Origin of the sequence: Oxyplasma meridianum (assembly GCF_038024865.1) — an archaeon.
Lineage (GTDB): Archaea > Thermoplasmatota > Thermoplasmata > Thermoplasmatales > Thermoplasmataceae > Oxyplasma > Oxyplasma meridianum.
Genome location: NZ_CP133772.1, coordinates 1,494,835 through 1,552,505, shown reverse-complemented (window position 1 = coordinate 1,552,505; position 57,671 = coordinate 1,494,835). Strand labels below are relative to the sequence as shown.

56 protein-coding genes, 2 tRNA genes, 2 pseudogenes and 1 riboswitch (1 of these 61 running past the window's edge) are annotated in these 57,671 nt (G+C 41.7%); of the genes and pseudogenes, 33 read left to right on the top strand and 27 right to left on the bottom strand.

What is annotated here, in order from left to right; genetic code table 11:
• From OXIME_RS08065 to OXIME_RS08055, 3 genes are all read left to right on the top strand, one after another.
• Positions 1–682: the 3' portion of an MFS transporter gene (locus tag OXIME_RS08065; protein WP_393971326.1), read on the top strand. It extends 770 nt beyond the left edge of the window; the window shows 682 of its 1,452 coding nt (coding positions 771–1,452); its start codon lies beyond the left edge, outside the window; the stop codon is at positions 680–682.
• Between the two features lie 188 nt (positions 683–870).
• Positions 871–2,421 (top strand): APC family permease, encoded by a 1,551-nt coding sequence (locus OXIME_RS08060; protein WP_393971325.1) that lies wholly within the window; start codon positions 871–873, stop codon positions 2,419–2,421.
• Positions 2,402–2,665, top strand: a complete 264-nt coding sequence (locus tag OXIME_RS08055; protein ID WP_393971324.1) for a hypothetical protein — start codon at positions 2,402–2,404, stop codon at positions 2,663–2,665. Before OXIME_RS08060 ends, OXIME_RS08055 begins: the two co-directional genes overlap by 20 nt.
• Before the next feature lie 54 nt (positions 2,666–2,719).
• Here OXIME_RS08055 and OXIME_RS08050 read toward each other — a convergent pair.
• Positions 2,720–2,956, bottom strand: a pseudogene (locus tag OXIME_RS08050) (DUF3427 domain-containing protein); the annotation flags it as partial.
• A gap of 530 nt (positions 2,957–3,486) precedes the next feature.
• Between OXIME_RS08050 and OXIME_RS08045 the strand changes: the two are divergent.
• A complete protein-coding gene (locus tag OXIME_RS08045; protein ID WP_393971323.1) occupies positions 3,487–4,707 on the top strand; it encodes a CaiB/BaiF CoA transferase family protein in 1,221 nt (406 codons plus the stop codon).
• A gap of 21 nt (positions 4,708–4,728) precedes the next feature.
• Here OXIME_RS08045 and OXIME_RS08040 read toward each other — a convergent pair whose 3' ends face one another.
• The 3 genes from OXIME_RS08040 to OXIME_RS08030 are packed head-to-tail and all read right to left on the bottom strand — an operon-like array spanning position 4,729 to position 6,332.
• Positions 4,729–5,016, bottom strand: coding sequence for a hypothetical protein (locus OXIME_RS08040; protein WP_393971322.1), 288 nt, complete (start codon positions 5,014–5,016; stop codon positions 4,729–4,731).
• A complete protein-coding gene (locus OXIME_RS08035) occupies positions 5,013–6,155 on the bottom strand; it encodes a thiolase family protein (RefSeq protein WP_393971321.1) in 1,143 nt (380 codons plus the stop codon). The genes OXIME_RS08040 and OXIME_RS08035 overlap by 4 nt, the downstream gene beginning before the upstream one ends.
• Before the next feature lie 6 nt (positions 6,156–6,161).
• On the bottom strand, positions 6,162–6,332 hold the full coding sequence (locus OXIME_RS08030; protein ID WP_393971320.1) for a hypothetical protein: 171 nt from the start codon (positions 6,330–6,332) through the stop codon (positions 6,162–6,164).
• Positions 6,333–6,396: 64 nt separating this feature from the next.
• Between OXIME_RS08030 and OXIME_RS08025 the strand changes: the two genes are divergently transcribed.
• Together OXIME_RS08025 and OXIME_RS08020 are read left to right on the top strand one after the other, a co-directional pair.
• On the top strand, positions 6,397–6,672 hold the full coding sequence (locus OXIME_RS08025) for a hypothetical protein (protein ID WP_393971319.1): 276 nt from the start codon (positions 6,397–6,399) through the stop codon (positions 6,670–6,672).
• 647 nt (positions 6,673–7,319) lie between these two features.
• Positions 7,320–8,792, top strand: coding sequence for an ATP-binding protein (locus OXIME_RS08020; RefSeq protein WP_393971318.1), 1,473 nt, complete (start codon positions 7,320–7,322; stop codon positions 8,790–8,792).
• A 92-nt stretch (positions 8,793–8,884) separates the two neighbouring features.
• On the opposite strand, the gene OXIME_RS08015 is transcribed toward OXIME_RS08020, so the two are convergent.
• The 6 genes from OXIME_RS08015 to OXIME_RS07990 all read right to left on the bottom strand — a co-directional run bounded on the left by OXIME_RS08015 (position 8,885) and on the right by OXIME_RS07990 (position 12,610).
• On the bottom strand, positions 8,885–9,376 hold the full coding sequence (locus OXIME_RS08015; protein WP_393971317.1) for a hypothetical protein: 492 nt from the start codon (positions 9,374–9,376) through the stop codon (positions 8,885–8,887).
• Positions 9,377–9,907 carry a hypothetical protein gene (locus tag OXIME_RS08010; protein WP_393971316.1) on the bottom strand — a complete coding sequence of 177 codons (531 nt, stop codon included), beginning with the start codon at positions 9,905–9,907 and terminating at the stop codon, positions 9,377–9,379.
• Between the two features lie 624 nt (positions 9,908–10,531).
• Positions 10,532–10,972, bottom strand: a complete 441-nt coding sequence (locus tag OXIME_RS08005) for a type II toxin-antitoxin system VapC family toxin (RefSeq protein ID WP_393971315.1) — start codon at positions 10,970–10,972, stop codon at positions 10,532–10,534.
• Positions 10,947–11,231, bottom strand: coding sequence for a hypothetical protein (locus tag OXIME_RS08000; protein ID WP_393971314.1), 285 nt, complete (start codon positions 11,229–11,231; stop codon positions 10,947–10,949). Before OXIME_RS08000 ends, OXIME_RS08005 begins: the two co-directional genes overlap by 26 nt.
• A 200-nt stretch (positions 11,232–11,431) precedes the next feature.
• The gene (locus OXIME_RS07995; protein WP_393971313.1) at positions 11,432–11,794 is read right to left on the bottom strand and encodes a hypothetical protein; all 363 of its coding nucleotides are present in this window, start codon (positions 11,792–11,794) and stop codon (positions 11,432–11,434) included.
• 558 nt (positions 11,795–12,352) lie between these two features.
• A complete protein-coding gene (locus tag OXIME_RS07990) occupies positions 12,353–12,610 on the bottom strand; it encodes a hypothetical protein (RefSeq protein WP_393971312.1) in 258 nt (85 codons plus the stop codon).
• 395 nt (positions 12,611–13,005) lie between these two features.
• On the opposite strand from OXIME_RS07990, the pseudogene OXIME_RS07985 reads away from it, so the two are divergent.
• Positions 13,006–13,350, top strand: a pseudogene (locus OXIME_RS07985) (tyrosine-type recombinase/integrase); the annotation flags it as partial.
• Between the two features lie 127 nt (positions 13,351–13,477).
• On the opposite strand, the gene OXIME_RS07980 reads toward OXIME_RS07985, so the two are convergent.
• Positions 13,478–13,549, bottom strand: a tRNA-Ala gene (locus OXIME_RS07980).
• A gap of 149 nt (positions 13,550–13,698) precedes the next feature.
• On the opposite strand from OXIME_RS07980, the gene OXIME_RS07975 reads away from it, so the two are divergent.
• From OXIME_RS07975 to OXIME_RS07965, 3 genes are read left to right on the top strand one after another with little or no spacing between them, the layout of a single operon-like run.
• Positions 13,699–14,433: an isopentenyl phosphate kinase gene (locus tag OXIME_RS07975; RefSeq protein WP_393971311.1), complete on the top strand. Its 735-nt coding sequence runs from the start codon at positions 13,699–13,701 to the stop codon at positions 14,431–14,433.
• A complete protein-coding gene (gene fni / locus OXIME_RS07970) occupies positions 14,430–15,482 on the top strand; it encodes a type 2 isopentenyl-diphosphate Delta-isomerase (protein ID WP_393971310.1) in 1,053 nt (350 codons plus the stop codon). Before OXIME_RS07975 ends, fni begins: the two co-directional genes overlap by 4 nt.
• On the top strand, positions 15,479–16,012 hold the full coding sequence (locus tag OXIME_RS07965; RefSeq protein WP_393971309.1) for a ZPR1 zinc finger domain-containing protein: 534 nt from the start codon (positions 15,479–15,481) through the stop codon (positions 16,010–16,012). Before fni ends, OXIME_RS07965 begins: the two co-directional genes overlap by 4 nt.
• On the opposite strand, the gene OXIME_RS07960 is transcribed toward OXIME_RS07965, so the two are convergent.
• Positions 16,009–16,236, bottom strand: a complete 228-nt coding sequence (locus tag OXIME_RS07960) for a nucleotide-binding protein (RefSeq protein WP_393971308.1) — start codon at positions 16,234–16,236, stop codon at positions 16,009–16,011. The two genes, OXIME_RS07965 and OXIME_RS07960, sit on opposite strands and share 4 nt — an antisense overlap.
• Positions 16,237–16,365: 129 nt before the next feature.
• Here OXIME_RS07960 and OXIME_RS07955 point away from each other — a divergent pair, with 129 nt between their 5' ends.
• From OXIME_RS07955 to OXIME_RS07910, 10 genes are read left to right on the top strand one after another with little or no spacing between them, the layout of a single operon-like run.
• Positions 16,366–16,596 (top strand): ATPase, encoded by a 231-nt coding sequence (locus tag OXIME_RS07955; RefSeq protein WP_393971307.1) that lies wholly within the window; start codon positions 16,366–16,368, stop codon positions 16,594–16,596.
• A 14-nt stretch (positions 16,597–16,610) separates the two neighbouring features.
• Complete coding sequence (locus OXIME_RS07950) at positions 16,611–17,180, top strand: hypothetical protein (protein ID WP_393971306.1); 570 nt, start codon at positions 16,611–16,613, stop codon at positions 17,178–17,180.
• Positions 17,181–18,245: a V-type ATPase subunit gene (locus OXIME_RS07945; RefSeq protein ID WP_393971305.1), complete on the top strand. Its 1,065-nt coding sequence runs from the start codon at positions 17,181–17,183 to the stop codon at positions 18,243–18,245.
• Positions 18,246–18,253: 8 nt separating this feature from the next.
• Positions 18,254–18,583 carry a V-type ATP synthase subunit F gene (locus OXIME_RS07940; protein ID WP_393971304.1) on the top strand — a complete coding sequence of 110 codons (330 nt, stop codon included), beginning with the start codon at positions 18,254–18,256 and terminating at the stop codon, positions 18,581–18,583.
• Positions 18,584–18,586: 3 nt separating this feature from the next.
• Positions 18,587–20,935, top strand: a complete 2,349-nt coding sequence (locus OXIME_RS07935) for a V-type ATP synthase subunit A (RefSeq protein WP_393971303.1) — start codon at positions 18,587–18,589, stop codon at positions 20,933–20,935.
• The gene (locus OXIME_RS07930) at positions 20,935–22,317 is read left to right on the top strand and encodes a V-type ATP synthase subunit B (protein ID WP_393971302.1); all 1,383 of its coding nucleotides are present in this window, start codon (positions 20,935–20,937) and stop codon (positions 22,315–22,317) included. The genes OXIME_RS07935 and OXIME_RS07930 overlap by 1 nt, the downstream gene beginning before the upstream one ends.
• Before the next feature lies 1 nt (position 22,318).
• Complete coding sequence (locus OXIME_RS07925) at positions 22,319–22,966, top strand: V-type ATP synthase subunit D (protein WP_393971301.1); 648 nt, start codon at positions 22,319–22,321, stop codon at positions 22,964–22,966.
• Positions 22,959–23,132 carry a hypothetical protein gene (locus OXIME_RS07920; RefSeq protein ID WP_393971300.1) on the top strand — a complete coding sequence of 58 codons (174 nt, stop codon included), beginning with the start codon at positions 22,959–22,961 and terminating at the stop codon, positions 23,130–23,132. Before OXIME_RS07925 ends, OXIME_RS07920 begins: the two co-directional genes overlap by 8 nt.
• On the top strand, positions 23,132–23,458 hold the full coding sequence (locus OXIME_RS07915) for a hypothetical protein (protein WP_393971299.1): 327 nt from the start codon (positions 23,132–23,134) through the stop codon (positions 23,456–23,458). Before OXIME_RS07920 ends, OXIME_RS07915 begins: the two co-directional genes overlap by 1 nt.
• 2 nt (positions 23,459–23,460) lie before the next feature.
• Positions 23,461–25,461 carry a V-type ATP synthase subunit I gene (locus OXIME_RS07910; protein WP_393971298.1) on the top strand — a complete coding sequence of 667 codons (2,001 nt, stop codon included), beginning with the start codon at positions 23,461–23,463 and terminating at the stop codon, positions 25,459–25,461.
• Between the two features lie 6 nt (positions 25,462–25,467).
• Here OXIME_RS07910 and egtD read toward each other — a convergent pair whose 3' ends face one another.
• Positions 25,468–26,433 carry an L-histidine N(alpha)-methyltransferase gene (gene egtD, locus OXIME_RS07905; RefSeq protein ID WP_393971297.1) on the bottom strand — a complete coding sequence of 322 codons (966 nt, stop codon included), beginning with the start codon at positions 26,431–26,433 and terminating at the stop codon, positions 25,468–25,470.
• Positions 26,433–27,692 (bottom strand): ergothioneine biosynthesis protein EgtB, encoded by a 1,260-nt coding sequence (egtB, locus tag OXIME_RS07900; protein WP_393971296.1) that lies wholly within the window; start codon positions 27,690–27,692, stop codon positions 26,433–26,435. The genes egtD and egtB overlap by 1 nt, the downstream gene beginning before the upstream one ends.
• A 713-nt stretch (positions 27,693–28,405) precedes the next feature.
• Here egtB and OXIME_RS07895 point away from each other — a divergent pair.
• The 3 genes from OXIME_RS07895 to OXIME_RS07885 all read left to right on the top strand — a co-directional run bounded on the left by OXIME_RS07895 (position 28,406) and on the right by OXIME_RS07885 (position 32,324).
• On the top strand, positions 28,406–31,009 hold the full coding sequence (locus tag OXIME_RS07895) for an MMPL family transporter (RefSeq protein WP_393971295.1): 2,604 nt from the start codon (positions 28,406–28,408) through the stop codon (positions 31,007–31,009).
• 44 nt (positions 31,010–31,053) lie between these two features.
• Positions 31,054–31,830, top strand: coding sequence for a winged helix-turn-helix transcriptional regulator (locus OXIME_RS07890; protein WP_393971294.1), 777 nt, complete (start codon positions 31,054–31,056; stop codon positions 31,828–31,830).
• A 74-nt stretch (positions 31,831–31,904) separates the two neighbouring features.
• Positions 31,905–32,324, top strand: a complete 420-nt coding sequence (locus tag OXIME_RS07885; protein WP_393971293.1) for a fasciclin domain-containing protein — start codon at positions 31,905–31,907, stop codon at positions 32,322–32,324.
• A 16-nt stretch (positions 32,325–32,340) separates the two neighbouring features.
• Here the strand turns inward: OXIME_RS07885 and OXIME_RS07880 are convergent, their stop codons facing one another.
• The gene (locus tag OXIME_RS07880) at positions 32,341–33,996 is read right to left on the bottom strand and encodes a thiamine pyrophosphate-dependent enzyme (protein ID WP_393971292.1); all 1,656 of its coding nucleotides are present in this window, start codon (positions 33,994–33,996) and stop codon (positions 32,341–32,343) included.
• Between the two features lie 130 nt (positions 33,997–34,126).
• On the opposite strand from OXIME_RS07880, the gene OXIME_RS07875 reads away from it, so the two are divergent.
• The gene (locus OXIME_RS07875; protein WP_393971291.1) at positions 34,127–35,275 is read left to right on the top strand and encodes an MFS transporter; all 1,149 of its coding nucleotides are present in this window, start codon (positions 34,127–34,129) and stop codon (positions 35,273–35,275) included.
• Here OXIME_RS07875 and OXIME_RS07870 read toward each other — a convergent pair whose 3' ends face one another.
• From OXIME_RS07870 to OXIME_RS07860, 3 genes are all read right to left on the bottom strand, one after another.
• Complete coding sequence (locus OXIME_RS07870; protein ID WP_393971290.1) at positions 35,276–35,998, bottom strand: ABC transporter permease; 723 nt, start codon at positions 35,996–35,998, stop codon at positions 35,276–35,278.
• Positions 35,988–36,827, bottom strand: coding sequence for an ABC transporter ATP-binding protein (locus tag OXIME_RS07865; RefSeq protein WP_393971289.1), 840 nt, complete (start codon positions 36,825–36,827; stop codon positions 35,988–35,990). Before OXIME_RS07865 ends, OXIME_RS07870 begins: the two co-directional genes overlap by 11 nt.
• A gap of 98 nt (positions 36,828–36,925) precedes the next feature.
• Complete coding sequence (locus OXIME_RS07860; protein ID WP_393971288.1) at positions 36,926–38,374, bottom strand: MFS transporter; 1,449 nt, start codon at positions 38,372–38,374, stop codon at positions 36,926–36,928.
• Positions 38,375–38,617: 243 nt separating this feature from the next.
• Here OXIME_RS07860 and OXIME_RS07855 point away from each other — a divergent pair, with 243 nt between their 5' ends.
• Both OXIME_RS07855 and OXIME_RS07850 read left to right on the top strand, forming a co-directional pair.
• Positions 38,618–39,598, top strand: coding sequence for an NAD-dependent epimerase/dehydratase family protein (locus OXIME_RS07855; RefSeq protein ID WP_393971287.1), 981 nt, complete (start codon positions 38,618–38,620; stop codon positions 39,596–39,598).
• The gene (locus OXIME_RS07850) at positions 39,585–40,625 is read left to right on the top strand and encodes an aminotransferase class I/II-fold pyridoxal phosphate-dependent enzyme (protein ID WP_393971286.1); all 1,041 of its coding nucleotides are present in this window, start codon (positions 39,585–39,587) and stop codon (positions 40,623–40,625) included. The genes OXIME_RS07855 and OXIME_RS07850 overlap by 14 nt, the downstream gene beginning before the upstream one ends.
• A 14-nt stretch (positions 40,626–40,639) precedes the next feature.
• Here OXIME_RS07850 and OXIME_RS07845 read toward each other — a convergent pair whose 3' ends face one another.
• Positions 40,640–41,851: an MFS transporter gene (locus OXIME_RS07845; protein WP_393971285.1), complete on the bottom strand. Its 1,212-nt coding sequence runs from the start codon at positions 41,849–41,851 to the stop codon at positions 40,640–40,642.
• Between the two features lie 1,188 nt (positions 41,852–43,039).
• Positions 43,040–44,872 (bottom strand): prolyl oligopeptidase family serine peptidase, encoded by a 1,833-nt coding sequence (locus OXIME_RS07840; RefSeq protein WP_393971284.1) that lies wholly within the window; start codon positions 44,870–44,872, stop codon positions 43,040–43,042.
• Positions 44,873–44,914: 42 nt separating this feature from the next.
• On the opposite strand from OXIME_RS07840, the gene OXIME_RS07835 reads away from it, so the two are divergent.
• Positions 44,915–45,565, top strand: a complete 651-nt coding sequence (locus OXIME_RS07835; protein ID WP_393971283.1) for a hypothetical protein — start codon at positions 44,915–44,917, stop codon at positions 45,563–45,565.
• Here the strand turns inward: OXIME_RS07835 and OXIME_RS07830 are convergent.
• Positions 45,560–45,991 carry a hypothetical protein gene (locus OXIME_RS07830; RefSeq protein ID WP_393971282.1) on the bottom strand — a complete coding sequence of 144 codons (432 nt, stop codon included), beginning with the start codon at positions 45,989–45,991 and terminating at the stop codon, positions 45,560–45,562. The two genes, OXIME_RS07835 and OXIME_RS07830, sit on opposite strands and share 6 nt — an antisense overlap.
• A 115-nt stretch (positions 45,992–46,106) precedes the next feature.
• Between OXIME_RS07830 and OXIME_RS07825 the strand changes: the two genes are divergently transcribed.
• Positions 46,107–46,844 (top strand): SDR family NAD(P)-dependent oxidoreductase, encoded by a 738-nt coding sequence (locus OXIME_RS07825; protein WP_393971281.1) that lies wholly within the window; start codon positions 46,107–46,109, stop codon positions 46,842–46,844.
• Between the two features lie 72 nt (positions 46,845–46,916).
• Positions 46,917–48,125, top strand: a complete 1,209-nt coding sequence (locus OXIME_RS07820; protein ID WP_393972268.1) for an MFS transporter — start codon at positions 46,917–46,919, stop codon at positions 48,123–48,125.
• Here OXIME_RS07820 and OXIME_RS07815 read toward each other — a convergent pair.
• Genes OXIME_RS07815 through OXIME_RS07805 form a run of 3 tightly spaced genes read right to left on the bottom strand, consistent with a single transcriptional unit; the run spans position 48,122 to position 50,585 of the window.
• On the bottom strand, positions 48,122–48,727 hold the full coding sequence (locus OXIME_RS07815) for an ATP-binding cassette domain-containing protein (RefSeq protein WP_393971280.1): 606 nt from the start codon (positions 48,725–48,727) through the stop codon (positions 48,122–48,124). The two genes, OXIME_RS07820 and OXIME_RS07815, sit on opposite strands and share 4 nt — an antisense overlap.
• Positions 48,724–49,533 (bottom strand): ABC transporter permease subunit, encoded by an 810-nt coding sequence (locus tag OXIME_RS07810; RefSeq protein ID WP_393971279.1) that lies wholly within the window; start codon positions 49,531–49,533, stop codon positions 48,724–48,726. The genes OXIME_RS07815 and OXIME_RS07810 overlap by 4 nt, the downstream gene beginning before the upstream one ends.
• 14 nt (positions 49,534–49,547) lie before the next feature.
• Entirely contained in the window at positions 49,548–50,585 is a 1,038-nt protein-coding gene (locus OXIME_RS07805) for a substrate-binding domain-containing protein (protein ID WP_393971278.1), read from the bottom strand.
• Between the two features lie 86 nt (positions 50,586–50,671).
• Here OXIME_RS07805 and OXIME_RS07800 point away from each other — a divergent pair, with 86 nt between their 5' ends.
• From OXIME_RS07800 to OXIME_RS07785, 4 genes are all read left to right on the top strand, one after another.
• A complete protein-coding gene (locus tag OXIME_RS07800; protein ID WP_393971277.1) occupies positions 50,672–51,121 on the top strand; it encodes a Tfx family DNA-binding protein in 450 nt (149 codons plus the stop codon).
• Positions 51,122–51,123: 2 nt separating this feature from the next.
• Entirely contained in the window at positions 51,124–51,351 is a 228-nt protein-coding gene (locus OXIME_RS07795) for an FAD binding domain-containing protein (protein ID WP_393971276.1), read from the top strand.
• A gap of 194 nt (positions 51,352–51,545) precedes the next feature.
• Positions 51,546–51,758 (top strand): molybdopterin cofactor-binding domain-containing protein, encoded by a 213-nt coding sequence (locus OXIME_RS07790; protein ID WP_393971275.1) that lies wholly within the window; start codon positions 51,546–51,548, stop codon positions 51,756–51,758.
• Between the two features lie 212 nt (positions 51,759–51,970).
• The gene (locus OXIME_RS07785) at positions 51,971–53,749 is read left to right on the top strand and encodes a DNA/RNA helicase domain-containing protein (protein ID WP_393971274.1); all 1,779 of its coding nucleotides are present in this window, start codon (positions 51,971–51,973) and stop codon (positions 53,747–53,749) included.
• Positions 53,750–53,763: 14 nt separating this feature from the next.
• On the opposite strand, the gene OXIME_RS07780 is transcribed toward OXIME_RS07785, so the two are convergent.
• The 3 genes from OXIME_RS07780 to OXIME_RS07770 all read right to left on the bottom strand — a co-directional run bounded on the left by OXIME_RS07780 (position 53,764) and on the right by OXIME_RS07770 (position 57,572).
• Positions 53,764–55,305, bottom strand: coding sequence for a MutS-related protein (locus OXIME_RS07780; RefSeq protein ID WP_393971273.1), 1,542 nt, complete (start codon positions 55,303–55,305; stop codon positions 53,764–53,766).
• Positions 55,302–56,828 (bottom strand): MutS-related protein, encoded by a 1,527-nt coding sequence (locus tag OXIME_RS07775; protein WP_393971272.1) that lies wholly within the window; start codon positions 56,826–56,828, stop codon positions 55,302–55,304. The genes OXIME_RS07780 and OXIME_RS07775 overlap by 4 nt, the downstream gene beginning before the upstream one ends.
• A gap of 51 nt (positions 56,829–56,879) precedes the next feature.
• A riboswitch (Fluoride riboswitch) is annotated at positions 56,880–56,945 on the bottom strand.
• A gap of 554 nt (positions 56,946–57,499) precedes the next feature.
• A tRNA-Thr gene (locus OXIME_RS07770) sits at positions 57,500–57,572 on the bottom strand.
• Positions 57,573–57,671: the final 99 nt, after the last annotated feature.

The window sequence follows — 57,671 nt, the reverse complement described above, 5'->3', positions numbered from 1 at the left end:
GAAATTCCTTCTTACACTTCTGGGAACTGCAGGAAGCTGGTTCCTGATGGACTGGGCACTTTATGGCAACTCGATAATGTCCAGCCAGATGCTCTCTGTTCTAGTCCCTTCGTCAGTAGTTGGATTGAACCATCTCATAAGGACAACCATCTACTCAGCCATGGTCTTTGGATTTGCAGCACTGCCTGGCTACTGGATAGCAACATTCACAATAGACAGGATTGGAAGAAAAACAATACAGGTCATAGGTTTCACAGCAATGGCAGCAAGCTTCGCTGTACTTGGCATATTCCATCAGCTGCTTTCTTCAACCTACGTTGTTGAGTTTCTCCTGGTATATGGATTGAGTTACTTCTTCATAGAGTTCGGGCCAAATGTTACAACTTTTATCTATCCTCCGGAAGTCTTTCCAACAAAGATAAGAGGAATAGGTGCAGGTGCATCAGCTGCAGGTGGGAAAATAGGGGCATTCATTGGAACCTTCCTTAACGTCATAATACTTGGTTCCTCAATAGGTGAATCTGGACTGTTCCTGATACTTGCAGGATTATCTGCCTTGGGTCTTGTATTTACAGTACTTCTTCTTCCAGAACCCAAAAGAATTGATCTGGAGAAGATATCAGGTGAGACCGAATTGCAGGAAAAGGAATTCACATCAGCCAAACCACTAAAGCAGTCCTGAAGAAATAAACCAACTCTAAATTTTCATAGAATAAAATTTTATTTACATTTATTTTTAAAATCCAGATTGCTATTTTTCAGAATTTCATTTTATAAGTCCATTCTCCATTTTAAATCAGCTTCGCACCAAATTTTATATATGTTAGTATAATACTAACGAAGTTATTATCATAGTAAGGGGAATCAATAATGGACAACACGCCTAAAAGCACAAGACTTAGAAGATCAGAGGTTGGAGTGTGGAGTGCAATAGCAGAGGAAATATCTGCAATGGCTCCAGCATGTGATACAGTGGCCTTCATGACATCTGCGGCAGCGTTTGCATTCTTTCTCACCCCACTTGCCTTCCTCATAGCAACCCTCACAATGTTCCTTGAAGTCAACACACTCTACCATTTATCAAAAAGGCATGCCAGCGCAGGGGGATATTATGGATACATAGGGACAGCATTCGGGCCCACTCCGGCAATAACCTCAGGTCTGCTATATGTTATGTATCAGATAGCAAGTACAGCGGCCATACCTGTTTATGTGGGTGGTATTGTTCTGCCGGGAGTTCTGGAATACTTCCTGAATATTTCACTTCCTGGATGGATATGGATACCACTTATACTGGTGTTTATCCTTGCTCCGATAACGCTGGCCATTTTTGGCATCAGGCCGCAGATGAAGTATATCCGCATAGCTGCCTTCTTTGAAGTCATATTTCTTGCAGTTCTCTCTGCAATAATTATAATTGAGGCAAAGGACAACACTCTGGCAGTTTTCAACCCATTCATAAAATCAAAACTTTTTGACTCCGTGGGAGGTCCATTGAGTGGTCTCGGTCTGGGTATGATATTTGGCTTAACAAGTTTCATCGGTTATGGGGGTTCAGCACCGCTTGGAGAGGAAGCCGTTAACAGCAGGGCAATAACAAAGAGTCTTGTGTTCGGTCTTATCATAGTTGGAATAGTGCTCACCGAAGTCGCATATGCTCTAACGGTGGGCTGGGGAGTTTCCCTGATGAGTTCTTTCGCCACAGCAAACATTCCCGGCATTATCGTTGCAACGGCATATACCGGGGTGGTTGGAGGAGTTATGCTCTCCATGGTGGCTTTCAATTCTGCATTCTCAGATTCAGTGGCAATGCAGTCCAATGCAGGCAGAGTCTATTTTGCAATGGGAAGAGATGGAGTTTTGCCACACTATTTTGCAGAACTGCATGAAAAATATGTAACTCCTCACAAGGCACTTATTTTCATTGGAATCATGTCTTCTGCCATTGCAATTGGAGGAACTATACTGATAAATGGGTTGCTGGGCAGATCATTCATTACAATCCTTTCTGATAAATCCACAAACATTAATGTATCAACCACACTTGCCAGTACCTTTGATTTTCTGACAACATTGGCATTTTTTGGTCTTATTATAACTCACATACTCCTTAACACAAGCGTAATGACTCTATTTTACAGACTTAAGGAAAAACACAACGGTATCTTTATATTTGTTCACATAGCAGAACATTACGTACTGCCCATACTGGCCACTGTTATATTTATATGGGTTCTGTACGAATCACTATATCCGCCGATTTTTCCCATAACAGAGGCAATTATTGCATCTTTAGGTTACCTTGGCTTTGCAGTATTCTATGCTGTCAGGACGGTAAAGCTAAAACCTGATGTTGCAGCAAGAGCAGGAAAATCAGTAAATCTGGTGGAGGAGGAGAAACTTGCAGAACAGCAGCATTAGAATGGACATCGCACTTTATGAAGGCATAAAGGGGACACTAAAGCTAACCGACAATGGACTTTATTTCACATCAAGGAAGAAAAATTCCTTCTCTCTTGAATTGGACAAAATTGAGAAAGTTTCTTTTCTCAAAACTGCACTCACCACTTCAACTTTATATATCAATGAAAAGGAGATAATTGTCTGCAGGGCACATCTGTGGGCAGGAGATATCAGAAAACTAAAGCCGGAGTTACCGGCATGAAAGCCACCTGAAGTCAACGATAGCTTTAGAATGAGATTTCTACTGATCCCTGGATCAGGCAGGGATGGTTTTATTTGTTATTTCAAGATACTTGGCAGGGATTGGATTCTGAAGCCTCCAGACTATACTAATTGGGTTGCTCCCTTCATGGCTGACGTAATCCACAGGACCCAGATAGGTATAGGGCACCGTTCCAGCAGAATCATCTCTGTTTTCTCTCACGAACAAAAGTACTCTTGATCCAAGTTCCTTATGATGGATGTACCTCTGCCCTGTTGGTGAAGATTGTGATCTTCATAATTAATTTTGTAACTATGGTTATCCAGACAAATGTCTCTAGAAAAAGTTATGCAACAATACAGGGGAAGGGCTTTCATCTGCGGCTATGAGAAAACGGTCTCTAAAAATAATTCTGATTATCTATTCCTCAATAATAAGCGTTCTACCAATTGTTGAGTTTCTTATAATTACGCTGAGCGCTTTTTTCACCAGATCCTTATGGGCAATTCTTTAACCCATTTCCATTGGGCTAGGTCCAGTCAATTCCTGCACATGTCAACAATCCGAATACCGTAAAATATCTTAGATTATTTCAGGATATTCCTATCTGGAGGGTAAATCTTCAGCAGGCATCCACTAACTTCTCTTTCGGAATAAGACCTAATAACTTTTCTTTCCGATGAATTTGGAAGGTAAACATACGCAGTATTATTCTAAGAGCTGAACCATATTATTTCAAAAAATATTCAGTTAATATTCTAACATTCTCATGGGAGTGAAAGGAATCGGATCATTTTTAACTGATCCTCAATTTTCCACATATGGAAACAAGGGGACCCCTTCAAGGAATAAAGGTCCTTGACCTGACTCAGGCAATGGCTGGACCCATGGCTACAATGACTCTTGGCGACCTTGGTGCAGAGATCATAAAGGTAGAGCCACTCACAGGTGACCAGACAAGGGCATGGGCACCTCCTTATATGGACAAAATGTCATCTTATTATCTCAGTGCAAACAGGAACAAGAAAAGCATAGCCATTGATCTGAAGGGTTATGATGGGCAGGAAATACTCAAAAAACTCGTATTGAAGTCAGATGTGCTTATAGAGAATTTCCGTCCAGGAACTATGCAGAAATTCGGTCTGCAATATGAGGAAGCGAGAAAACTCAACAGCAGGATGATATACTGCAGCCTTTCTGGTTATGGGCAGACTGGACCCAGCAGTGAATGGCCTGGATATGACCTGACTGTTCTGTCATACAGTGGACTACTTAGCTTGAATGCGGAGGAGGAGAGACCCCCAATCAAGTTTGGAGTCCCAATAGCAGACATAACAGCAGGGCTCTTCTCCGATATAGCTATCCTGGCTGCACTGCATCACAGGGACTCAACAGGAGAGGGGCAGTTCATAGACATGTCCATGCTTGACGCTAACTTCTCAATACTCACTCATCAGGCCATGGGGTACCTGTCCACAGGAAAAAATCCACGCCATCTGGGATCTGCTCATTCGAATATAGCCCCTTATCAGGTTTTCCAGACGGCTGATGGATATATAGCAATGGCAGTTGGAACAGAAAAGCTATGGAAGATGTTATGCAGAATTATTGGAAGGGAGGATCTGACTAAAAACCCCTTGTTTTTGACCAACGTTGAGAGGGTAAAGAATCGGGAGAAACTTGCCGGGGAAATAAACAGGACATTTTCTGCTTTCAAGACTCAGGATCTCTTTCAGCTTCTCCTGAATTCAGGGATTCCTGCAGCGCCCATCAACACTGTGGAACAGGTCATGAAGGCACCGCAGATAAGAGATAGGAAAATGCTGGTGGAAATGGAGGCACCATACGGGAGGATAACGACGCTGGGAACTCCATTCAAGCTGTCTTCCACCCCAGGATCTGTGAGGCTGCACCCTCCAATGCTTGGCGAAAATACTTCCGAAATTCTTCATGATCTTGGATACACTGATGATGAAATAGCTGATCTCATGAACAGAGATGCTGTCAACAGGGATGTGAATCGAGACATGAAAGAAGGATAGGTGCTGTTTTAATTGCAAGTTTCATGCCATAATGCAGACTGGGCCCATGTTGTCTTCGGTTATCTTCACCTCAGATCCCTCTTTCAGCTTTTCCTCCGAACGGCAGAAAACCCTTGTTCCATCAACGTCCAGCAACACCAGGTAGTACCTGTCAGGGAACGGTTCCGGTGAGGCAATCAGTTCCACGGATTCCAGGACAGTTCCTTTTTTCACAGGAATTGACTCAAAATCCTCTTTTCCGCAATTGGGACATATAGATCTGGCAACAAGGAATCTGATTCCGCAATTCCTGCAACTGTTTATTTTCATGACGCACCTCCATAGACTATTGCTGTTGCATTGTTTCCAAATCCTGCCATGCTCAAGGAAAATCCCAGATTGGCATCCTTTATCTGCCTCCTTTCAGCCTTTCCAATTAGCTGAAGATATACTTCCCCTGCCTGGGCAATCCCACTGGCACCTATGGGATGCCCCTTGGAGTTAAGCCCCCCGCTAGTATTTATTGGTCTATTTCCTCCGATCTCTGTCTCACCATTCATGACAGCTTCCCATCCATGCCCCTTTCTGAAAAAGCCTGCATCCTCACTCTCTATTATCTCAAGCACTGCAGCCATATCGTGCAGTTCCACTACATCCATATCATCTGGATTAAGTTTTGATCTGTGGAAAGCCATTTCAGAAGATCTCTTAACGCTCCCTATGGAGGTCAGTGAATCCCTGAACGACAGAGAGGAGGTGCCGGAGGCGCATCCCACTCCAAGGATTTCAACATGATGGTCGCCGAATGAAGATCTGTTCTCTTCCGAGGTCATTAGAAGCGACACTGCACCATCACTTACAGGGCAGAATTCAAATATCCGCAGAGGGTCAGCTATTATCCTGGAGTTCAATACCTCCTCCAGAGTAATTTCAGACTGGAAATGGGCAAATGGGTTAAGTGACCCGTTATGGTGATTCTTCACTGCAACCTTGGCAATGCTTTCACGGGGTGCGTCAAACTCCTTCATATAAGATCTGGTCATGAATGCAGCCAGGGATGGGAGTGATATGCCGGCAGACCTTTCCTCCGGTTGAAGCAGGGAAGCTATGATCCTTGTGGATCTCTTTGTAGGGTAACCGGTCATTTTCTCAGCACCTATCACCAGAACATTGCTGGCATTTCCAGATCTGATCAGCGAATCCGCAACCATAATGGCACTCCCTCCACTTCCGCTGGTGTTATCCACCCTTACGGAAGGTATACCATCCAGTGAAAGTCTGGTTGAAATCAGGTTATTGAGCCCGGACATGTCATTGAATTCCCCTGAATATGAATTTGAGAAAACTATGAAATCAACCTCCTTCCCGTACCTTCTTACAAGTGGGAGGGCAGATTCCGCTGACAGATCCAGCAGCCCCTCCGGCCTTTTTCCAAAACGCGTGAAACTCACATCAGCTATAACAGACATGGGTTTCTATACGGCAATATTATTTATTAAACTATCAATGTCTGCAACACAGTACTCGCCAAACGCTTGCCCCTGGATGGGTGAAATCAACACCAATTCAATATCTCCCCCTGAATCTGTCTCTGTTTCATTTTTCATCTCTTCACTCTCCTTTTTGATTACCTCGTAGTGAAACAAACGAACAACCCCCTCTGAATAGTCCAGAACTGTTATAAAATCGATCTAGTCATTTTAAACGAGTATGAGGGCGAGATTGTGGATAAAAGGGGTTCATGAAGTTTATGAGTTCGTGATCCCTCAGTTCAATATCCATCATGGGTATGTTGTTAATAATAAATGCAGGAGAAGAGTCTATGGATTTGCAGTCATAAAGGGTGGTGTAAACTCCCCTGAACTCAGTTTTGGTGCCTTCTGCAATCGCATGTCATGCAATGCAAACATCATATTTCATGATTTCAGTCAGGCAGGCCAGATCTGGACTCTGTCAACTAAAATTGACAATGTCCAATCTCCATAATATATAATGCCTATTGCTACTTATTGCTACCTATGGTAGCTGCAGTACAGATTGACAATGAACTCAAAGAAAGACTGAACAATTAAAAATACATCCAAGAGAATCTTACAACGATTTGATTTCCAGATTAATTGATTCATATTTCCTCCATTTTTCCAGCAGAGAATCATTGATTGATACCCTCGAGATTCTTTTCGATCTAGAGATGATAAGGGGGTTTGCTGACTTATTGAGGTTATTAGTTAAGGCACACCTATCATTGCACGGCTTAACAGTCGAAAGCTATATTGCACACAGTGATGAAATCAAAACGGCCGCTGAGAAATTCATAATACTATCAATGCGGTATTGCGAATTTATGGGCTCTCCGGGGATAAACCTATTTACGCGCAAGACACATGCGCAGTGCAATACATAAGTTTGTTTCACCGAAAATGTCTGGTGGAATTTGATTAGAGGTTATCCCAGATGAGAGTTTGGCTTGATAAAAAAAGCCATTGTATCGAATTTGAAGAACTGTCGTTGAGAATTTTTACACATCCTGTCATAGTACTTCGGAGCGCAATCAATCTGTAGCACGGAGTAGGGGCCTGGATGTCAGAAACTGAATATGTATAAATATTAGTTGAGAATAAAGTATAATACTTATGTCTCAACAAAAGTTTGTTAATAGGGTCGAAGATATGAAAATTCTCGAAGATATCTGGTCTGCCAATGGTGCTTCACTATTCATTCTCTATGGTAGAAGAAGGGTTGGGAAGACGGAATTGATCAATAGGTTCATAGGTGGCAGAGGAGTTTATTTTCTTGCAACAACTGAGGGAGACAGAGAAAACATCAGAAGTTTCAAGGTTATTATCTCAAAGTTTCTGGGCGATGACAGTATCCTTAAGGCTAGTTTTGATGACTGGCACTCCTTTTTTTCAGTACTATCCTCCAGCAGTTCGTTTCAAGCAAGGGCAATGAGGTCGAAGATCATAATAGCCATAGACGAATTCCCCTACCTCATAGATTCAAACAGGGCTATACCGTCGATTTTCCAGAAAATATATGATACCATACTGAGGCAAATGAATGTAATGTTAATCCTTTCCGGTTCATCAATAAGTATGATGGAAAATGAAGTGCTTTCCTATAAAAGCCCACTTTATGGGAGAAGAACCGGCCAGTTGCGGTTAAGCCCTTTGAAGTTCAGGCATCTGGCAGAATTTGTAGATTATGGGTTTGAAGATCTATGTAAAACATACTTTGTATTTGGTGGTGTACCAGAATACCTACTGAAACTCGATCCTGATCTGGACTTCTGGGGAAATGTATCAAGAACCATGCTTTCAAGGGGGGGACCTCTCTACGAAGAGGCGGAATTCCTTCTCAGAACTGAATTCAGGGAACCAAAGAACTATATGCTAATTTTAAAATCCATATCCTACGGAAACCATACGCTGGGAGAGATGTGTAGCTATTCCAGCCTTGACAAGAGCATGGTGTCCAAGTATCTTGATGTACTTATGGCACTCGGGCTCATAACAGTTGAAAAGCCTTTCGGATCAAATGATAAATTCAAGAAAAGATTATACTGGATATCTGATCAATATCTGAAGTTCTGGTTCAGGTACATATTGCAGCATAAAAGCGAAATAGAGAGCTCTCATACCGAGGAAGTCCTCAGTGACATAATGGACACCTTTTCATCTTTCGCAGGTGAGCAGTTTGAAAACCTGATGAAAGAGCTACTGTTGGATGGGATCCTGGGCAGATCCTTCAGCCAGGCCTCCAGATGGTGGGGCAGGAATGGAACGGGAAAGAAAGGGATGGACATTGAGGAGATTGATATTGTCGCGTACTCCGAAACACGAGGGGAGTTGCTTTTCGCTGAGTGCAAGTGGACAAACAGCCCAGTGCCTAAGAGTCTCTTTCAAGGCTTAAGGGCAAAATCGGGAGCACTGAGAAAGCAATATCCCGGAATAAAGTATACCTATGCGGTTTTTTCCAAGAGTGGTTTTAGAGGAGAATATAAGGAAATTGGTGAAGACACCATCCTGATGGACCTTTCTGACATTCAGAAAGGTCTTAATGAACTCTTAAGAGGCAAAAAAATGGACCGGTCGGTATTTTATTAATGTTCTAAGCGAATACTAAACACTCATAAAAACAGAGATTACATACCTAGTAAAAAACAACGTTTCGAGACATTCTTTGAAAACGTTGTCTTTCATTTCAATAATTCTAAGTATTTTGGGGGCTCTAATATTCTTTTTACGTCTATGCCATTTCCGTCGGCGTACTTGAGAAAGTCCTTAGTATTCCAGGTAACAATGTAGTCAATACTGACAGATTTGGCAATAGAAATCATATACCAATCGTTTCCCACATCTTTTATTGCTGAGGAATCTATTATAAGATTCTGGGTTTTTACGAAATTCAGCTTCATAACGTAAGGGTCGAGTCTTGAGTTCAAATACTCAGGTCTAACATTATCTAAGGCGCGAAATACATCTCCTTCCTTCTTTCCATTCAGTGAAATTTTCTCAATCACATCCGGATCTAAATCAATAAGTCTTTTCAACTCACCATAGAGTATATCACAAGTAAATGCCTTATCTAAGCCATTTGCCACTCTATTGCATACCTTCGAATTTGAGGAATCGGTGGACCCAGACATCAGATAGGCAATCACGACATTGGTGTCTATTATTAGTTTCATTTATTGCCTCAAAGCCTTCTTAGCCATGTTGACGGCAGAAACAACATCTTCTTCAGTTATTTCATTCTCCTGCAGAAAATCAGCAAAGTACTTATCGACCACCTCTTTCTTGAGGGCCGATCTCTTAGTGAATTTTGGGTATCTTGAATACACTGTATCGAGCAATTCTGTTAAACTCATATGGTTGAATTTAGCTTTGACGTCAAATATTTGTTGTTTTTCAAATTCTGTCAAGTCTTTCCAAACTGAGGAGGCAATTTTAAATCCTTCGCTGGTAAGCCTCAACTCATCAAATGAAATTACCCCTCTTGCTTGTAAATCAGTAAGGTCACCGGAAAGTTCCTTAGAAAATGGACCATACCAGAGAGGTTCGAAGCGATAGACATCTTTCATTTCTGCGAACGGAGTTCTTATGCAGAGGAGGAAAATTTCTTTTTGTAAATGTGTAACCGATGGGATCGGTTCATTGTTTTTCTTTGACTTTCCCCACGCGTAGATGAAAGAAAGTAGCAAATCACTTCTTGAAAACATACAAAGAGAATAATGCATCGTTATATACAATTCTTATGTAATCCGACAAGTTTTGACAAGTAGAGATGACTTTGGTTTTATTGCTAGAATCAACTAGTGGACCGACTGTGATTTGCTTAATGTTTTACGAGAATGCTTCTATTCCCGCCTTTCTTTGCGATGTTTTAGATCTCTTAATGCCTTTAAAAATTCATAAGAGCAATTACAAACATGGAAACAGATATTAAATGCAGAAAATGTGGGAGAAATATTCAGAAGACCCAATGGGACCGGAAACCTGTGGAATATAGGGCTGGATAAAGATTCCAGGAGAATTGGTCAGCCCTGGGACAATTATAGTCTGCCAAAATTGTGGCTCTGAAGGCTCTGTTAAAGATTAAGATCAAATTTAGATGACACGATCTCAAGCTGGAAAAATCAAAGACCCGTCTGATCAATGTATTTATTCTATCCATGATTGGGAGAAGATTCTTCAAAATGGACCAATCTGGTTAGGGTTCAGGTGGATACCGTTGCAAGTCCCTTAAACAAGAATATAGCTGCTGTTCTCCCATTGGATCAGAGATTGGTACTAATTTCGGATCTGAAGCTTCAAAAATACAAAGGAAAAGCATTTCAAGGCACTCATAGTGCTGTTTCTATGCCTAATTTCCTAGCCGTTGTATTAAGTTTTATGTCAGCAGAGCAGAACATGGCATCACCCACTTCAATGCAAGTTTCCAGTTGAATTGCATCTACAATGTATATATGTTCTTCAAGAACAATATTGATTGCTCTCCTTATTATCTTGCTGCTTACAGGATATATTTCAACTGAAGAGGACCTTTCGAGTAAGATCAGCTCACTTAGCATAGTCTGGAGTTGTTTGCCCGCATCTATCCCCATCCTTTTGGAATATTTGTCGAAAACAACGGCTGCCTCTCCAAGATTGATCTCTGACATGCAAACAACGACCTCTCCACGCTGGGCCTGGTGAAAGTAGGCGTCAGCAATGTTGCTGTTCTCCTCCTTAACGTACCTTTTGATCAATATGCTGGTATCAAGATAGACGTAAGTCGCGTTCATCTCGCAACTCCCTTACTTCGGTTTCTGAGTATACTCTTCCAGTGAGATCGGGCCTATCTTTTTCCACATCTTCTCCGCTAATATATCTACAATCGAGGTTAAGTTCCTTGCATATGTCATTCAGGATCTCAGATGTGGAAAGGGATCGGAGTGAATTTTCAATGTAGGCACTGAGCGTTCTCCTTTTCTTCAATAAAGCCAGTTTCGCATTGTCTAATACTTGCTTTTCCACGGAAACGGTAATTTTTGTCTTAACCATCTAACCGTATATACGGTGAGCCGTATTAAGTCTTTTTACTCCTCTGGTTTTTGATCGAGAACAGATTAGACGGCCACTATCAGAAGAGACATACTCTCTATCCAAAGGGATTGCAACGTTCTCAACCTCGCACAGAAGTCCTTTCGGATCAATTCGTTGCTGAGGATTTCATTGCATGACTTAAGTCGTGGGTTTTCTGCTCAGATGATCGTAAAGCTCAGTCTTGAAAGGTTAAGCTGGGAGCCCGACGAAATGGAGTTGAAATTTGTGGCGGAAGGTGAACCAATGCCAGAAAAACTCCTGTCATTGGAGAACAGTTCCAACAGGTAGTTTGGGGTAGCATTAAAAGAGGAAGACCATGGATACATCAATGAAAGGGCATAAGCTGTACTGTTCCCGACGAAGGACAAATTCCCACGATATCCGAAGATCTGTGCTGCACTGATGGTATGTGTGACTGCAGATGAATGAATCACATGTTCTTGAAGGAAAAGTCCACCCATGAACGAGACCGCTCCAGTTACTGGACTGACGTTATACGCCAAAGAAGCGTAGTTACTCATACTTGAAGGGAGTTCAGACGAATTGAACTCCCCGCGATAAGAATGGGTGCTTCTACGCTATTTCCACCATACCCCGGAATGAGCGTCCCATTTTTATCCCATTGCTGAAAATTGGATATCATCCTCCGCTGAAATATGGTTCTCCATAGGTCTGCACCAGTTTTTTCCCCACATTTGACAGTGAGGATTTGAAAGAGTATGCAAATAGTGAGGTATACAGGTTGGATCCTGAAGTGGATGAGAATGGAAGATTCAATCCAAGGAATTAAACAGGTGGACTTCCACCGATTGAAGACGAAATTTCCGAGGCTTCCTTGTATAGGGCTGGTGAAGTGCTGCTGACATTACCAAGTGAAACTTCAATAATTGTAGACTGGGGAATAAGGTTATAATATTTTTCCGATTGCAGTGCCTTTATAATTGAACTGTTGATTATCTCATCCTGGGACAGCGCGTTGAATATGCTTTCAGTATTCGCTGAGATGAATATTGCTACCAGGATTGTACCGTTGGAGGAATAAGAACTGAAAATGCCGGCGGCTGGCCTGGAAGAGCCATTCAGGAATGCATAGGTATGGTATATATTCCAGTATTTTCAAGGTATCCTCCGCCATAGTTCAGTGAGAACGCACCTGATGTCAGATTTGGGGCTGAACTGTCTTTGTGAAGGTTGTAGCTTGAAAGGATCAAATGTTGCAGGTTCATGATGTCATTTGCCAATGTCATACCATAAGCCTGCTGCCCGTAAGATATGCTTGGTGGTGAAGCAGTTACTGTCTCATAATTGGAAGTTACATTGGCAGATGAACTTACCATGAACAGGGTGACCACAATTACGGGAAAAATAGCTGCAAAAAAGCTCCCGGAACGGATTGCCTCCTCACGGGAAAAAGAGGTTCTGTAGATTTGTTGTCGATGTGAAATTCCAGAAAGTACTGCATAAGTGCCTCCTTTAATTCAGGATGCAAAGGCAGTGTTCTGTAGGTTTTCATCTTTTTATTGAGCGTTAGGATAGAAATTGTATTCACCTGAAGATTTATGTCAATAGACCTGAGACCGGGATAAATCTCTGGAGGATGATTCTTCCCGCCAATGAATACATAAAGATCATCAATAGCTGGCTGAAATTAAGTGCCCAGAAAGAGTTAAGGTATTTTCATGAACAGGATTCATTCGTGATAAAATTATAAACCACCGAGAAGAAGGAGAAGGTCATGTTCTACCTGCTTTTTGGCACGGGAGTAAGACTTCAGGAGGTCTGTGACCTGAACAAATCCGACATATTCTCTGACCGGATCATCGTGACGGGCAAGGGACTGAAGAAAAGGGAGATCTATCCGCCTCCCGAGGCAATTGAATCATATCTCCTTTATCCGGAAAGGATGGACTGCGAATACCTTTTCAATTCCAAATCGGGCAAAATGTCCTATAACTACTTCAGGAAGAGGTGTTCCCCCGTGGCCATGAAGACGGAAGTGAGGTTTAATCCCCACATGGCAAGGCATATCTATGCTACAGCTCTCTTCAGGAAGGGGATGAGTGTTTTTACCTTTTAAGGCTCCTCGGGAATAAGGATCTCTCCTCCACACAGATATATCTGCATCCGACCCAGGACGACGCAATACAGGAGGCCAAAAAGATGGGTTTTTTGATGGGTTAACTTTCCCGGGGGTCCGGACAGTATGGACCGGTCGGGATTTGAACCCGAGGCCTCCTGCTTGCAAAGCAGGCGATCTACCGCTGATCTACCGGCCCTTAACAAAAGAGGGCAAACGGATTAGGCTTACTACATTTATTATTTTTGCTTTTGTAAGTAGTTATTTGAAAAGACAAATGATAATTCTAGGTTAAATGCAGATAGTTTTAATCCCTAACAGAAATAACCTCGCATTCGAAGATTGTTTATGTTAATCATTAAGCTGGGAGGCAGTGTAATTACCGATAAATCCAGATACAAGACTTTCAGGCGTGAAACAACAACAAAAATAGTTGATGTTATAACTGATCTTGGAGAAGAATTGATACTTGTTCATGGTGGGGGTTCATTCGGGCACATAATGGCAAAAAGATACGGATTTCCAGGTCAAGTTGACAGCAAAAATGAGAGAGGGGTTGCAATAATACACAATGATATGGGGTCACTTGATCAAAAACTTGTGGAGTTATTTCACAAGAAAAACCATGACATATTTCCAATATCTCCATCATCCTTTATAAACGGGGAGAAAAAAAACTTGGAAATATTCAAGCTGCTTGTTGAAAATCATATAACTCCGGTCACATACGGTGATGTCTATTTTAAATCCCCAGACTACGTTGGCATATATTCTGGAGACGATCTGGTTCTTGATTTAGCCAGAGTTTTCAAGCCGGAAAGAGTCATATTTATCTCAGATATAGATGGAATTTTTGATAAGAATCCAAAGCTTTACCAACATGCAAAACTTATGAAAGAGGTAAAGTCGAGGGCAAATTTTGAAAATGATACTATAGACGTAACCGGTGGATTGGGGCACAAGTATGAGATTATGAAACAGGTAAAGGAAACGGGATCAGAAGTTTTCCTTCTAAACGGATATTTTCCGGATAGAATTAGAAGCATTGGGAAAAAGGAATTCATAGGGACGGTGTTGATTTGATAGAAAACAGGAAAGAGGAACATGTGAAAATTGCTGAAAAAGAAAATGTCACTGCTGATCATAACTTCTGGGATGATATACACATCATACACCAGGCTGTTCCGGAAATTGATTTTGACAGCATAAATACTCAAGTTGAGGTAATGGGAAAGAGACTTAATTTTCCACTGATAATTTCTTCAATGACCGGTGGTACTCCTCTGGCCAAGAGAATAAACGAGAATCTCTCAAACATGGCTGAGAAATTTGGCATCGGCATGGGGGTTGGAAGCATGAGGGCAGCCGTGGAAAAAAGAGAACTCGCAGACACATACTCCATGCTGGCAGAAAAAAAGATACCGATGAAAATGGCCAATATTGGTGCTCCACAACTGATATCACAATCAAAAAGGGCATTTTCCGATGGCGATATCGAATACCTTTTCAACCTTATTGGAGCAAACTTTCTCATAATTCATTTTAATTTTCTTCAGGAGATGGTGCAACCCGAAGGAGACAGAAATGCAAAGGGGATACTGAAGCGTATTGGGGAGATAGCCGGCAGCTACCCCGTCATCGCTAAAGAGACAGGAAACGGATTTTCCAGGGAAGCTGCACTCATGCTTAAAGATAAGGGAGTTAAGGCAATTGATGTAGGGGGGTTGGGAGGAACATCATTTGCAGCAATTGAATATTTCAGGGCAGTGAAAACTGACGACAAAGAAAAAATGAATGCTGGAAAAACGTTTTGGAACTGGGGGATACCATCTCCCGCATCAATAAAGTACTGCAGCGTGGGTTTACCGGTATTTGGAAGTGGGGGGCTGAGAAACGGCCTTGACCTGGCAAAGGTAATACTTATGGGGGGAGAACTTGGGGGATTTGCCAGATCACTTTTAAAAAATGCAGATCAGTCTCAGGAGGATCTGGAAGATCAGATAAAATTCCTTATCAGGGACTTTAAGGTTGCAATGTTCCTGACAGGTTCTGAAAGCGTTAATGATCTGAAAAAGGCAAAATATTTCATAACAGAACCTCTTAAGTCATGGATTACTGCCTATGATAGGTGATTCATCTGAATGAACTCATGGAGGTAAAAACCCAGAATCCATGTCCCGTATGCGGGGAGCATCTTTACTACATTTTTTATGAGGCAAAGATAGCCTACGAAGAAGAGATTTCAATTGAAACGTATTTCTGCAAAAACTGTCTTTATAAATCAAACAAGTTATCGTCCCAGGTTGGCAAGGAGCCAAAGAAAATAACTGTTTTAATCGAAAACCGTGAGGACCTTAGAATCATAATCTACAGGTCGGCAAACGGGAAACTGTTAATCCCGGAATTTGGTGCTGAGATATCACCCGGTCTTGAATCATATGGAGAGATAACCACCGTTGAGGCTGTGCTCGAAAAGTTTCTTGAAAAAATTGACTTTATAGGAAAGGACGAGGAAAATCCAGAAATATTTTTTGAAGTAAGGGAAAAAATTCTCAAGAATCTTAAAGGTGAGGTGTCTCCATTTTCGGTTATAATAGAGGATCCATCAGGAAAGAGCAGGATAAACAGCAGCAAGGCTGTTGAATCTTCTCTTGAAAATTAGAGAAAGTGATGTTTCTTTTCTCCGCTGCTTTCAATTTCCGGTTCGTAGAAATCAATTCTTCCGCACTGGTAGCATTTGTATAGTGCAAACGTCTGCGTCTTTTCCGAAAGTTCATTCCATCCTCCCAGGAACATGCCTCCAATGCCAGTATATCCTCCAACTCTAAAATTCATGTTGCCCATCGCTTTCATGTTTGTTTTACATCCCGGACATATCTTATCCATGAACTCATGACTATTTTGTGAAATATTAATTTTTCACTATTTATCTAAATTAATACTTGAGGTTGATAAAATAGAGATTATCAATCACTTTTATATAACACCCCTCAATAATCCTTCGGTGGAAATTAAATGGTATTGACTGAAGTGTCTGCTATTCTTGCGGTTGCAGCTTCCATAGCCATTGCCGGGGGCTTAATAGGAACCGGTATGGCTCAGCAGGGAATTGGTGCTGCAGGAATGGGCATAATAGCCGAAAAGCCTGAGAAATTTGGTCAGGTCCTCATATTCTTCGTTATTCCGGAGACTCTGTGGATTATAGGTTTTGTTCTGGGTCTTATCCTTCTTCTTGGCATACTCTGAAAGAAAGGTTTCTGATGACGCTGGAAGAAATTATAAAGGATATCCAGAATAAAAAAGATCTGGATCTCGAAAACCTTTCAAGAAAATTCCAGGAAGATGAGCTTAAGCTACGCCTTGATGCCGAGAGAAGAATCAAGAAGATATCTGAAGATTACGAAAAAAAAATAGCAAACGAAAAGTCCTTGCTTGAAAGAAAGGAGATTAGCGAAGCAGAACTGGATTCAAGGACATCTGTTAGAAAGAAGTATAATGAACTCATGGAAACCGGTCTTGCAAAGGCAACTTTCTATCTTGAAGATTTACAGCAGTGGAAAAATTATCCTGAGATTCTTGAATCAATGATTGCAATAGCAAAGAAGAGTCTGGGTACAGGATGCACAATTAAGGCGTCAAAGGCAGATATTCCAAAACTATCCGAACATAAGGGAATTAACATAGTAGCTTCCGATGAAATTACGAAAGGCGGAATAAAGGCGGTTTCAAAGGACGGTTCTATGGAGCTTGATCTTACAACAGATACAATAATGGCAGATATACGGGAAAAATTATCCGTGGGCATTCTTGAAGGTATTGGGGAAATATAGATGGACTCCACATACTCCGGCAATTATGGCAGGATAAAATCCCACGAGACAGAGTTTCTCAAATTTGATTTCATAACTTCTCTTCTGGATCTTAAAAGCATGGACGATATAACCAATGAACTCACAAAGACTGGATATTCGGAAGATATATCCGCCCTTTCATCATCCTATAAGAATCCCGAATTGCTTCAGATGAGTCTAAACAGGAATTTTATAAGGAAAAACAGAGTTGCCCTTTTCAGTGTACCTCCACTGGCGAAGAATACAGTAAGGGCATATCTTTCAAAGTGGGACATTGAAAATATTAAATCAATTCTTGCGTCAAAGTTTATGGGGTATGATCTCAAGCAGAATGAAATGTTCATTTTGAGTTTTCGTGATCTGCCAATGGGCCTTTTCGCGGGAAACCTTTCCAATGAGGATTTCCGAAATCTTATGTCAAAAGGTACGGTGGAAGAGGTGGTTTCATACCTGACATATTTTGGATTCGGGCCTTCAATTCTTCAGCATATGGACAGATACCATAAGAGCGGCGATATCTCAATACTTCTATCTGCATTCGATACATATTATTACGATACACTAATGGGAACTGTTAGGTTTTACAATGGAGACGAAGCATCTGTCATTTCCTTAATCAAGAATCAGATTGATGTCAGAAATATAATGACGGTTATTAAGGGAAAAGATATGGGTATTGAATTTGAAAGATTTTCTGAATCGTTCAGGGTAATCGGCAGCCTATCCATTTCTGATCTGCAGAGTCTCTATGACAAGAGAGATGTAGGTGAAATACTATCAGGAATATCCGGCTATGGAAATCTGGAGGATGCCATGGATATATACAGACGAACAGGAGACCTCTATTATGTTAATGTTACACTTCAAAAATTTCTTTTCACAAGATATATGGAAATATTTAGGTCTCAGGCTCTTTCAATAGGTTCAACTTTTTCCTTTATTTTGAGGGCAGAGGCCGAGCGGGAGAATCTCAGGATAGTGTTAAACGGTATTCTCAATAATGTTGAAAAGGATACCCTTTCAAGGATCTTGATTCCATCATAGGTGTTTTTATGGCAAAAAAAAATCTGTTTTCAGGAACTATAGCAGTCATTGGAGAAAGGGAACTTGTTATGGGGTTCAGGCTTATAGGCATTGAAGACTCATACATGGCTGATGGTGAGAAGGGCGTGGAAAAAGTCATGGAGATTTATAAAACAGGTAAGCATTCAGTTATTATGATCTCACAGAATCTCAGGAGAAACATGGATGCTAAATTACTTTCAAAACTGGAATCCTCAACCAAGCCAGTTGTTGTGTTCGTGCCTCTTCCAGGAAGCGAGGAAGAAGAATCCATAGCACAGCTGGCAAAGAGGGTTCTCGGCGTGGATATAGGACGGTGAATTATGGGAAAAATTTCAAGAATTTCAGGACCGGTTGTTATTGCAGAAGATCTGGAAGACATCAAGATGTATGATGTTGTGCGTGTGGGAGAAATCGGCCTTATTGGCGAAGTCATAAAAATTGAGGGAAACAGATCCACAATACAGGTTTACGAGGATACAAGTGGCATAAAACCCGGCGAAAAGGTTCTAAACGAAAATCATCCTCTCTCAGTAACACTGGGTCCGGGGCTACTGGGGTCAATATACGACGGAATACAGAGGCCTTTGGACGTAATAAGGGAAAAGACAGGCGATTTCATTAAAAGAGGTTACTCCGCATCCCCTCTTAACACCGAGAAGAAATGGGATTTCAGGGCATTATGCAAAGCCGGTGATGAAGTAACCGAAGGGCAGATTCTTGGGGAAGTTCAGGAGACCGGCATTATAAATCACAAAGTTATGGTACCTTTTGGAATTTCGGGAAAGGTCACTCAACTGAAATCAGGAAACTTCACAATAAACGATATAATAGGAAAAATTAAGACAGAAAAGGGAGAGAAAGAGATAAAACTCAGCCAAGAGTGGCCAGTAAGAGTTGCAAGGAAGGTTGAAAAAAAGCTTGCTCCAGAAGTTCCTCTTCTCACAGGACAGAGGGTAATAGACACCTTCTTCCCAGTTGCAAAGGGAGGAACTGTGGCAGTTCCGGGACCATTCGGATCCGGTAAATGTGTTTCAGGTAAAACCCCAGTTCTACTTGGAGACAGTTCTGAAATTTTAATCGAAGATCTGTTTGTACAGCTTAAGAAAACGGGAGTCACAGAGTACGGCAAAGATGAACAGATTGTTTACCTTACTAAGCCATTGAGTCTGTTCTCAATGGTCGACGGAAAGATTGTAAGGAGCACCAGCTCTGTTATATACAGAGGAAAGAGCAGCGCCATGGTCAATGTTAAAACAGAATCTGGAAGAGGTGTTTCGGTTACGCCCATCCACAAGCTCTTTGTGGAATACGAAGGTAAAATTTCAGAAAAAATGGCAATAAACATCAGACCAGGCGACAGGATCATGTCTGTTGGAATGAATGGATCAAGAGAGAGAATTGATATTTCCAGATCAGAAATTGATTCATATGCAAAATCACCATTGAATAGAATGCTGCAGGAGACAGTATCCGGTAGCACCAATATTCCACTCCAGATATTCAGTGACGTTGTCGTTGAGGTTTCCGTTGAGATGGGTGACACATACGTTTATGATCTCTCAGTACCTGATTATGGAAGCAATTTTATAGGTGGAAATGGCGGAATTGTTCTGCACAATACAGTTGTGCAGCATCAGCTTTCAAAATGGGCTGACAGCGATATAGTGGTTTACGTGGGATGCGGAGAAAGAGGAAATGAGATGACCGAGATTCTCACAACCTTCCCGGAACTCCAGGACCCAAGAAGCGGAAGGCCACTGATGGAAAGGACAGTACTTATCGCCAATACTTCCAATATGCCTGTTGCGGCCAGAGAGGCAAGCATATATACGGGAATCACAATAGCAGAATATTACAGAGATATGGGCTATAACGTGGCCCTCATGGCCGACAGTACTTCAAGATGGGCAGAAGCCCTTCGGGAAATATCGGGTAGGCTGGAGGAAATGCCCGGAGAGGAGGGTTATCCGGCTTACCTTGGAAGAAGGCTTTCTGAATTCTATGAAAGATCAGGAAATGCCATCGTTAAATCAAATGATGAGAGAACAGGATCAATAACAATAGTGGGTGCAGTCTCACCTCCTGGAGGGGATATATCTGAGCCGGTTTCTCAGAACACACTCCGTGTAACCAGAGTTTTCTGGGCACTGGACGCCTCACTTGCATCAAGAAGGCATTTCCCATCAATCAACTGGCTGAACAGCTATTCTCTATATCAGGGGGACCTTCTAAAGTGGTACTCGGAAAACATTGCAAAGGACTGGGGAAGCATTTATAAAGAGTCAATGGGAATACTGCAGAAGGAATCAGAACTTCAGGAAGTCGTGCAGCTGGTGGGTTTTGATGCCCTTCCAGAAAAGGAGAAATCTGTTCTGGATATAGCAAGGATGATAAGGGAGGATTTCCTTCAACAGAGTGCGTTTGATGACATAGACCAGTACTGCTCAATGGAAAAACAGTACGGTATGATCTCGCTTATACTTGAGATGGGAAGGCAGCAGATACTGGCACTGGACAAGGGATTCACAATGACACAGATCTCATCAATGCCATCCCGGGAAAAGATATCAAGGATGAAAGAGGTTCCTGAAGATAAGTTCAAGGATTTCCAGGAACAGCTGAGGAAAGAGATAATAGGGGATGTGGCAAAATTGACGGAGGCGCAGTAATGGCTGAGATTAGTTATAAATCAATTTCACAGATTAGTGGGCCGCTTTTGTTCGTTGAAAAGGTTCCAAATGCTGCATACAATGAACTGGTCCAGATAGATATGCCCGATGGGTCTTCAAGGCTGGGTCAGGTGCTTGATACGGCAAAGGGGGTGGCAGTTGTTCAGGTATTCGGCCCAACCTCAGGAATTGGAATAGGTGAAACAAAGGTAAAGTTCAGGGGGCATACAGCAGAGGTAAATGTATCCGACGAAGTTCTTGGAAGAATATTCAATGGACTGGCAGAACCAATTGATGGGCTGGCACCCATCGTTAGCAAGGAGAAGGTAGAGGTTGTTGGAAATGCAATAAATCCTTATTCCAGGGAGGAACCGTCAGAGTTCATCCAGACAGGCATATCTGCCATAGACGGAATGAACACGCTGGTAAGGGGTCAGAAGCTTCCAATATTTTCATCTTCAGGGCTTCCTCACAACATACTTGCAGCCCAGATTGCCAGGCAGGCAAAGGTGGTGGGGAAGGACGAGGATTTTGCTGTGGTCTTTGGCGCCATGGGTATAACCAGCGAAGAGGCAAACTATTTCATAAATGAGTTCAGGAGTACAGGATCACTTTCACGGGCAGCCCTTTTCCTTAACCTTTCATCGGACCCTTCAATGGAGCGGATTATACTGCCAAAGATGGCACTTACAATGGCAGAATACCTGGCCTATGAAAGGGAGATGCATATACTGGTAATCCTGACAGACATGACCAATTACTGCGAGGCATTGAGGGAGATTTCATCGGCAAGGGAAGAAGTTCCGGGAAGGAGAGGATTTCCTGGATACATGTACACTGATCTGAGCACGATTTATGAAAGAGCGGGAAAAATTAAGGGGAAGAATGGTTCTATAACCCAGATACCCATACTCACAATGCCTGGCGATGACATAACAAACCCAATACCTGATCTAACGGGATATATAACTGAGGGGCAGACTGTACTAAGCAGGGATCTGTTAAGAAAGGGCGTATATCCGCCAATAGATGTTCTCCCTTCCCTGTCAAGGCTGATGAACCAGGGAATAGGTGGAGGAAGGACACGGGAGGATCACAGAGGCGTGGCTGACCAGCTGTACTCTGCATATGCCAACGGAAAGGATCTCAGGTCGCTTAGTGCAATTGTTGGAGAGGAGGCACTTGGGGCAAATGACAGGCTTTACCTGAAATTTGCCGATGAATTTGAAAAACGTTTCATAAATCAGGATGTATATGAGGACAGAAGTATAGAGACAACCCTTGATCTGGGCTGGGAACTTCTATCCGCACTGCCTGAAAGCGACATGAAGAGAGTGAAGAAAGACTTCATTGCAAAATACGGGAAATGGAAGAAGGAGTAATATGCCATCAGTGGATATAAGGCCTACAAGGATCGAACTGATAAAGACCAAGAAGCGGATAAAGCTTGCACAGAGAGGTCTTGATCTGCTGAAAATGAAACGATCATCCCTTGTGCTTGAATTCTTCAATATCAGCAGGCAGGTTAAGGGAATGAGGGAAAATCTCCGCCAGGAGGTGGGAGATGCAATACAGTCAGTTAAAATGGCTGAAGTCATAGAAGGTCCAATGATGATGGAGACAGTGGCATACATGTCCGCAAACCAGAAGGTTGATTCAGGTGTAAAAAACGTCATGGGGGTGAAGATACCGGAGCTTACCATGAGTTACAGCCAGACCGTCCTTTCAAATGTTTACAGGACAATTTCTGTTCCAGTCTCAATAAATGATTCCATCAGGAAATTTGAGCGGGTTTTCCAGTCAATTATTGAAATAGCAGAGAAGGAGAACTCAATGAGGAAGCTTCTCCATGAGATAGAGAACACCAAGAGGAGATCAAATGCCATAGAGAACATCCTGATTCCGGAATTGACGAAAACTGCAAAGATAATTCGGATGCATTTGGACGAGATTGAAAGAGATACATTTGCTACATTGAAATTCATAAAGAAAAAGATGGAGAGAAAGGAGGGGGCTGGAGAGGTTGTATAGGCAGACATGGAAACCGTGGAAAGTTCAGGAACCTTATTTCACGAAGGAACAGATCAGATCAAATCCTGCACTGAGAAAGTTCCGAAGGATTCGCATGGCTTTTCTCATTCTCAACCCTACCCTTGTTGCTGTAATTCTGGTGATGTTTGCACTGGGGGTGTTCTGATGACTGACGATCTTGAAAAACTTAAATTGATCAGAGAGGCAGAGGACTCTGCCAGTAAAGAGATAGAAAAAGCAATGAAGGAGTATGAGGAGAGGCTTTCGGATCTCAGACGGAGTTTGGAAAATGAGGTTCAGAAATACATGCTGAAGAGTGAGGAGGATTTCAGAAAAAATATGGAAACTTTCAGATCTCATCTTGAAAAGAGGTCCATTGAGATAAGAGAAAAAGGAAGGTTGAAAGCTGAAAAACTCTCACTGAAAATCAGCGATAAGGATATTGAGAAACTTGTGGAAAAGGCACTGTTTGACTATATAAAAGGAGACTGATTATGGTACTTTATCCTGAAAAAATGTCCAAAGTCAGGATCATCGGATCCAATTCAAAAAAGCATTTTATAATTTCATCAATACATGATGCGGGTTTCCTGCAGCTTGAGCCTGTTGACCCTGACATTGAGAAAATTCTTGACAGAGGAGTATCAGGGGATCAGTACAGAAAACTCTCCACTTTGCTGCAGAGATTCAGGAGTTATGAGATGGTTCTCCCACCAATAGAGGTTAAATCCAGAATGGAAAATGTCCCGCTTGATATACTCATGGAAGAAGCGGAAAAGATTAACATCAGCTCTGACCTGGAATCACTTAAAGACTCGGAGACAGACATACAGGGAGAATTGAAGGAGATTTCCATGAGGCTGCACGTTCTGGATCTCATTGAAGGGCTGAATTACGATCTCTCAATATACAATAATTCATTCATAACATCATACGTTGCAATAGCAAAGGAAGAAAAGATTCTGCCTGAAATGATAAAACAGAGGATTCCGGAGGCATCCATTTTTCCACTCCCATCCGGAAATTACATTGTTTCTATTCCAGAAAATCTTGAATCAGAGTTCGGGAAAGCGGCAACCGATCAATCATTCGATTTGCTTCACATACCCGTCATGTCCGGTTCTCCGGCAGAGTACAGATCAATGCTGATGGATAAGAAAAATAAGGCTGAGGAGGCATTGAGGGCTGTCAGGAATGACCTTATGGACATGTCAAGAACATATTATGAGAGGGTTGTTCAATACAGGGAAGCTCTAGAAATAGAGGCCCGTAAAATGGAGGTCTCGGAGAAGCTTCCATCAACAAAGAATGTATTTGTAATGGAGGGTTGGGTCCCTGCCAGGCGAGTCGATAAACTGAAAAAAGTTGTGGAAAGTACCTCAGCAGGGGCATCACTGGTAAGCATGGTTGAAACCAGTGAAGAACCTCCCACTCTTTTCAACAATCCCAGAAGATTCAGGCTTTTTGAGTTTTTTGTGAGATTTTACTCGCTCCCACAGTCCACTGAATTTGACCCCACCCTTATTTTTGGCATCATATTCCCAATATTCTTCGGCATAATGGTTGGAGACTGGGGTTATGGGCTAATAATACTTTTTGGTGCAATGTGGCTGGTGAAGAGGATTGATCATCCAAGGGCAAATTCACATATACCTAAAAAACTAAGTGCATTTGCCCTTACAGTACTTGGGAAAAATCCATTGAGAGTGCTTGGAAAAACACTTATTCCAGGTTCAATACTTGCAATAATAGTGGGGCTAATGTTCAACAATTTCTTCGGATTTCCAGTTCTTCCAGTAACACTATTCCAGACATCCACAGGCTTCTCTGGCACACACATAGGGGCATTTCCCCCTACACCTATTGTTATATTCCACGTCTCACTTGTTATACCGAAACTCCTTCTCCTTTCAGGTTACATAGGGCTGGCCATGGTGACATTTGGCCTGGTTCTCGGGTTCATAAATGAAGCAAGAAGGGGGCACAGAAAAGGATCGGTGGGGAAGATTGGATGGATACTGCTGGCATGGGGCATAGCCATAGTTGGTCTGAACCTTATACATCATGATACCTCTCTGAATCCGGCAGTCAGCCTGTCAACGCCAATAGCAGTTGGGATGATAATAGCAGGGCTAATTGTAATCCTGATAACAGAGAAGGGAAGAGGCGCAATGGAAATACCGTCCATAATAAGCCATGTGCTTTCATACACCAGGATACTTGGTATACTCCTGGCATCCGTTGTGCTTGCCCAGGTGGTAGATCTCATCTTCATGAAGGGTGTGGATAAATCTCCTCTTTTGGCCGTTGTAGGAATTATAATACTTATATTGGGCCAGTTCTTCAACCTTGTAATAGCGGTATTTGAACCTGGAATACAGGGGGCCAGGCTTCTATATGTGGAATTCTTCTCAAAATTCTATAATGGAAACGGGAAATATTTCAGGCCATTCCGATCTGTGAGAAAATACACAGTTGAAAACCAGGATAAGTAATCCCGTCTAAATCTTTCTGAGAAGAAACAGGCCAAAATAATCCTGGGGATCTTTCCATACCCTTTCCAAGGATAGATGGTTTCTCCTGGCCAGTTTTTCAAACTCCTCTATATCATATTTGTATGAATTCTCTGTATGGATGAGTTCTCCCTTATTGAATTTTATAAGGTTTCCATCCAGCATAACCTCCATTTCTTTCATGACTTCAAGGTGCATCTCAATCCTGCCCACCTTCCTATTGTAAAAGGCCACATGGCTGAAGCTGGAAACATCCAGAGAAGTTCCGAACTCCCTGTTAATCCTCGTTATAAGATTCAGGTTGAACTGTGCAGTCACACCCTCTGAATCGTTATACGCAGCCTCCAGTACCGACGGATCTTTTTTCAGATCCACCCCTATGACGATTCCATCCTCTGGACCCATCATGTCCATGACATTCCAGAGGAATGCGGAAGCCTCTTCAGGTTCAAAATTACCTATGGTGGAACCCAGAAAAAGGGCTATTATGTTTCCTGTAAGTTGAAGGAAGGGTATTTCAAAACGGGTTGTATAATCCACGCAAAGAGCTACAATGTTCAGGTGCGGATATTTTTCCGAAAGCCTTTTTGCGGTCTCTTCCAGCTGTGATGCAGAAATATCAAGTGGAACATATGTGGATATGCCATGGCAGTGGTCAAGTATCTCCATGGTCTTGCTTGATCCTCCACTACCGTATTCCACCAGTGCGCTTCCATTTTGGAAAAGCCTGCAAATCTCAGCTATATTGTCCTTTATGATCATTCTCTCCTTTCTGGTGAGATAATACTCTTCCAGTGTGGTAATCCTGTTGAAAAGTTCAGATCCTGTTTTGTCATAGAAGAACTTTGGGCTGATCTGCTTGGGTGTTTTCAGAAGACCAAGCACAATCTCCTCCCTGAAATGGGCAATTTTCGGTTTCATGTCTATAATTCTGAGCTTGTCCCTGGATTCCATCAGATATCACCGGCCAGCCTTATTCCACTGAATTCCCATCTCTTATCCGGCTGGAAGAAATTTCTGTATGTTAATCTTATATGATCCGCCGGCGTGACGCAGGAACCACCTCTGAGAACCATCTGGTTGGCCATAAATTTATGATTGTATTCCCCCACTGAACCTAGAAGAGGGGAACTTCCAGGGTAGGGAACATAGGGACTCTGTGTCCATTCCCAGAGGTCGCCAAGAACCTGCATGGATCCCTTATCTTTCTCAGCCAGAGGAAGAGGTCTGAGATACCATGAATCCATGAAATTTCCGTGATATAATTTTTCTGTTCCGGAGAATGCTACCTCCCACTCCTCCTCTCTTGGAAGCCTTTTTCCCGCCCATCTGGCATATGCATCTGCCTCATAGAAACTCACATGTGACACTGGATCATCCATATTGATATCCTGCAATCCTGAGAGTGTAAAGTTCTTCCAGCCATTTTCTTCCTCAACCCAGTAAAGGGGTGCTTTCCAGTTATTTTTTCTTGACGCCTCAATCCCATCTGAAAGCCAGTATACTGGATTTTGGTAACCACCATCCTCAATGAATTCCAGATACTCCCCATTTGTCACCAGTCTGTCCCCTATCTCGAAACCATTAAGCCATACATTATGCACTGGAGTCTCGTTGTCAAAAGAAAAACCGCTGTCTGAATGCCCAACTGCAAAAAGCCCTGCATCATGATGAATGTAGTTCATTTTTCCAGGTTTTGAAGTTGGTAAGGGTTTTGCCTCAACGTATGATGGAAAGGTTGGATTGTTGAAAAAATTGTACTTGATATCCATAAACATAAGTTCCTGATGCTGTTCTTCATGGTTAATGCCAAGTTCCATAATAGAAAGGGCCTCTTCTCCCTGCAAAACATCAATATGCGATGAAATAGCGTTTTCAACCCTCATCCTATATTCTAAGATCCTTTCGACTCCTGGCCTTGACTGGGTGCCCCGCAAAGCTTTAGGAAAATAGCTACCAACAGTTTCGTAGTAAGAATTGAATAGGTAATCAAATGACCTGTCAAAAACTGTATAATCCGGTACAAATTTTTTCAAAAGAAACTTTTCGAAGAACCATGTGGTATGAGCAAGATGCCACCTGATGGGACTTGCATCATTCCCACACTGTATGATCATATCTTCCACTGAAAGTGGTTCAATAATCTTAAGTGTTCTTTCCCTAACCTGGTAAAACTTATTGAAAATATCTGAGTTTTCCTCAGCAGTTCGCATTTATGTAAAATACAATTCCTGATGATAACAATTTCGGATAACACGGGTTGACTATCAGAATGCGAATCAAGTTGAGATCTATGTGACATCCCCCAGCTAAAGCAGGAGGCTTCTTTTTTCTATAAACGAAATCCCCCTTTTTGGCATATATCCAATCTACATTATATTTGAAAATACCCCCTATCTTTATCAATCCGGCATTCCTAATGTTGATGGATGCACTGAGATCCATGTACATTGAGATAAAATACACATTGCAATAACATGTCCTGACTGAAAGCCTCAGTTCATGTTTTATATTTCCACAGCTTGAATATATCTGTAATGGGTACTGGATTAATCATTACAAAATATGCAGCAGCATCTCGCTTAACAGTTAAATCTTTTGACATCATCACACTTAAATAAAACTCTATTAAGTAAAAGATATATTGACAATATGCCTGCATAAACTGGACCAATAGAAACATTCTCCAGCTTATTGATCTAAATGTTACATAAATTTTCAGAAACAACCCGATTTAAGCTTCACCTGACCATAGGTGTTTTCCTTATAGATTTATATAGTTCTTATACCAAATGCAGCGCATTGTCAAAAAGTTTCATGGACTTGTAATCCTAAACATAGCAGCATCAATGGATCTTATGATTAAAATAATCTGTAAAAATTTTTTTTATCAAGAAATATAACCTCATACCAATGAAGGGATATCATGAACTTTCCAAAATGGCTAATAAAGCACAGCAAGGCAGTTATAATAATATGGATTGTTGCTACTCTTGCATCTGTACCTGCAGTTATGTCATATTCACACTATCTGAGCTACTCCAATTCAGTATCCACATCTTCAAACAGTGAATCGCAGAGGGCTCAGAACATACTTTCCAGTCAGTTTCCGCAAAATCAGTCTTTAACAGTTGTGGTGAATGAAAATCCTTTCATGAAGGGAATAGGCGCCAAAACCATCTCACTTCAGGAAAAACTTCTGAATTCAGGAATAAAAAACCTTACAAGTACAACATCGCCCTTTACCCAGTATGCAACTCTGATAAATGATGAAATAGGAGGTCACAGGTCGGCAGTCATATCACTATATAATGGTTTCAACTCCTCAGCCTTTCAGGTCTATTCTTTCCCGTCTGCCTTTATGAAAAATTTCTCCAGCAACCTGACTGTCTGGAAAGTAGCTGAAAAATCAGGATACAACGGATCAGCCTATGAGAAGGGTTTTCTCTCATCATTCAACAACACCAGTTCCAGCAGCCCTATTCAGTCAAGAGTTCAGACCTCTATTGTAGATAGTACTGATATCAATCTTCTCAAAAACAATCAGCTATTCTACAGCGCGGTTTTGAATTACACCAACGTTTCCCAGTATCCTCAGGGAATTATCAACAGTTCGGCCTCATTTATATCTTCATATATTGGGTATAATATATCATCTCAACTTCTGAATGCCATTATACAGAAAGGGAACACAGGCATAAATTATGTGGACATGTATGGGCTTATGGGGGCTCCGTCATTCATCACCTCACAGTATGTGAGTCCCGACAACTCCACATTCCTAATCTCATTGGTGTTCAATGTGAAAAGCGGATATATTGGTCCCAATGACTTCTATCCCGCTGAGGTTGCCACGCCAAACATTACCACAATAACACATAGCTACTTCGGGAATAATGCCAATGTCACCGGAAACGGTGCAATATCATACCAGAGCAAACAGCTTTCTTCAAGTTCAGGTGCATTCTTCGGGTTTATTTTCGTTGCGCTTGCCATTGCAGTCTTCATAACACTTGTATCATACAGATCGGCAATTATCAACCTGATTTTTGTATCAATTGCCACCCTTCTTGGATACGTTTCAATATTCATCACCGGCATTCTGGTCAGTCATGTGAACTATGTTGTCAACTATACACTGACAGCGGTTCTTCTGGGGGTTGCCACGGATTACTTCGTATTCATAGTGGCAAGATACAGGCAGGAGAGAAGAGAAGGCAGGACTCATGAGGAAGCTCTGGAGACTGCATCCACAAGGTCCAGAAGATCAGTTATAATCAGCGGAATAACTGTTGCAGCAAGTCTGGCAACCTTTTCATTCGTACCTGGATACAGGACATGGGGAACAGTTTTGTTCACAGCAATAATGCTCACCCTTCTCCTTGTTTCAACACTTCTCCCATCGGTGCTTTCCATATTTGGAAAAAACCTGTTCATGAAAAGGGGAATGAAACCTCTGAAAGAAAACTACCATAAGGATTCGATGTTCTACAAGGCATCAGGCATATCAACAAAACACAAGTTTGCTGTTGCGGCGGTTATAGTCCTTGTTGCAGCTCCTGCAATGTATTTCTTCTTCACCCTTCCAACGACATACAACTTTGAAACAGGACTTCCTTCAACAGTGTCAAGTGTATCGGCACTCAACGAGATCAATTCAAAATTCGGGGCGAATATTTTATATCCAGTTTACGTAATCGTTCCACTGCACAACAGTTCCCTCCAATCGGTTTCAGACAAATCAACGCTGCAGAATCTTTCAAAGTCTCTTCTCTCCATGAAGGGGGCGGAAAAGGTTGTTGGACCATACAGCACCGGTACATCATTTTCAGCATCGGCGAACTATTCCTCCTATATCACAGATAATGGAAAATATGCCTACTTTTCAGTATACACATCCTATGATCCATATACACCTGCTGCCATCAACTTTGTATCGCATCTCAGGGACAACAGTTCACTCATAGTGGGGGGTCTTACCTCAGGAGTAATAGATGAGAGGAACCAGAGCAATCATACCTATTTAGAACTGGCCGTACTAATCGTGGCAGTCATTGCTGTAATACTCTTCATATCATTTAGGTCAATAAAGTACCCAATAATCTCCCTGAGCGGTGTATTCTTCAGCATATCATGGACAACCGCCATACTTTATGTGATATCACATTATCTCTTGCACGAAGCACTGATCTACCTCATACCCATAATACTGTTCGTTATACTAATGTCCCTTGGAAACGATTATTCAGTATTCATAATCTCCAGAATAAGGGAGAACCAGGGAAAATACCAGCATGATGAAGCCATCGGAAGAGGTATGGTGGGTTCCGGAAAAGTTGTGACATCCCTGGGCCTCATACTGGCTGTATCACTGGGTTCTTTGGCCCTTATACCTGTTGGTTTTCTCCAGCAGCTGGGAATTGCATTCGTCATCTCGCTGATAATAGATACCTTCGTGGTGAGGACATTCTACTTCCCTGCGATGATTGCCATCCTGAGACCCGGAATTAAAAAATCATCGGGAAGATAAAGATTCAGTAAGATTAATGTCCAATATGGGTATGTCAGAAACAGATGGATGCAGAGGATAAAAAAATTATATATTATTTATTGAAAGACGGAAGAATGCCTCAGAGAAAAATTGCATCAAGCATAGGAATTTCTGCTCAGGCACTCAACTACAGAATGAAAAAACTTATTGATGACGGCATACTCAAGAAGTTCGTTCTGAGGGTCCATCCAAATTTTTACGGAAGGAGAAACGGATTTGCAGCATTCATAGGAGATGGGAAATATGATGGAGATGTTGTTTCAAAATTCCACTGCCTTGAGAAGATAAATCTTTACGAGTTTGATGGCATTGGGCTGGATGAAGTGGAATCGAAGATCGATAATGCGGTCAAGGTTCTCGGGGAACCCATAATGAAATATATTCCTCCACCAATAGACTCAGAAATAACTCCGGGAAATCTTGATAAGGGCATTCTTGAAATATTGAAAAAAGATCCAAGAATAAAACTTTCAGACATAGCACAGGAACTTGGCGTACCTTACATGACAGCAAAGCGGAGGCTGGATCTCATGAAGTCAAGAGGCCTTGCTTCGGTTGTTCCTCTTGTGGACCTGTCCAGGGGGGATATAGTTATTTTTTCATTATTTTCAAAAAAATTCAGCATTCTTAAGCCACTGCTGGAGGATTACAGTCTCTTTTTTGTTTCAGATGAGGAAAATGGCATATTTGTATGCTACTCAGACAACCTTTCAAATGCCAAGGCTGCAATAACAAGGGTTAGGGATATAGATTCGGAGGCTGAAGTTATGATAATATATGAATACGAATTCTTTCATTAGACAGGTGAAGTAAAAAATTTTTTTATAATTCTTTTTGAAACTGGGATTAATTCTAAGTTCAGATGCAAGAAAGGATGCTAGAAAATAACAGTAAAATTCCATCCCGGAAATTTATTGACTTGATAAGAGAATCAGGGCTGGAAAAAGAGATCAGAAGGGGAATTCCCGTCACTATCTTCCTTCCAAACAGTGAAGCACTTTCAATGGTCCCGGAGGAAGAATTCAATACCGTTTCCAGGGAACCTGAGAGGCTGAAGAGCCTTCTTAAGTACCATATAATAAGAGGGGAGATAAGTGTCAGGGACATGACAAATCTTCTTAAGGACAGGGAATCGGCAAAAATTATAACAGTCGAGGGGACACCCATAATAATGAGGCAATGTGGAAAAAACTGCATTAAGGTAAACGATGCAAAAATAATCGGATCCGATATGAAGGTCCTGGATTTCAATATTCACGTGATAGACAGGGTTCTTGTACCGGAAAAATTATGATGTGGTAATATGGTTATCAGTCAAGTTTTTCCCTGAGAAGTGAAGTAACGTAACCCTTCATCTGCTTGAACTGAAGTTTTGGTGGCATTGGTGCTTCCTTTGAGCTTATTACCACATCCACTACCGAGGGATCATTCCTTCTGGAGAGTGCTTCCATAACCGCCTTATCCAGATCCTCAGGTTTTTCAACGCGTATTGAGTGTATTCCAATACTTGCGGCTATCTTGGCAAAATCAAGGGGTTGGAGATCCACTCCATACTCTGGGAATCCCATTACCTCCTCCTCAAACTTTATCATTCCAAGCATTGAGTTGTTGAAGACGAAAAGCTTCACCGGTCTGTTGTATTTCTTTATTGTTACCAGTTCCATCATGGTCATTGCGAAGCTCCCATCTCCTGAAAGTGCTATGACCTGCTTTCCAGATGCATATGAGGCACCAACGGAACCGGGTATTCCTATGCCCATGCTTCCAAGCCAGGAGGAATAGGTGAACCTTCTTCCTGCATTTGTCCTGAAGTTTCTGACTCCCCATACGGTAACATTCCCAGTGTCAACAATTATGTCTGCGTCTTTGTCAGCATGCCTTGATATTGCTGCGGCAAGCGCTTCAGGTTTGATTGGAACATCTTTGGAATTTTCTGCCTTCTCAAGCGCCTCAATCCATGATTTCTTTGAGTCCTGCAGATCCATGTAAAATTTCTCATTTTTTTCGGCCACATTCAGGCCCTCCAGAAACTGGCCTGTATCTGATATAACCGGTATGTCTGATCTCCTCCTTTTTCCAATTGAATTTGGATCTATGTCTACCTGTATTGTCTTTAGGTCCTCAGGTATGAACTGTATGTACGGGTAGGACGATCCCATCATGATAAGAAGGTCTGCACGTTTCATGGCTTCGTATGAGGGTCTGGTTCCAAGAAGCCCCAGGCTTCCCATTACCTTTTTATCAAGATCATCTAAAATTCCTTTACCATTGAGGGCATAGATTACAGGCGCACCAATTTTTTCAGAAAGTGCATCTATAGCGGGGCCGTATCCTCTTGCACCCTTTCCTATAAGGATCACGGGCTTCTTAGATTGGTTTATGGCATCATTTACTTTCTCAAGATCAGGATTGAATTTGAGTATGGGATAGAAATCATCAGTAATTTTCTCAGGTTCGTCCGACTGGAGTCGCAGTACATCTGCAGGAAGGGTAAGGTGAGAAACCCCTTTTTTCATAAGTGCTTCTCTGTGTGCCCTCAGGACAAGGGACTGTGATCTTTCAGGACTCATTATGGTGGTGCTGTAAACTGAAACATCCGCAAAAAGGCTATCCAGTTTAACCTCCTGGAAATAGTCTGTGCCTATCAGGTCCGTCTCCACCTGACCTGTCAGTGCAATAACGGAGGCATGATCCATCTTTGCGTCATAAAGACCGTTTAGGAGATGTATTGATCCTGGTCCAGAGGTGCCCATGCATACAGTCACCTTTCCAGTCAGTTTGGATTCAAAGGATGCAGCCAGTGCTGCCCCCTCTTCATGCCTTACCTGGATGAACTCAATTTTATCCTCATGCCTTCTTATGGAATCCACAAGAGGATTCAATGAATCTCCAGGGAGCCCGTAAATTCTATTAATGCCCAGGTCAATGAGGGTCTCAATAATAACATCAGATACTGTTCTTGACATATTTTCATATCTTATCAAGACTTAAAATATTTGCTAACAGGAAAATTATAAAAAATTCTCTTTGAATACAAGCAGGGATCAGAGAGGCAGATAAAAACTATCATGTATAATGAGATGCTTTAAGAGGGAAATGCACAAAACAACATACGAACTCTCTGCATCAAAATCCTTGAGGTCATTCATATTTACGACACTGGCTGTCTCATCACCATTCTATCTTTTAAGTCTGGGTTATAACAGCATCGAGATAGGTATTGCACTCTTTGTCAGCATGGTTTCCTCAACCATGTTCGTTTACCTTTTTCCAGCCATAAAGATAAAAAACAGAACCAGGGCTTTTACACTGGCCACACTTCTTTCCATTTCACTGGTTATCCTTATTTTTTACCATAGCATAATATTCTACATTGTTGCAGTTATTGTTGGAGGGATTTCACTCAGCGGAAGAGATCTTACTGCCAATCTGGCAATTGAGCAGTATACCATCAGCCATTATGAGGTAGACAGGCGATCTAAAAACCATGCATTCTCAATTTACAATTTCTCATCATACGGTGTCGGGGCTGCTGCATCTGCAAGCCTTCTCATTTATCGAATTCCCGACTATAATCTCCTGTTTCTCATAGACTTGGTAATGGCAGTTGCACAGTTCATACCTTACGCTATGGTTAAATTTCCGGATATTGAGAAACAGAAAATCAGAGTTGCTATGGATGAGAAAACATCAGGAAATGTAAGGTCAATGAAGTACCTGTTCTCCATGGATGCTTTGGGTGGTGGGCTTGTAAACACAGCAATTCTATCTCTCTGGTTCAATTATGTATACCACATAACTCTATCTGAGGCAGGCATAATCTTCCTGGTTGTTAATATTGTAACTGCTCTTTCAATACTCATTTCATCTAAACTGTCAAACAGGATGGGTGTGGTGAGAACCATGGTCTATACCCACCTGGTCAGCAATGTATTCCTCATACTGATACCAGTATATCACAGTCTCGTTGTAAGTGAGATATTTCTATTTCTCAGGCAGACAACCAGCCAGATGGATGTACCTGCAAGGGACAGCTTCACAAACACAATAATCCCAGGAGAATACAGGTTAAAAGCAAATTCTGTATTCAACAGCGTCAGAACAGGTTTTCAGGTCCCCGGCCCACTCATATCATCCATACTAATAGATGTTCTGCCCTCCACAGTATTCTACTCTGCAGGATTGATAAAAGTGGGTTATGATCTCCTCTTTTTCAGTAAGTACAGAGATTTCAGGGAGGCATGACTATTTTTCTCTCCACCTGGTGAAGTATTTTGCAAGGGAGAGATATACGACGGTCTCACCTAGCAGCACAAATATCATTGTATAGAACTGGGGAGAAAGCCCAAATGTCCCCTGTAGAATTATTGCAGCTGGAGTTGCAGGTGAAATTGCCAGAAAGTACAGAACATCTTTTGGCAGGAAGGTATAGGGATAGAATGTAGGGGGCAGTATTGTCATTATTATTGAGAGAATGCCAGTGATGCCCCACACATTTCTTATGTGCTTAATGGCACCGGCTATAATGAATGATATTGCAGATGTTGAAAGGGTAAGCATGACCAGTACACCTATCATTATCAAAATCCTTATGGGACTGAAAAGGTGGTATAGAACAGCGAGAACTGAATAAAGTGCCAGGCCTGGAACTGTAAAGAGAAGAAAGCTCAGGGTGAGTCCAATCATGTAGTCTATGGAGGATATGCTTGTCGCTATGAAAAGATCCTGGATCTTGGCCTGAAGCCTGAGGAAGGCTGCATCTGATGCACTTGTCAGGCCGTTTGACGCCACAAGGGTAACAAACCCTCCCACCACTGCATACTGGACAAGAGTTCCATTGGAAAGCACATATACAAGGAACAGAAGTGTCAGTGGTGTGGTTATAGATGCTATTACATATGAAGGCCCCCGCCCTATAACACGAAAACCATAGTACCATGCAAAGTATAGGGAGAATTTAGGATTCAATGCTTACTCCTCTCAGTATGAATATATCGTCCAAAGTAACCTTCTTCACAGTGCATCCCAGGCGGAGATAATCCGGGGCCTCCTTTTCATCTATATACTTCACATAGGTATTGCTGATCCTTATGGATCCATCCAATGGATTATGGCTCTCAGCCCTGATTTTTCCTCTGAATCGTGAAAGGAGTTCCTTTACCTCACCTCTTTCGATAACAAGGCCTCCTTCCACCATGAATACCTCCTGTGAAAGTTCCTCTGCCTCTTCCATATAATGGGTTGTCACTATGAGGTTGCTCTCCAGTTTCCTTATGGAAGACCACACTTCCATTCTTGAAACCGGGTCCAGGCCTGTTGTGGGCTCATCAAGAAAAACTGAGTCAGCATTTGAAGCTATGGCCATTGCCACGAAAATCTTTCTCTTCGTCCCTCCGGACAGAGTGTCGGATGGTTTATCCTTATATTCAAACAATCCAAGGCTGTCCAGTGCATTCAGGGCCTCTTTCCTTGCATCTCTGTACTGGAATTTTCGGGCAAGAAGATATAGGGTGACATGTTCCATGGGGGTGAGTATGCCAATTGGGGTTGCCTCCTGAGGTATGCTGCATATTTTCTTCCTTACTTCCAGTGTATCCCTTATCACATCAAGGCCATCGATGAGAACCTGGCCGGATGAGGGTTCCAGCTGAGTTGAAAGTATCCTCATAAGGGTTGTTTTTCCAGCACCGTTCCTTCCAATAACCGAAGTTATTCGTTTTCCGATTTCAGCATTAATACCCTTCAATGCCTCTGTGCCATCGCTGTATTTTTTTCTGACATCGTTTATCTGAATCATATTAGATCTCCCCATGAAATTCAACTTTATTTTTTGTGCATATATAGTGTATATATTAAATACAATTAATCATACCATTGTTCTCTCCATGTTAAAAGTCATCTCTTTCCCTGGTTCCATGCTTTTGTAATCTCTTCATTCTTTACTGTTCCGGGATTTCTGCTCTTTACAAGGGAACTCAATCCTGCCACTATAAGTATTGCAAAGCTTGCAATCAGTGCTGCATGAATTCCAATCAGGAATTTTGTTGAAACGCCACCCTGAAGTTTTGTTGTACCAAGAAAAACCTCAAAGGTAACATATCTTGGAACAGAGAGTGCTGCTATTGATATGGCAATTACGTAGCTGAAGAGAGTACCTATGTTGGACAATGTTCTAAGCAAGCCTGAAATGGATCCGTAAAGTTCTCTCGGTGCACCGGACATTACTGCGCTGTTATTGGATGGCCAGAACATTGCACCGCCGAATCCGGTAACTATGGATCCTGCAATAACAAGGTAAAGTGTAGATCTAACCCCCATAAGAAGATAGATCAGGATTCCGGCAGCCATCATGAAGATTCCAGTGCTGGCCATTACCCTGGGCCCAAATTTATCAGAAAGCTTTCCCATTTTTGGGGCAAAGAGACTGGATATGATGTATCCGGGCACAAGCAGAAGTGAAGAATCCAGTGGGCTAAATCCCCTTACCCCCTGAAGATACATTATTAGTATAAAAAGTACTGAAAGATAGCCCACTGCCTGAAGAGTCGCAGCAAGAAGTGAAAATGTCAGTATTCTCTCTTTGAAAGCTTTAAGGACTATAAGTGGATCTCTTACCCTTCTTTCAACCAGAACAAATGGAATAAGCATGGCAATGCCCACTATGACAAGAGACAGATTTAAAGCCTGCACTCCATTTCCTGCAATTTCCACCGCACCGTATGATATGAGAGAAAGAAGTGTAATAAGTATTGCTGTGCCTGGGTAGTCTATAGTAGTCCCGGTTCTTTTGTCATCCCTTATGTATTTCAGGGCAAAGAGGAATCCTATGATCCCTATGGGGATATTGATGTAGAATATGAATCTCCAGCCTATGAATGTTGTAATGATTCCACCTAGTACTATTCCAAGTGATCCCCCTATGGTCCAGCCCATGCTTGTTATGCCGAAAGCCTTTCCACGATCCTGGGGAGGAAAGTGGTCGGCCACTATCGCGTTGCTGTTTGCTTGAAGAAGGGCAGCACCGAATCCCTGAAAGCCTCTAGCACCTATAAGGAAGAAAACATCCGGGGCAAATCCGGATGCTGCAGATCCTATTATGAATACCAGAAAACCCAGATTGAAAAGCCTTCCTCTGCCATATACGTCCCCCAGCCTACCCAGCTGTGTGGTCAGCGCAGCAAGAATCAGAAGATAGATCAAGATCACCCAGATTGTATCCAGAAATGGGGCATGGAGTTCATCTGTAATAGTGGGAAGAGCAAGTAATACTATTGTCGTATCAATTGCTGACATCAGCATTCCTATGAGGACACTGGCCAGTACGAGGTTCCTGTGTTCAGCCATTTTCATCACCTTGGGAGTCGGTGCACTCCAGCGAGGTCGGGTCACCTCAGCGCCTCATTGGATACTAATCTATCAACAATTTTAAGTGTTAACAAGAGGCTCCCTTTAATTATATCCCATTATTTAAACGTTCCAGAATAAGTTATACCTGGAAACAGTCTGTAAATTCATACTGCCGGTAAGAATATGCTGATACTCTCCGGAAATGTGAAATAATTAATACATCAGGAACATGATTGTATAATGATAACAGGGAAGCGTATACTTATCACTGGCGGTGCGGGTTTCATAGGGTCAAACATGGTGGAGGAACTTTCAGAAAACAATGATCTTACTGTAATGGATAACCTTTCAAATGTTGATGATCGTTATATTAAAAAATATAATGGGAAGAAAGGCTTTAAGTTTCTCAATGGTGACATAGCGGATGAAGATGCTTTTTCAAAGGTAGATCCGCAAGATATGGTCATTCATCTTGCTGCAAATTCAGATGTGCGCGGTGGTTCCAGAGATCCAGTTGTTGATTTTGTAAACAACGTACAGGGGACCATGCTTCTTCTGGAATACATGAGGCGTACAGATACTGCTGAAATACTGTTTGCATCAAGCTCCACCGTTTACGGAGAGGCTACAGTGCTCCCAACACCGGAGGACTATGGGCCATACATGCCAATTTCATCCTACGGCGCTTCAAAGATGGCCGGTGAAGGATTCATAACTTCATATTCCCATTATTACGGCATAAAGGGTACAATATTCAGGTTTGCAAACATAGTGGGAAAAAACTCTACCCATGGGGTAATTTTCGATTTCATAAACAAGCTGATGAAGAACAATCAGTCACTTGAGATACTTGGAGACGGAACACAGAGAAAATCATATCTCCATGTGTCGGACTGCATAAAATCCATGCTGTATGTACATGAAAGGTCAACGAAAACTGACATATACAATCTGGGGAACAGGGAAACCACCTCAGTCATGAAGATTGCGGATTACGTGGTGAAGGGAATGGGCCTGAAAAACGTGAAATACAACCTTAAACCGGGCAAAGACGGAAGAGGATGGAAGGGTGATGTGAAGGTTGCCCAGCTGAAGGTAGACAAAATGTTCTCCACAGGATGGAAAAACAGGTTTAACAGCGACGAATCGGTAATTCAAGCCGTGAGGGAAACGCTTGATCAGATGGGAAATTCAGGGGTGAAACAAATTGAAAGATCTTAATGTAGACATCTTCACATGGATACGAAAGAACATTGCCAGTTGCAGGTACAATCTGGTGGGAAGTGGCTTCAATGAGCCAGTTCTTGAAAAGTTCGGAATCGATCTTTCCTATGACAGTTACCGGAAAGATTCCAAAGACGCACCATCTATGTTCAAGAGGGCGGTTGCAGATCTGTATGGGCTGGAAGAGGAAAATGTCATATCGACCGCTGGAGGCACAGGAGGCATTTTTCTAGCAAACGCATACCTGCAGGGACGGGTGAAAAAAATGTTCATACCGGCTCCTGAATACGAGCCTATGTACAGGGTTCCGGAATCGCTGGGGATTAAGGTTGATTACAGGACGCCTTCAATTGATGAAATCCGGAAATCAGAGGATTCAGGCTTTGAATTTACAAATCCCAACAATCCAAAGGGAACAATGATTGATAAGGACTATCTCAATTCAATACTTGAAGAGGCAGATCAGGGCACTTTAAAAATCTATTCCGATGAAACGTTCAGGGCATTCAGCAATGAAAATCCACCAGGTTCAATTTTCAACGGAAATGAAAACGTAATAGTTTCAAACACCATGACAAAATTCTATGGTCTGGGTTCATTCAGAGTAGGATGGATAGCTGCAGGGGGAAAAGTTTCCCAGGAGATTGGGAGGATAAAAGATCTGGTCACAGCAGAAAATTCAGGATACAGCCTGTGGGTTGCATCCCAGGCACTGAAGAACAGGAAAAAATTCCAGGAATATGCAAGGCCTCTGCTGGACAAAAACCGATCGATACTCAAGGAATTTGTTGAATCTAGGAACGATCTTACATGGATCAATCCGGAATTTGGTTCAATAGCATATATTGAATACAAAGGGAAAACCAGTTCTTTGGATATTGCAAAAAAAGCAATGGAAATGGAAAAGGTTCTCATTGTTCCAGGTGAATATTTCAACCACAACCATGGGTTCAGGATATGCTATACATGCACCTCTGATGTTCTCAAAGAGGGTCTTGAAAAACTGGGAAAAGTCATAAGCTGATCAGGGAAATACCTTCAGACAGCTGTGGCTAATGGGCTTAAACCCTTTAAAGCCTCTCTTCTGAAGGCAAGAAACATAATCATGGATACAACGCCAAAAACATCCATGATGCCCCATGAAACCAGGTATCTGAAAGGCAGAAGGAATATTATAATGGAACCAACAACCGGTCCAAGAACATTTCCTGCACTCCAGAATGAGCTTTTAACCGATATGTAGAACCCGAGTTTCCTTAAAGGGGCAAAGCTTCCTATAATTGCATTTTCAAGTGGTGCAACAATATCCTCCCCCAGGCTGTATATGACAATCAGGCCAACCAGTGGAAGAAAAGCATTGGAAAAACCTGCGATTATAAAGGCAATCATATACAGAGCTATGCCTGCAAACATGGATGCCATATCTCCTATCTTTGAGAAAATACGGTTGATTAGTAACTGCCCTGCAACAACAACAAGTCCGTTGAGTGAGTAGATATATCCATACTCAGCTATTGTAATGCCTCCAGTGCTGAACGCAAAGACAGGAAGGGATACCTGTACCTGTGTTCCCATCATTGCCAGAAACATCACGGAAAGAGAGAAGAAAAGTAGTTTTCTGTTTATGCGTGAAGCCACGCCAGTAAAGGCCTTTGTATTGTTAGGGCTGGGCAAATCCCGATTTCTTGCAGGGGTTTTAACAAGCAGGATCAGAACAATAAGCTCAAGCAGCCTGAATATTGAAGCAAAAAGGAATATGTCACTGAATCTGTATAATGAGATAATTGATCCGGCAATAGGCCCTATAATGAAACCCAGGTTGAAGATTATCCTGAAGATGCCAAATGTTTCCTTCATGGGGCTTCCCATTGATGATTTTGTAATTAGAGAATAATACGGTGAATATGTAAGGGAACTACCCAGGGATGCCATTACATAGGCTGTTATCATCAATATTATGCTAACGCCAGAAGAGACGAAAACCCATATTGCAAAATAGAGGATAAATGATACAAAGAGACCGGCTGTAATGGTGATCTTCTCCCCATGCTTATCCGAGATGCGTCCCCCAATGGGTTGAAATATCATTCCTGTAAGATATGTTATTGAAAAAATAACTCCAATAACATATGGTGACAAGTTTTCCACCGAATAAAGAAAAAGGGCCAAGAAGGGGATTACAGATCCCATTCCTATAGAACCGGTGAACCTTGCAAAGCCAGCCCTCCAGAGAATGGAATTGTCAAGCATCAGTCCATTTCTCACCCTGCCTGATATTAATTTTTTACGTATTTTAATTAACACATGAGTTAATCAATTACGGTATATTTTAACCATATGGTTAATATAATTAATAAAATGAGTTGACAACACCCAGAACCATAAGAACATCCAGGCCCTTGTAATATTTAAAGAAGGATTTCTATCTCATCCTCCGGTGGTTCAATTCATCTGCAATAGAAAGTGATATGGGTTTTGCCATGAGATTCACGCGCCGAAATCCTTAATTGTATTCAGGAAGGTGGCATAAACAACCATTTATGAGGTCTTGATATGCACAATCATCTGTCTCCAACATACTTCTTAACAATATTTGCGCTTGTTCTTTTATTACTAACCGGTCTATAATAGACTTTCCTACTCTTTCCTAGCCGTATTGCTTATCACGAGTGTTCTGCATACTTTATAAATAGTATAAATGTGAACTTTTGCCCATTACAAAATTTGCCATATTTGTTTATGAAATAATGGTAATTTTCCAAACGTCCATGTAGGCCATAGAATACCAAGAAAAACCTAAATCTATCTATTAACCGCCATTGATTTTACCTCACTTTCCGGATCAAATGGCACAGGAGGCATAATATCAGGAATGCCAGGCAATCCAATGACAGTGTACGGTTCCAACTACACAATTTCCTATTGCCAGAAATCAAGGCAATAACGTTCGCCTACGATGGAGGTTTATAATCATTCTAACATCCGGTTGATTATTATAATGCAACTGCCATAGTTCAAACTTCAGGTAAGCGATTCATAAATTGGCTTTCAATTTCCGTCATTATATATTAACAAAAAGCAGTCAATAAAAGCACTTTGTTTGAACATGTATATAGATGTGCAACAACTGTAAGGGATCAGTCTTCCAAGTCAGCCTTTACATCCAGTGAAACACCACTTCACTTTACATCTTGATCCGTCTGAAGCCTTCAGGCAAGGCATTATTGCCCTCATTGAACTCTTTTCTCCTTTTTTTGAGGTTACACAGATCTGTAAATAACTAATGGAAAGAGTTCTTCCATTTTTCTTTTTAAAATGTTTCCAGCAAAGCCTGAACATTTGTCTGATTTATATGGAATTTTTAACTTTTTGTAGAATCCAGTAGACTATTCCAAGTTAAACTTTTGAAAGATGAGATTTGGAAATGAAAATATAAGTTCAGAGATTTTCCTGAAGCATTTTCAACGTTTCAACCATGGATTGCTTGATGTGGAGTTTCTCCTGGAATCCGTGTCCCTCCCTTGGAAATATAAGGAATCTTACATCCTTTCCATGATCTTTCAACGCCCTGTAAAACTGGAAATACTGTCCTATTGGAACAGAAGGATCCTCTTTTCCATGCATGAGGAGAACCTTTGCCTTAACGTTTTCAACATATCGAAGTGGAGAAAATTTTACAAATTTTTCATAAACGTATGGGCTTTCGCCATACTGTATTGCGTCCCACTCAGCTATGTTTGTTGTGCCATGGAAGCTCACCCAGTCACTTATCCCGAAGAGGCCTATTCCCACCTTGAAAATGTTGCTCTGGGTAATAGCCCAGGATGTCATGAAACCGCCGTATGATCCTCCGGTTATGCCTATTTTTTCAGGATCAATATACCCTTTTTCTCCAAGGAAATTAATTCCCGCCAGTATGTCCTGGAAGTCCATTCCTCCCATGTCCCCCCGGTTGAGTTCTGCATATTTTCTCCCTTTTCCAGTACTTCCCCTGTAGTTTGGCATGAATATGGAGTATCCCTTTGGAATCAGGTGGGAATATCTGTCCAGGAAAATCTCTTTCGAAGATGAGGTTGGTCCGCCATGAACATAAACGACAAGGGGTTTTTTCACTCCAGCACTTCTGAAAAGCCCATATATCTCAAGGCCATCAGTCCCTTTCCAAGTAATGGTTTCCCATGGGTATGTTTTCAGGTCCTCCAGATCAGAGTTGACTTTAGTTACTTTTTGGGATTCTCCTGTCCTAAGGTCAACCCCCATTATCTCCGGAGGCAAATCACTGCTGGAGTAGACAAAAAAAGCCTTATCCCGGTTGATGACGAAGGAAGGTGCAAAACCTGGAAAAACGCTTCCTTTCCCAGACCAGACTTTCTTTTTCCCGTTTGAAAAATCTTTCAGTTCAAATGTTCCCATGTTTTCAGAAAGGGAGTAGAAGGAATCATTTCCAGACCATGAAACGCACGAATAGCTAACTGGATCTGATGCAGTGAGGTTTTCAGTTTTGCCTGTGGAAAAGTCATGCATAACCACATCCCCTGAAGTTACACCACGGTCACTCCACAAAGATTCAAGAAATGCAACCTTCTTTCCATCTGGAGATACAAACGGCAGTGCAATCTGCCCCCTCTCAGGCTGATATACCTTTTTCCAGCTGCCATCATGTTTCATACTTATGAGGTAATTATTGTACCACGACCCTTCTCGGTGGCTGTCTGAAGCCACTGCTGCTATACTCCCTCCTGCACAATCAAATTCCCAGATCTGCAGTTTATCATCAACTATTGAGAATCCCCCACGGAAGGTAAAGCTGAAAAGCCTTCCAACAGGATCATTTTCTTCAAAGAAGTAGCCATCATCACCGTTGTCGGCATCCTTCCCGCTTTCCGGTTCAATCTCCAAAAGGAACAGAAGAGATTCATTATCCACCCACTTATAGCTTATGATCTTTCCTTTTGCGGCTATAGACTGTTCAGATAAAGTCTCAGTATTTACAGTATTGAAGAAACTTTCAGAATTCTTCTGAGAAACATAGGAAAGTGTATGTCCGTCCGGTGAGAAAGCAGTCTGTACATTACTTGAATCCTTCTTTCCAAACTCCCTTTCAGTCCCATCTGAAAGGTTTTTCAGGTATACCATACTGCGACTCCCTTTTTTAAAATCTCTGTAAGTGTTGGAAATGGAATAGGCTATAAACCTACCATCCGACGATGCAGAAAGGCTGCCAATATTTTTCATCCTGAAATAATCATCCATCTCAACTTCTCTCTTCATTCAGTAGAAATATTTCTGTAGTTCTTTAATTTAGCCATTCCAATGGAATGGTCAACAATCATATTCACAGGCAGAGTAGAAAAAACAAATCCATTGATGTTCAGGGACAGGTCATACATGCTTCTTCCATCTCCCGGCCAGGAAAACATCTTCCAGGTTGATTCCATAGGGGAGATGAGGTATTTCTATATAGGCAGCTCCTCTGCTTCAGGCCTGAGAACAATGGAAAGATTCTATTCGCTTATGTACATGTGCTCGGTGGAACCCTCGTCAGATCCTGGAATAAAGCAACGCAACCTGACCTTTTACAATTCATTGATGAACTGGAGAAGAAAAGCCTTCTATTCCCCAGGGTTCATGAAAAGCCTCATTGACATACCTTTTTTCTTTGGGAATGTGGAGTCATCATACAGGATTTCCCTGAGGTCTTACAGAAACAGAAGGAGGAGAGGGCTTTCCTATAATTTTACCCTTTCAGTTTCAAGTAATGCTGAGATAGAGCATATGGAAAACATAGAATCCTTTCTTGGAATGAAGATGTGGGAGATAAGAAGAGATCATAAATGGAGGATGAAAAAGATGTCAGGGCCTAAAAGGATGAACTCATCCATTCTCAGGGAACCATATAATCTTGTCAATTTCATGAGGGTTCCTGTGGAGGACGACATAGTCCTGGAAGTCCCAGGATTATGATTCTCCGTAAATAACCATTCTGAAATTGGGGTCAGATTTAATAAGTTCGTTTACAGCATTCTTTCTTGCTTTATCATCAAGTACAGACAGGTACTGGTCTATGAGGTCTCTGTAGTTGCGTAGATCCGTCTCAAGAACCTTGATCACTCTTCTCACACTTTCCTTATTCGGTATCATAACACTGCTAAGGCCAATCAGAGATGAATAATAGTAATATTTCGCCAGATAAGGGTCGTTAAAAAAGGTCTTCCGTCCATCAACCACAACATTGATCCCTTCAAGCTCCCTGTACATGAATATGTCAGAACCGTTTTCAATCTCCATCTCCCCCACCACCTTGAAACCTTTCAGGTATTCTTCCGGGAAAGCCCTGAACCTGACGTTTGTCCTGATTTTATCCAGAACCTGATCATATTCCAAAGACATGGACCAGATATGAGATCAACTGCATTTAAAAGCTTTTCAATGAGACCGCTTAAGAATGTTTGCAACAAAAACATTCTGCAATAAAGAATTTATGCCATGTATCAATAATTGCACCATGAAAAAGGGTTTCGCACTGGTAACCGGATCATCAAAAGGACTTGGAAAGGCAATTGCAATTGAACTTTCAAGAGATGGATGGGATCTGATATTGCATTACAATTCAGGAAAAGAGGCTGTCACAGAGGTGGATAAACTGTGCAGGGATCAGGGCTCAGAGACCATGGTTATTCAGGGCGATCTCTCATCGATAGGCGGGATAGATTCCACCTGCACAGATATCAGGAACATGGGCATCAGATTAAAAGGAATTGTTAACAATGCCGGTATAAGCCTTCCAGGGAATATCAGCACAATCACCCAGGAGGCATGGGAAAGGGTGCTGGATGTGAATTTAAGGGCTCCAGTATTCATTGTAAACAGACTTTCAGGAGTGATTGAAAAACCAGGATCTGTGGTAAATATAAGTTCTGCAGCCGCAATTAAGGCAGGACTTTCAGCTATAGCCTACGAGGCCAGCAAAGCTGCCCTGGTTCATGCTACCAGGTCAATGGCTGTAACACTTGCTCCAGGAATAAGAGTCAATTCAGTAGCGCCTGGATTTGTAAAAACTGATATCAACAGAAAGAGATGGGAGGACAGATCATTTTATGAATCCATATCAAAGGCCACTCTCCTTGGAAGATGGGGGAACCCTGAAGATGTGGCAAAGGCAGTGAGATTTTTGATGTCGGAGGATGCATCATATATCACCGGGGAAACTCTGGTTGTTGATGGTGGAATTACCCTGAGATAAAACATGGAAATCTGAAATGCAAAATTATAGGGTGCCTGTGCATACTGGGAAACGTGGTCTTCCTTGAATCAGGTGAACAGAAGACTGCCTGTCGTAATCCAGAGTCTTCTTTTTATGGTTTTAGGAAATTTTACATTTTCCTCATATGCGCCTCTGGCCCCATTTATAAAGAACGCATATCTTCTCAATTCAACTGAACTGGGACTTATAACCAGTATAATTTTCATAGGTTCATTCTCAGTGTCATTCCTTTCCGGTGCCTTTGTAGACGGATTGGGGCCATCAAGGGCAGTGAAGATATCCTTTGCGGTTATGGCATTGGGTTCTCTTACAGCTGCACTGTCCCATTCATATGTCCAGCTTGTGATGGGATTTTACGGCATAGGCTTTGGATACGGCCTCATAACACCATCCACCAACCGTGCAGTTATGGAAGAGTACTATCCACATCATGCAACACCTATGGGTGTCAAGCAGTCAGGAGTGCCCATTGGTGCAGCACTTTCAGCAGTGGTTCTTCCAGTTTTAGCCATTCATTTTGGCCTCCAGTGGTCTTTTGTGGCCACAATTATAATAGGCGGGACAATCGCTCTTCTCATACCTTCCGGAAAAGTTAAAAATACTGAAACGAGGAGACAGAAAGGCTACCTTAGGCAGGTTCTCGGTGCAGGCCGGAACAGATCGCTTCTTGTTATCAGTCTATGCACGGCCTTTCTCTCATGGGGGCAGCAGTCCATTCTCACATATTACGTTGTATTCCTGGAGCAGAGGGGGTTTGCAATAATCATTGCTGAGATATTCCTAGCACTGCTTCTTTCAGGAGCTGTTTTCGGAAGGCTGTTCTGGGCATCAATAAGCAGTAGAATTTTCAATGGAAACAGATTGAAATCGCTTGTCCTGATCATGGTTATTTCTTCAGCGCTTTTCATCTCATTCCCAACAGTGTCGGTATCGATTTTTGATGCAGGTTTCATAGCGTTCTTTGTAGGCATGTCCACAGTGGGATGGAATAGCGTATATGTAACACTTATTTCAGAGATAGCACCCAGATCAAAGGTCGGCCTGTTTAGTGGACTAAGCCTTATGGTGATAAGCGTGGGTACAATACTTGGTACGCCATTTGCAGGTTTCATACGAGACAGGACCCACTCCTATGTGGTTATGTGGCTTACACTTGGAATTGCTCTGTTCAGTGCAGCTATGTTTCTTCTTTTCATGGAGTTGAGGTACAGAATTTACCATGTTGACAGGAAGGAAACGGATTTTGTGTCTGAAGCCTAAAAAAGCCTTTCAGATATTCCATGCATCATTCTGTAAGTATGGTCTGATACCTCAGAATCTTTTTCATCCTGTGTAACAAAAATAAGGTCAATTCCAAATCTCCCTGCATAGTCCCTCATATTCCTAAGAACATGGTTCTTGTCATCAAGGTTGGAGAGTGCCTCATCGATGGCTATCACCTGTGGCCTGGCCAACAAAGCGGTTCCTACGGCCACTCTTATTTTCTGCCCCATACTGAGGGTTTTAACTTTTCCCCCGAAATTAATGCCCATAATATTCCTTATTTCCTCTGTGTCAGCATCTCTTCTCCTGCTATTTTTCCCTTTTAAGAAATGTATGAGGTGTTCCTCCACTTCCATACTGGGAAAGTAACTGTCCTGATTTATGAATACTGCTGATCTCTTCTGTGGCTGCAGGAAGGTAACGTCTCTGTTGTTTATGACTATGTGGCCACTGTCAGGTATAATAAAGCCACACATCATGAGAAGAGTAGTTGTCTTTCCGCTGCCATTTTTTCCCTGTATGCATATTGTCCCCTCATCTTTTATAGAAGGTGAAATGGTTATCCTGCCAAGGGCTTTAGAAACATTAATTTCTATCATTGCCTCCTCCCTATTATTCCGCTCTTCAGCAATCTGGTTATCCCAAGTATTGCCATTGAAACAATTATCATGAGGGCTGCTGCAGTAACAGCAACGTCGGGACCATAGTATCCGTAATACTGGTAGATGAGCACAGATGCAGGTTCCACACCTTTGAAAGGGCCGGCAAGGATGTAGTAGGCAAGGATGGCAATGGATCCGAACTCGCTCATTGCCCTGCTCATTGCTGTAAGGGTGGCAGATGCCAAATCCCTAATGGTTGCGGGCACCACAACGGAATAAAGGACGCGAAGCCTGGATGATCCAAGCGAATAACCCAGCATTTCGTGGTATCTGTTCATTGAAGAGAACACGGACTGTGCCGATCTTATATAAACGGGGGCAGAAATGAAGGATAGGGCAACAATAAGGCCCTGTAAGCTGTCAAAAAAATTAATGCCTATTGATGAGAGAAATCTTCCAAATGGTGTTATGGGGCTGGCAATGATCAGGAAAGCTATGCCCACGATTGGATGGGGAATTGATGCCGGTATATCGGAAGCTGTCTCCATAAGATTGTTCTGTTTCCGTGCAAGATTGAAAGCCAGTGGTGTGAATACAACAAAGACGATGAATGCTGAGATTGAGGAGGATATTACGGTAAGTTCAATGGATTTAAAAACAGTGCTGCTGAATCCAAGTGCATCTCTGTATACGACAAATCCGAAATACAGTATGAAAAGTATTGGGATTATGAGCAGTGCTATTGTAATGTACGAAATTATGGAAAGTGCATCTATATTCCCTTTGAATCCATTCCTCTTCATAGACTTCATTCAGGTCAGTCAATAGCCCCCCCTATCTTTAATTTTCCAGACTCCTGGAGAGGAAGAAGCCAGGACGGGACAGTAACATTGGTGAATAGAATGGAGGTTTTAAGAGGTATAAGCCCGAATTTTGTCAGATTGTTGTTGTTATTCACCACATAACTTACAAATCCATCCGCGGATGCAGCATTTGAGTTGTTGGCCAGTGCTGTAATATATAGGTATATTGGACTCCCTGTAATCACCCCTGTGGCAAGGGTGTAGTTGAACTGCACATAGAATGATGCCAGGCCACCATTTCCAAAATTAAGTTCCGGAGGGAGTGAAATGTAGTGAAGTCCCTTTGCTATTGCTGCTGATCTATAAATGTAAAGGAACTGTATATCCCCTTCTAAAAGCGGTGAAACAAGATCAGCCGCGCTTGTCGCGGAGACATTTCCCCTGTTCTGTGACATTCTGATCTCAAAATAGGACCTATTTCCATTGTCATATTCATAGCCTGCAATTTCCAGACTTATCCATGCCCTGAAGCCAGCTGGATCAGAATTTGGGTTAGATATGCCCACCTTAACTTTTCCAGAAGTTAAATTCATAAAAGCGCCCTTATAAAGTGCTGTGCTGTTTGCTGTATAAGCACTGTGAAATTGTTCTATTATTGATGCTGCTGAAGAGTTTTGTTCCGACGCTGCGGAATAAGCAATGACAAGGCTGTCAGAAGCAAAGGCAATTGCCCACCCGCTGTATCTGGGGCCAAGATATGACCTGTCATAAGAATTCAGGGCCACAGAAATGAAAACATTCGCTGGATCGTTCTGGGAAATTTCCCTTGCGTCTGTATAAGAACCTCCACCTTTATCTGGCTCCACGTTTACACCTGAAACATTATGATAGCCACGTAGGAGGTAATTTGTCTCCTGTACATATGCATCAGCCGAGTAAGTTATGAGTTCGTCGGAGTTGTTGCCAAAAAGTCCACTGTCAAACACAGCTATGGACAATGTCACCACTATGGCAACCAGCACCGCAGTGATCAGGGCGTAGCTTTTTCTCATACTGACCTCGTCTCTTTTACAGTAGGGAATCATATAATAAACTATTTACTACTTACAAAAGGTAAACAAATTTATTTAACAAACACATGGAGATTCATATGCCTACAGGACAGAAAGACCAGAATAAATCATTCTTGACTGAAAGACAGAGAGAAATCATGCGGATGCGCAGAAAAAATATGAAAAGTTCCCAGATTGCAAAAATTCTCAACATAACAAGACAGGACGTAACAATACTTGAGAAAAGAGCAATGGCAAACATTCAAAAAGCTTTCAATACAATACAGATGGCCTATGAAGAGGGGCTATCTGTGCAGGTGGAAATTGGAAAAGGTGTCCAGATACTTGACGCCATAAAGGAGATTCTTTCAGCAGGGGACCGGGAAAATATAAAGATCAAATCCTCAATTCCGGAGATATTTACAATCCTGAAAATATGTCACGGTTCAAATATAAAAAACGGAATCATTCAGAAAGGTACCGAAGTGAGCATACTTCTAGATGGAACCCTTAACGCCAGGCAGATAAATGAATGATGATGAAACCATACATTCAGCTGGAGAATTCTAAGGTAGTTCATGAAAAGATACCGTTAATTAAAGAGGTTTCAGGGTGGAGTGGCCATCTATATTTGAAAAAAAGGGAGACTATGGTAGGTTCGTTATGCCATGCTGACCCTTCAGGTGACTGGGATGCCTGTTTTCTTGCACTGAGAGGGAAGGCAAGAGTGATGGGAGATAAAGGAGAAAGGACCCAGAGAATCTGAAAGCTCCTTTTAAGATTCATATACAACTGCAGTGAAACCCTGTGGGGTAATGACCGAAATCATTTTACGATCCGGAGAATTTTGGTCATACATTCGGTACGCATATCTGTGCAGTGGATATTCATCCAGAGACATTCCAGGTCAAGATCAGGAGATATGTGGATGAGGATGACAGCGGAACATAGATCAATCAAATGCTGGTGGAAGGGCAGATTCTTGGTAACGTTGTGAAGGGACTGGATCAGGCACTTTATGAAGATTCTGTTTATGATTTCGCAAGCAACCTTCTAACCTCGACACTTTCTGACTATGCTTTTCCAAGTTTAGTTGAGACTCCCAGAATAAAATGTTTGTTCACATATAATCTTTCAGTTCATAACCCAATAGGTGTAAAATGGGTTGGTTAAGCCGGCTCCATTGCTGCGTTTTCTGCAATTGTCAATGCAGTTGTTGATGCACTTTCCAATCTGGGCGTAACTCAAATAGACATGCCTTTTAAGTCTGAGAAGATCTAAAAGGAGGTTAAAAAAGCCAGGGCATGAAGGCAAACATCCCGGGATTTTTCCATCTTTCCGGAAAAGACCAGCATATTTATATATAATTAAACCATAAATAAATAATGGCATCATCACTGTTTTTTACAAGGAATTTCAATGAAGTTGTAACTAGGGAAGTTGTCGATCAAATAAAAAAAAATTTCCATGCAGAATATGGAATATTGCCGGGAAAACAGCAGGTAATGTCATGGGAAGGTTCAATAAACAATCTTAAAAACATAATTTCCCCAGGAACAGCTGTTTTTATGGAACTCAAGTTTCCAATAGGCCTTGAACGTGCAGATTATCTTCTGATGAGGCATGGAGAGGCAAAAGTTATTGAAGTCAAGGGATGGAAGAAGTATGAAAGAGTCGATAAATATACGGTGAGAGGAGACTCAGACCTTCACGGAGACCCATGTTACCAGATGGAAAACTATGTTTCCAAACTCAATAATTTTCACTCTGCTTCATCCACAATAAAGTTCAGCGGTGCGGTTTATATGTATCAGACCACTGATGGTAACGAGTGCAAAATTCTTTATAACGGAAAGGAACTGGAAAACGATCTGCAGGCTCTTCCTTATGAACCAGCAACATGTAATGATGTCATGGCAATTGAAAACGGGACATTTCAGGTGGGTAGAAGTCTGGTAAACTTTGTAAGATGCAACATGAAAAGTATCATGGAAAACGCCTCACAATCATTCCTGAATTCCGGCTTCGGGCTTTCAACAGAGCAGATTTTCATACTCAGGGATATAATGAAATCGCTAATGGAAAAAGACAACAGGATTTTCCTCATAAGCGGTGGAATGGGGTCTGGCAAGACTCTTTTGGCACTAAATATCCTGTTCAGTTCCATTGAGAAGGGCTATGGATCACTTCTGGCATACAGAAACAATCGTCTTATCAACACCCTGAGAAAGGTTGTCGGTCCAAAGTTTTCACCCCTTCTGGTATATTATTCAACAGGGGCAAAGGCAAATTTTAGAGGACTGGGGGAGAGAAACTTTGACCAGTCAAAGCTTCAAAATGTCAGCATTATCATTTACGATGAATCACAGAGAATGACCAGAGATGTCATAAAGACCTGTATGAAGAGACAAGTAACATCAGTATTTTTCTACGATGAGGATCAGATTCTCATTGGAGATGAAGAAGGGGACAGAGAAACATTTGAAAAGTATGCGAAAGAGACTGGCAGAACAGTGGTAAAATATAATCTTGATGGATTCTACAGGGTAAACGGAGGCAGAAAGTACGAGGAATTCATAAAATCCATTTTCAGTGGAAATGTTTCAGGCATCCCGGAGGAATATGATTTCAGAACATTTGACCAAATTAAGCCAATGCTCGGATATCTTGAAAGTATAAAATCCCAAAGGCCAATGGGGAGAGTCCCAAAGATTGCACTGCTAGCCTCATTCACCCGCAGTGACGGCAGAAAGGAGAAAAGACGCATATTTGACCCCGAAATAGACTGGCTTATGGATGAGAAAACAGAATATCCTTCATACTGGCTGGGACAGAGAGATCCACTGAAGTACTGCGCATCTATCTATGGATCGCAGGGTTTTGAATCTGATTATATTGGCCTCATATGGGGGGAAGATCTTGTCTGGCGCAATGGATGGAATATACAGCCGGATAAGATAATGGACAAAATTGGAGGAGGAAATTCTCTAAAGTCCCTTTCCAAAACAGATCCAAAGAAGGCCATGAAGTTACTGATAAACAGATACAGGGTGATGCTTACCAGAGGAATGAAAGGCACCACAGTATATTTTGAAGACAGTGAAACCTTCAGGCATATTGAATGTATAAAAAACAGGGCAGCGATCCTTGGGCAGATCTCATAAATCGGCAGGGAAAATCAAGATGTTTCCAGTTTCTTTGATTCTTCTGCAGGTGGGTTCTCCATTTCGTCACCGAATATTTTCCGGAACAGATCTTCTGAATGGCTTGTTTCAAGTGGATTTCCTTCAATAATCCTGTATGTGTGAGTACCATCAGCTTTTCTTTCCGCTCTCAGGAAGAGAGTCTCCCTCCTTCTCTTCTCATAATAGCTTATGGAAAATTCATACAGGTGGCTTACAAAAAGGACCTTTATGCCTTTCTCAATTAGGGCGTCAACAATACTGCCTGATATCTGGGAACCCTCCCTGGTATTTGTTGCAGAAAAAGATTCATTGAAGAGGATAATAGATCCGGATCTCATGTGGTCGATTATGGAACTCATCCTGTCAAGCTCTTCATCCAGTTTCCCCATGGTCATTCCTCTGTCCTCCTCCTTCTTAAAGTGTGTAAATAGTCCTATTCTTAAATCAGAGATAAAGGAAGAAGCAGGGACAAACATTCCACTCTGCATCATTAGTAAAGACTGACCGACACTTCTTAAGAAAGTTGACTTTCCTCCACGGTTTGTGCCGGTTATTATGACGAGGCCCTTTCCATCAGCACTTAAATCATTGCCAACAACCCTTTCAGAAGTTCCAAGACTCAGTGAAATGTCGTAAACTCCCTTGAAAGAGAGGATATTTCCTCTTCCTTCCACGGGCACCGGGAAGCAGACTGGATATCCTTTTCCAGTGATACTGTCATAAAGATTTAGGCATCCAATATAAAACGCAAGTTCATTACGCAGCAGATAAAAGAAAGAAAGAACGTTCTCTGCAGATTCTTTCAGTACGTTGGTTATGTTTATGATCCCCCTGTTTCTCATCTCCACTATTGCCTGTGCACCACTCTCATCTCTGTCCCCAAGAGTGAATGTGTAGTTCTTTTCCCTGCCATGGGAAATTATTCCTGAAAATATGGTTTTCTTCTCAGTGGGTTTCAGGAGTGTATAGTTTTCCCCCTCATTTCCCCGCCCTAGTTGAACACTTACAGGAACGCCTCTGGTGAAACTCAGTGTATTCAGAAAATCTCCAATCTGTGAAAGATATGCATCATCAAGTTCATTTTTTATCAAGGAGAACAGTGATCTGAAGCCTTCAGATTGAAACTCATCAGACCTGCTGTCGCTTATTTTTCTCAGTTCCCCGAAACTGTTGATGAAGATCCGCATGACCTTGATGGATTCATGAAGGATGAGTCCCGGGTTTGTTTGGCTGAACCAGAAATACTGTTTCTTCTCTTCCGCAAGGGATCTCACAAGAATTTCATAAATTCTCCTCACATATGTACTGTTTTGGATGCAGTCTTTTAGGACTGCCTGCCTGTGCAATATTGTTTCAACGTCAGTTTCACTGTTCATAATAACTTTTTTGACTATTCCATAAAGAAACTTGTCTGTTCCTGCCATTTTATGGAATATCCGGTTAAGTTCAAGGTCATCTACCAGAAAATTCTCATTCCATGGAAACTCAATATCCGGATTCAGGTTTCTGTCAGGATACATAAGAAATATTTTCACGAAACGATCCTCCTTAAAATGTCATCATGAGTCACTCCATATTTTCTTGCAAGTGCCATTGCATAAGCAAGGCCATCAGCAGGTTGTTTCACTATTCTGTAAGTTCTTTCTTCCGGATTCTCTGGGACAATAGTGCTCACCATGCTTATGGTGCCATTAATGGATGCCAGTTCATCAAGGAAAGTTACGTAGAGACAGAGGCATCCAATATTCAGTATATAAGAAACTATTTTCTTTCCTATATTAACCGCATCTTTCAGTGTGGTGGAGCTTAACATCTCATTTATTATTATTATGCTGTTTTGAGTGCTTTTATCAATTATGTACTTTATCCTCGCCAGATCATCCTCAAGCTTCCCCCTTTCATTGTCCAGATTTTCAGATCTCTCAAAATGTGTGAATATGCTATCAAAAAGGAAAAGGAGTGATCCTGTTCCAGGAACCGGCAATCCCAGGCTTCCAAGATAATGAATCTGACCGAACATTCTGGCAAAGGTTGTCTTCCCACCATGGTTGGGTCCTGACACAACAATTATGCGTTCATTGTCATAAAGGGCAAAGTCATTTGTAACCACAGTCTTTTTCTCCTTAGAAAGTTTGTAAGCCAGTCCAATGTCAAATCCATCGTGGCAGAATATATTCTTGCTTTTTTGAGACATCTCAGGGATGGAAAAATGTAAACCCAAATCCCGGAAAGCAGCCATATGATCAATATATGCAAGATAGAACTGAATATCTTTCTGAAATCTCTCAATTGTGGAATCTATGAAATCACTGTTTTTTTGGTAATAATCAAGAAGACTCTGAAAAGTTTCAGGATATAGCTTTGCTACAAGCTGAAGAACTGCCGCCTCAACATGATTCATTCCTGAGAATTGAGGAATTCTTATTTTTTTTATTACAGATTCAGTTTCACTGAATTTGCTAAATGCTTCTTTAATCTCTGCACTGTAATCCTCCTCCCCATTGTATTCTTTCACGACTATTTTCCCGGTCTTTATTATCATGGTGAATTTGACAGCGTCAAGTTTTGACCTGAGGACCGACGTCTCTTCCTTCAGATCTGTAAATTTTGTGGAATTTATGTACGTCTCAATATATTCAAGTAATCCATTGATACCATCAGATCCTGGATTTTCGATCCTAAGGTTGCTGAAAAGGGTCTGAACTGCTTCACAGTATATCTCAGCTGCATCCAGTAGCCATCTTTCCTTCTGATATAGGTAAAGATTTTCTATGCCGGAAAGGTATCTGTGCATTTTCTCCATCTTATCTGAAAAAACTTTTATGTATTGGATGACATTTTCATTCTGTAGATCCCGAAAGACATTCTGCCTGTATGTCACATCGCTTATCCTCTTTAACGGATTGTAAAATATAGAATCAAGGTTGTAATCTTTTTTCGAATCTGTTATTGTCCTGATCACCTGATCCAGGTTGAGATCCACAAAGAAATCCGGCTGTTCCTCTCTATATTCTACCCCGTTTTCAGGATCTTTATAAAGAATACTTTGAAATACCAACTTTTTCACCCCTGTTATTTTTCGCTTATGAACTTTTTAGTGATTCATACCATGGTAACAGGAGTTATCAGTCCTTTTATGGACAGTTAAAAGGGGAACTCCATCCCTGGAACCTATAGTTGTGAATAGAATTTTAATATTTCTAGGGGCGTGACAAAAAGTAACTCTTTTATCCTAATCTCCATGAAATCGACATAATTCTATGAATAAATGTGTAGACTAGTTGTTAACGGAAGTCAGGTCTTTACAAAAAGTGAAATTTTGACATGTGCATGGATTTGGTCAAGTGCTTTAAAATAGAATCAGAACTGATTAATCTGAAGGTCTGCCCATGAAATGGAAGAGGATAATAGATAAAGAATGGGATTGTAAACGCTACATTGAGGAGTCTAAGGGATGGGAATTTTAGAGGTAGGTGATAATCCCTTGTTTCGGATCTTTACCCCAACCCATCCTTTTGGGAATCTAAAAGTATTTTCATGAGTACATAACAATAGTTTATGGAATCAGGAAACAATCATGAGGCATATGAAAATTATATCCTTGATCTAAAGAGGCATATATAATTAGATCTTTTAGAGAATGTTGAACTGAAAGCGAAGCTGTTAAACTCTTTATTGAAAACAAAGAACTGAAGATTTTAGAATAACTCAGGCAAAACTCTTTATTAAAGCCACTGGAGGGTTTCGATCCCCCGACCTGCTGATTACAAATCAGCTGCTCTACCAGCTGAGCTACAGTGGCAATTCACCTGATCTATAAATGGAATTCAGGCTCACCAACATAAAAGATAGTAATATAATCCTTTTGCAAAGATTTAGTAACACCAGGATACTAAGATTC

What these genes read in the sequence shown, in the direction of transcription:
- OXIME_RS07945 (WP_393971305.1), top strand. Translation starts at nt 17,181, where the DNA reads ATGGACTCCACATACTCCGGCAATTATGGCAGGATAAAATCCCACGAG.
- OXIME_RS07925 (WP_393971301.1), top strand. Translation starts at nt 22,319, where the DNA reads ATGCCATCAGTGGATATAAGGCCTACAAGGATCGAACTGATAAAGACC.
- OXIME_RS08010 (WP_393971316.1), bottom strand. Translation starts at nt 9,907, where the DNA reads ATGTTTTCAAGAAGTGATTTGCTACTTTCTTTCATCTACGCGTGGGGA.
- OXIME_RS07840 (WP_393971284.1), bottom strand. Translation starts at nt 44,872, where the DNA reads ATGAAGAGAGAAGTTGAGATGGATGATTATTTCAGGATGAAAAATATT.
- OXIME_RS07860 (WP_393971288.1), bottom strand. Translation starts at nt 38,374, where the DNA reads ATGGCTGAACACAGGAACCTCGTACTGGCCAGTGTCCTCATAGGAATG.
- OXIME_RS08005 (WP_393971315.1), bottom strand. Translation starts at nt 10,972, where the DNA reads ATGAACGCGACTTACGTCTATCTTGATACCAGCATATTGATCAAAAGG.
- OXIME_RS07825 (WP_393971281.1), top strand. Translation starts at nt 46,107, where the DNA reads ATGAAAAAGGGTTTCGCACTGGTAACCGGATCATCAAAAGGACTTGGA.
- OXIME_RS07915 (WP_393971299.1), top strand. Translation starts at nt 23,132, where the DNA reads ATGACTGACGATCTTGAAAAACTTAAATTGATCAGAGAGGCAGAGGAC.
- OXIME_RS07795 (WP_393971276.1), top strand. Translation starts at nt 51,124, where the DNA reads ATGAAACCATACATTCAGCTGGAGAATTCTAAGGTAGTTCATGAAAAG.
- OXIME_RS07995 (WP_393971313.1), bottom strand. Translation starts at nt 11,794, where the DNA reads ATGAGTAACTACGCTTCTTTGGCGTATAACGTCAGTCCAGTAACTGGA.
- OXIME_RS08025 (WP_393971319.1), top strand. Translation starts at nt 6,397, where the DNA reads ATGAGGGCGAGATTGTGGATAAAAGGGGTTCATGAAGTTTATGAGTTC.
- OXIME_RS07990 (WP_393971312.1), bottom strand. Translation starts at nt 12,610, where the DNA reads ATGGTAAGTTCATCTGCCAATGTAACTTCCAATTATGAGACAGTAACT.
- OXIME_RS07950 (WP_393971306.1), top strand. Translation starts at nt 16,611, where the DNA reads ATGACGCTGGAAGAAATTATAAAGGATATCCAGAATAAAAAAGATCTG.
- OXIME_RS08045 (WP_393971323.1), top strand. Translation starts at nt 3,487, where the DNA reads ATGGAAACAAGGGGACCCCTTCAAGGAATAAAGGTCCTTGACCTGACT.
- OXIME_RS07845 (WP_393971285.1), bottom strand. Translation starts at nt 41,851, where the DNA reads ATGCTTGACAATTCCATTCTCTGGAGGGCTGGCTTTGCAAGGTTCACC.
- OXIME_RS07880 (WP_393971292.1), bottom strand. Translation starts at nt 33,996, where the DNA reads ATGTCAAGAACAGTATCTGATGTTATTATTGAGACCCTCATTGACCTG.
- OXIME_RS07790 (WP_393971275.1), top strand. Translation starts at nt 51,546, where the DNA reads ATGCTGGTGGAAGGGCAGATTCTTGGTAACGTTGTGAAGGGACTGGAT.
- OXIME_RS07835 (WP_393971283.1), top strand. Translation starts at nt 44,915, where the DNA reads ATGGAATGGTCAACAATCATATTCACAGGCAGAGTAGAAAAAACAAAT.
- OXIME_RS08040 (WP_393971322.1), bottom strand. Translation starts at nt 5,016, where the DNA reads ATGAAAATAAACAGTTGCAGGAATTGCGGAATCAGATTCCTTGTTGCC.
- OXIME_RS07955 (WP_393971307.1), top strand. Translation starts at nt 16,366, where the DNA reads ATGGTATTGACTGAAGTGTCTGCTATTCTTGCGGTTGCAGCTTCCATA.
- egtD (WP_393971297.1), bottom strand. Translation starts at nt 26,433, where the DNA reads ATGGAATCCAGGGACAAGCTCAGAATTATAGACATGAAACCGAAAATT.
- egtB (WP_393971296.1), bottom strand. Translation starts at nt 27,692, where the DNA reads ATGCGAACTGCTGAGGAAAACTCAGATATTTTCAATAAGTTTTACCAG.
- OXIME_RS07975 (WP_393971311.1), top strand. Translation starts at nt 13,699, where the DNA reads ATGTTAATCATTAAGCTGGGAGGCAGTGTAATTACCGATAAATCCAGA.
- OXIME_RS08020 (WP_393971318.1), top strand. Translation starts at nt 7,320, where the DNA reads ATGTCTCAACAAAAGTTTGTTAATAGGGTCGAAGATATGAAAATTCTC.
- OXIME_RS07930 (WP_393971302.1), top strand. Translation starts at nt 20,935, where the DNA reads ATGGCTGAGATTAGTTATAAATCAATTTCACAGATTAGTGGGCCGCTT.
- OXIME_RS07935 (WP_393971303.1), top strand. Translation starts at nt 18,587, where the DNA reads ATGGGAAAAATTTCAAGAATTTCAGGACCGGTTGTTATTGCAGAAGAT.
- OXIME_RS08000 (WP_393971314.1), bottom strand. Translation starts at nt 11,231, where the DNA reads ATGGTTAAGACAAAAATTACCGTTTCCGTGGAAAAGCAAGTATTAGAC.
- OXIME_RS07805 (WP_393971278.1), bottom strand. Translation starts at nt 50,585, where the DNA reads ATGAGAAAAAGCTACGCCCTGATCACTGCGGTGCTGGTTGCCATAGTG.
- OXIME_RS07910 (WP_393971298.1), top strand. Translation starts at nt 23,461, where the DNA reads ATGGTACTTTATCCTGAAAAAATGTCCAAAGTCAGGATCATCGGATCC.
- OXIME_RS07875 (WP_393971291.1), top strand. Translation starts at nt 34,127, where the DNA reads ATGCACAAAACAACATACGAACTCTCTGCATCAAAATCCTTGAGGTCA.
- OXIME_RS07890 (WP_393971294.1), top strand. Translation starts at nt 31,054, where the DNA reads ATGGATGCAGAGGATAAAAAAATTATATATTATTTATTGAAAGACGGA.
- OXIME_RS07855 (WP_393971287.1), top strand. Translation starts at nt 38,618, where the DNA reads ATGATAACAGGGAAGCGTATACTTATCACTGGCGGTGCGGGTTTCATA.
- OXIME_RS07865 (WP_393971289.1), bottom strand. Translation starts at nt 36,827, where the DNA reads ATGATTCAGATAAACGATGTCAGAAAAAAATACAGCGATGGCACAGAG.
- OXIME_RS08035 (WP_393971321.1), bottom strand. Translation starts at nt 6,155, where the DNA reads ATGTCTGTTATAGCTGATGTGAGTTTCACGCGTTTTGGAAAAAGGCCG.
- OXIME_RS07815 (WP_393971280.1), bottom strand. Translation starts at nt 48,727, where the DNA reads ATGATAGAAATTAATGTTTCTAAAGCCCTTGGCAGGATAACCATTTCA.
- OXIME_RS08060 (WP_393971325.1), top strand. Translation starts at nt 871, where the DNA reads ATGGACAACACGCCTAAAAGCACAAGACTTAGAAGATCAGAGGTTGGA.
- OXIME_RS08015 (WP_393971317.1), bottom strand. Translation starts at nt 9,376, where the DNA reads ATGAAACTAATAATAGACACCAATGTCGTGATTGCCTATCTGATGTCT.
- OXIME_RS07940 (WP_393971304.1), top strand. Translation starts at nt 18,254, where the DNA reads ATGGCAAAAAAAAATCTGTTTTCAGGAACTATAGCAGTCATTGGAGAA.
- OXIME_RS07895 (WP_393971295.1), top strand. Translation starts at nt 28,406, where the DNA reads ATGAACTTTCCAAAATGGCTAATAAAGCACAGCAAGGCAGTTATAATA.
- OXIME_RS07885 (WP_393971293.1), top strand. Translation starts at nt 31,905, where the DNA reads ATGCTAGAAAATAACAGTAAAATTCCATCCCGGAAATTTATTGACTTG.
- OXIME_RS07960 (WP_393971308.1), bottom strand. Translation starts at nt 16,236, where the DNA reads ATGGATAAGATATGTCCGGGATGTAAAACAAACATGAAAGCGATGGGC.
- OXIME_RS07810 (WP_393971279.1), bottom strand. Translation starts at nt 49,533, where the DNA reads ATGAAGAGGAATGGATTCAAAGGGAATATAGATGCACTTTCCATAATT.
- OXIME_RS07785 (WP_393971274.1), top strand. Translation starts at nt 51,971, where the DNA reads ATGGCATCATCACTGTTTTTTACAAGGAATTTCAATGAAGTTGTAACT.
- OXIME_RS07800 (WP_393971277.1), top strand. Translation starts at nt 50,672, where the DNA reads ATGGAGATTCATATGCCTACAGGACAGAAAGACCAGAATAAATCATTC.
- OXIME_RS07830 (WP_393971282.1), bottom strand. Translation starts at nt 45,991, where the DNA reads ATGTCTTTGGAATATGATCAGGTTCTGGATAAAATCAGGACAAACGTC.